At 36.8% G+C, this 57,671-nt stretch carries 58 protein-coding genes and 2 riboswitches (2 of these 60 cut by a window edge); of the genes, 6 read left to right on the top strand and 52 right to left on the bottom strand.

Features of this window, described 5'->3' with window-relative positions; translation table 11 throughout:
- A protein-coding gene (yqiS, locus tag C1A05_RS05060) for a phosphate butyryltransferase (RefSeq protein ID WP_102027093.1) crosses the window boundary here: on the bottom strand, positions 1-497 show its 5' portion. 406 nt of this gene lie to the left of the window's left edge; only the first 497 of its 903 coding nucleotides appear in the window; its start codon is at positions 495-497; its stop codon lies off the left edge, out of view.
- A 118-nt stretch (positions 498-615) separates the two neighbouring features.
- Positions 616-2,697: a sigma 54-interacting transcriptional regulator gene (locus C1A05_RS05055; RefSeq protein WP_102027092.1), complete on the bottom strand. Its 2,082-nt coding sequence runs from the start codon at positions 2,695-2,697 to the stop codon at positions 616-618.
- A gap of 159 nt (positions 2,698-2,856) precedes the next feature.
- On the opposite strand from C1A05_RS05055, the gene C1A05_RS05050 reads away from it, so the two are divergent.
- Positions 2,857-3,090, top strand: a complete 234-nt coding sequence (locus C1A05_RS05050; protein ID WP_102027091.1) for a DUF2627 domain-containing protein — start codon at positions 2,857-2,859, stop codon at positions 3,088-3,090.
- A gap of 34 nt (positions 3,091-3,124) precedes the next feature.
- On the opposite strand, the gene C1A05_RS05045 is transcribed toward C1A05_RS05050, so the two are convergent.
- From C1A05_RS05045 to C1A05_RS05020, 6 genes are all read right to left on the bottom strand, one after another.
- Complete coding sequence (locus tag C1A05_RS05045; protein WP_102027090.1) at positions 3,125-4,471, bottom strand: aspartate kinase; 1,347 nt, start codon at positions 4,469-4,471, stop codon at positions 3,125-3,127.
- 97 nt (positions 4,472-4,568) lie between these two features.
- Positions 4,569-5,321 (bottom strand): CBS domain-containing protein, encoded by a 753-nt coding sequence (locus tag C1A05_RS05040; protein WP_159462001.1) that lies wholly within the window; start codon positions 5,319-5,321, stop codon positions 4,569-4,571.
- 120 nt (positions 5,322-5,441) lie between these two features.
- Complete coding sequence (locus tag C1A05_RS05035) at positions 5,442-6,920, bottom strand: hypothetical protein (protein ID WP_102027088.1); 1,479 nt, start codon at positions 6,918-6,920, stop codon at positions 5,442-5,444.
- A 35-nt stretch (positions 6,921-6,955) separates the two neighbouring features.
- Complete coding sequence (locus C1A05_RS05030) at positions 6,956-7,483, bottom strand: DUF6114 domain-containing protein (RefSeq protein WP_200816475.1); 528 nt, start codon at positions 7,481-7,483, stop codon at positions 6,956-6,958.
- 27 nt (positions 7,484-7,510) lie between these two features.
- Positions 7,511-8,104, bottom strand: coding sequence for a DUF6230 family protein (locus C1A05_RS05025; RefSeq protein WP_102027087.1), 594 nt, complete (start codon positions 8,102-8,104; stop codon positions 7,511-7,513).
- Between the two features lie 100 nt (positions 8,105-8,204).
- Positions 8,205-8,903: a DUF6230 family protein gene (locus tag C1A05_RS05020; RefSeq protein ID WP_200816474.1), complete on the bottom strand. Its 699-nt coding sequence runs from the start codon at positions 8,901-8,903 to the stop codon at positions 8,205-8,207.
- A gap of 343 nt (positions 8,904-9,246) precedes the next feature.
- Here C1A05_RS05020 and C1A05_RS05015 point away from each other — a divergent pair, with 343 nt between their 5' ends.
- The gene (locus C1A05_RS05015) at positions 9,247-10,764 is read left to right on the top strand and encodes a response regulator transcription factor (RefSeq protein ID WP_102027086.1); all 1,518 of its coding nucleotides are present in this window, start codon (positions 9,247-9,249) and stop codon (positions 10,762-10,764) included.
- Positions 10,765-10,822: 58 nt separating this feature from the next.
- On the opposite strand, the gene C1A05_RS05010 is transcribed toward C1A05_RS05015, so the two are convergent.
- The 36 genes from C1A05_RS05010 to C1A05_RS04835 all read right to left on the bottom strand — a co-directional run bounded on the left by C1A05_RS05010 (position 10,823) and on the right by C1A05_RS04835 (position 43,981).
- Complete coding sequence (locus C1A05_RS05010) at positions 10,823-12,655, bottom strand: AMP-dependent synthetase/ligase (protein WP_102027085.1); 1,833 nt, start codon at positions 12,653-12,655, stop codon at positions 10,823-10,825.
- Between the two features lie 45 nt (positions 12,656-12,700).
- The gene (locus tag C1A05_RS05005) at positions 12,701-13,627 is read right to left on the bottom strand and encodes a R2-like ligand-binding oxidase (protein WP_102027084.1); all 927 of its coding nucleotides are present in this window, start codon (positions 13,625-13,627) and stop codon (positions 12,701-12,703) included.
- 41 nt (positions 13,628-13,668) lie between these two features.
- Complete coding sequence (locus C1A05_RS05000) at positions 13,669-14,019, bottom strand: SCP2 sterol-binding domain-containing protein (RefSeq protein ID WP_102027083.1); 351 nt, start codon at positions 14,017-14,019, stop codon at positions 13,669-13,671.
- A gap of 25 nt (positions 14,020-14,044) precedes the next feature.
- Positions 14,045-15,187, bottom strand: coding sequence for a thiolase family protein (locus C1A05_RS04995; protein ID WP_200816473.1), 1,143 nt, complete (start codon positions 15,185-15,187; stop codon positions 14,045-14,047).
- A 21-nt stretch (positions 15,188-15,208) separates the two neighbouring features.
- Entirely contained in the window at positions 15,209-16,051 is an 843-nt protein-coding gene (locus C1A05_RS04990) for an SDR family NAD(P)-dependent oxidoreductase (protein WP_102027081.1), read from the bottom strand.
- 28 nt (positions 16,052-16,079) lie between these two features.
- On the bottom strand, positions 16,080-16,880 hold the full coding sequence (locus tag C1A05_RS04985) for an enoyl-CoA hydratase/isomerase family protein (protein ID WP_102027080.1): 801 nt from the start codon (positions 16,878-16,880) through the stop codon (positions 16,080-16,082).
- A gap of 17 nt (positions 16,881-16,897) precedes the next feature.
- Positions 16,898-18,106, bottom strand: coding sequence for an acyl-CoA dehydrogenase family protein (locus C1A05_RS04980; protein ID WP_102027079.1), 1,209 nt, complete (start codon positions 18,104-18,106; stop codon positions 16,898-16,900).
- Positions 18,103-19,245, bottom strand: a complete 1,143-nt coding sequence (locus tag C1A05_RS04975; RefSeq protein ID WP_102027078.1) for an acyl-CoA dehydrogenase family protein — start codon at positions 19,243-19,245, stop codon at positions 18,103-18,105. Before C1A05_RS04975 ends, C1A05_RS04980 begins: the two co-directional genes overlap by 4 nt.
- An 88-nt stretch (positions 19,246-19,333) precedes the next feature.
- Positions 19,334-19,666 (bottom strand): SCP2 sterol-binding domain-containing protein, encoded by a 333-nt coding sequence (locus C1A05_RS04970; protein ID WP_102027077.1) that lies wholly within the window; start codon positions 19,664-19,666, stop codon positions 19,334-19,336.
- A gap of 168 nt (positions 19,667-19,834) precedes the next feature.
- Complete coding sequence (locus C1A05_RS04965; protein WP_159462000.1) at positions 19,835-20,623, bottom strand: MBL fold metallo-hydrolase; 789 nt, start codon at positions 20,621-20,623, stop codon at positions 19,835-19,837.
- Positions 20,624-20,801: 178 nt separating this feature from the next.
- On the bottom strand, positions 20,802-21,590 hold the full coding sequence (gene spo0A / locus C1A05_RS04960) for a sporulation transcription factor Spo0A (protein ID WP_102027075.1): 789 nt from the start codon (positions 21,588-21,590) through the stop codon (positions 20,802-20,804).
- 363 nt (positions 21,591-21,953) lie between these two features.
- Positions 21,954-23,210: a SpoIVB peptidase gene (spoIVB, locus tag C1A05_RS04955; protein ID WP_102027369.1), complete on the bottom strand. Its 1,257-nt coding sequence runs from the start codon at positions 23,208-23,210 to the stop codon at positions 21,954-21,956.
- Positions 23,211-23,669: 459 nt separating this feature from the next.
- Positions 23,670-25,409 (bottom strand): DNA repair protein RecN, encoded by a 1,740-nt coding sequence (recN, locus tag C1A05_RS04950; protein WP_102027074.1) that lies wholly within the window; start codon positions 25,407-25,409, stop codon positions 23,670-23,672.
- A gap of 37 nt (positions 25,410-25,446) precedes the next feature.
- Complete coding sequence (gene ahrC, locus C1A05_RS04945) at positions 25,447-25,896, bottom strand: transcriptional regulator AhrC/ArgR (RefSeq protein WP_102027368.1); 450 nt, start codon at positions 25,894-25,896, stop codon at positions 25,447-25,449.
- Between the two features lie 90 nt (positions 25,897-25,986).
- The gene (locus tag C1A05_RS04940) at positions 25,987-26,808 is read right to left on the bottom strand and encodes a TlyA family RNA methyltransferase (protein ID WP_102027073.1); all 822 of its coding nucleotides are present in this window, start codon (positions 26,806-26,808) and stop codon (positions 25,987-25,989) included.
- 6 nt (positions 26,809-26,814) lie between these two features.
- Positions 26,815-28,707, bottom strand: a complete 1,893-nt coding sequence (gene dxs, locus C1A05_RS04935) for a 1-deoxy-D-xylulose-5-phosphate synthase (protein ID WP_102027072.1) — start codon at positions 28,705-28,707, stop codon at positions 26,815-26,817.
- Between the two features lie 26 nt (positions 28,708-28,733).
- Positions 28,734-29,324: a hypothetical protein gene (locus C1A05_RS04930; protein WP_102027071.1), complete on the bottom strand. Its 591-nt coding sequence runs from the start codon at positions 29,322-29,324 to the stop codon at positions 28,734-28,736.
- Positions 29,325-30,048: 724 nt separating this feature from the next.
- Complete coding sequence (locus C1A05_RS04925; protein ID WP_234998343.1) at positions 30,049-30,927, bottom strand: polyprenyl synthetase family protein; 879 nt, start codon at positions 30,925-30,927, stop codon at positions 30,049-30,051.
- Between the two features lies 1 nt (position 30,928).
- Positions 30,929-31,162, bottom strand: coding sequence for an exodeoxyribonuclease VII small subunit (locus C1A05_RS04920; RefSeq protein WP_102027070.1), 234 nt, complete (start codon positions 31,160-31,162; stop codon positions 30,929-30,931).
- Entirely contained in the window at positions 31,162-32,508 is a 1,347-nt protein-coding gene (xseA, locus tag C1A05_RS04915) for an exodeoxyribonuclease VII large subunit (protein ID WP_102027069.1), read from the bottom strand. Before xseA ends, C1A05_RS04920 begins: the two co-directional genes overlap by 1 nt.
- Positions 32,509-32,532: 24 nt before the next feature.
- Positions 32,533-32,931: a transcription antitermination factor NusB gene (gene nusB / locus C1A05_RS04910; RefSeq protein WP_102027068.1), complete on the bottom strand. Its 399-nt coding sequence runs from the start codon at positions 32,929-32,931 to the stop codon at positions 32,533-32,535.
- Between the two features lie 284 nt (positions 32,932-33,215).
- Positions 33,216-33,611 carry an Asp23/Gls24 family envelope stress response protein gene (locus C1A05_RS04905; RefSeq protein WP_102027067.1) on the bottom strand — a complete coding sequence of 132 codons (396 nt, stop codon included), beginning with the start codon at positions 33,609-33,611 and terminating at the stop codon, positions 33,216-33,218.
- A 19-nt stretch (positions 33,612-33,630) separates the two neighbouring features.
- Positions 33,631-34,986 (bottom strand): acetyl-CoA carboxylase biotin carboxylase subunit, encoded by a 1,356-nt coding sequence (gene accC, locus C1A05_RS04900; protein WP_102027066.1) that lies wholly within the window; start codon positions 34,984-34,986, stop codon positions 33,631-33,633.
- Positions 34,987-34,999: 13 nt separating this feature from the next.
- Positions 35,000-35,503: an acetyl-CoA carboxylase biotin carboxyl carrier protein gene (accB, locus tag C1A05_RS04895; RefSeq protein ID WP_102027065.1), complete on the bottom strand. Its 504-nt coding sequence runs from the start codon at positions 35,501-35,503 to the stop codon at positions 35,000-35,002.
- 349 nt (positions 35,504-35,852) lie between these two features.
- Entirely contained in the window at positions 35,853-36,473 is a 621-nt protein-coding gene (locus tag C1A05_RS04890) for a SpoIIIAH-like family protein (protein ID WP_306373245.1), read from the bottom strand.
- A gap of 21 nt (positions 36,474-36,494) precedes the next feature.
- Positions 36,495-37,127, bottom strand: a complete 633-nt coding sequence (gene spoIIIAG / locus C1A05_RS04885) for a stage III sporulation protein AG (protein WP_102027064.1) — start codon at positions 37,125-37,127, stop codon at positions 36,495-36,497.
- Positions 37,124-37,735, bottom strand: a complete 612-nt coding sequence (gene spoIIIAF / locus C1A05_RS04880; protein WP_102027063.1) for a stage III sporulation protein AF — start codon at positions 37,733-37,735, stop codon at positions 37,124-37,126. The genes spoIIIAG and spoIIIAF overlap by 4 nt, the downstream gene beginning before the upstream one ends.
- Positions 37,736-37,745: 10 nt before the next feature.
- A complete protein-coding gene (gene spoIIIAE, locus C1A05_RS04875) occupies positions 37,746-38,939 on the bottom strand; it encodes a stage III sporulation protein AE (RefSeq protein WP_102027062.1) in 1,194 nt (397 codons plus the stop codon).
- A gap of 44 nt (positions 38,940-38,983) precedes the next feature.
- A complete protein-coding gene (gene spoIIIAD, locus C1A05_RS04870; protein WP_102027061.1) occupies positions 38,984-39,373 on the bottom strand; it encodes a stage III sporulation protein AD in 390 nt (129 codons plus the stop codon).
- Between the two features lie 4 nt (positions 39,374-39,377).
- On the bottom strand, positions 39,378-39,599 hold the full coding sequence (spoIIIAC, locus tag C1A05_RS04865) for a stage III sporulation protein AC (RefSeq protein WP_102027060.1): 222 nt from the start codon (positions 39,597-39,599) through the stop codon (positions 39,378-39,380).
- A gap of 46 nt (positions 39,600-39,645) precedes the next feature.
- On the bottom strand, positions 39,646-40,161 hold the full coding sequence (gene spoIIIAB, locus C1A05_RS04860; protein ID WP_102027059.1) for a stage III sporulation protein SpoIIIAB: 516 nt from the start codon (positions 40,159-40,161) through the stop codon (positions 39,646-39,648).
- Positions 40,106-41,080, bottom strand: a complete 975-nt coding sequence (gene spoIIIAA, locus C1A05_RS04855) for a stage III sporulation protein AA (protein WP_102027058.1) — start codon at positions 41,078-41,080, stop codon at positions 40,106-40,108. The genes spoIIIAB and spoIIIAA overlap by 56 nt, the downstream gene beginning before the upstream one ends.
- Before the next feature lie 209 nt (positions 41,081-41,289).
- Positions 41,290-41,847, bottom strand: a complete 558-nt coding sequence (gene efp / locus C1A05_RS04850; protein WP_102027057.1) for an elongation factor P — start codon at positions 41,845-41,847, stop codon at positions 41,290-41,292.
- 22 nt (positions 41,848-41,869) lie between these two features.
- Positions 41,870-42,931, bottom strand: a complete 1,062-nt coding sequence (locus C1A05_RS04845) for a M24 family metallopeptidase (protein ID WP_102027365.1) — start codon at positions 42,929-42,931, stop codon at positions 41,870-41,872.
- A complete protein-coding gene (aroQ, locus tag C1A05_RS04840; RefSeq protein WP_102027056.1) occupies positions 42,915-43,379 on the bottom strand; it encodes a type II 3-dehydroquinate dehydratase in 465 nt (154 codons plus the stop codon). Before aroQ ends, C1A05_RS04845 begins: the two co-directional genes overlap by 17 nt.
- Positions 43,380-43,447: 68 nt before the next feature.
- Positions 43,448-43,981 carry a YqhR family membrane protein gene (locus C1A05_RS04835; protein WP_102027055.1) on the bottom strand — a complete coding sequence of 178 codons (534 nt, stop codon included), beginning with the start codon at positions 43,979-43,981 and terminating at the stop codon, positions 43,448-43,450.
- Between the two features lie 287 nt (positions 43,982-44,268).
- Between C1A05_RS04835 and C1A05_RS04830 the strand changes: the two genes are divergently transcribed.
- The gene (locus tag C1A05_RS04830; RefSeq protein ID WP_102027054.1) at positions 44,269-44,652 is read left to right on the top strand and encodes an SA1362 family protein; all 384 of its coding nucleotides are present in this window, start codon (positions 44,269-44,271) and stop codon (positions 44,650-44,652) included.
- 15 nt (positions 44,653-44,667) lie between these two features.
- On the opposite strand, the gene C1A05_RS04825 is transcribed toward C1A05_RS04830, so the two are convergent.
- The 4 genes from C1A05_RS04825 to C1A05_RS04810 all read right to left on the bottom strand — a co-directional run bounded on the left by C1A05_RS04825 (position 44,668) and on the right by C1A05_RS04810 (position 49,682).
- Positions 44,668-45,558 carry a patatin-like phospholipase family protein gene (locus C1A05_RS04825; protein ID WP_102027053.1) on the bottom strand — a complete coding sequence of 297 codons (891 nt, stop codon included), beginning with the start codon at positions 45,556-45,558 and terminating at the stop codon, positions 44,668-44,670.
- Positions 45,559-45,644: 86 nt separating this feature from the next.
- Positions 45,645-46,076 carry a transcriptional regulator MntR gene (mntR, locus tag C1A05_RS04820; protein ID WP_102027052.1) on the bottom strand — a complete coding sequence of 144 codons (432 nt, stop codon included), beginning with the start codon at positions 46,074-46,076 and terminating at the stop codon, positions 45,645-45,647.
- Between the two features lie 190 nt (positions 46,077-46,266).
- Entirely contained in the window at positions 46,267-46,731 is a 465-nt protein-coding gene (locus C1A05_RS04815; protein WP_102027051.1) for a divergent PAP2 family protein, read from the bottom strand.
- Between the two features lie 389 nt (positions 46,732-47,120).
- On the bottom strand, positions 47,121-49,682 hold the full coding sequence (locus C1A05_RS04810; RefSeq protein WP_102027050.1) for a vitamin B12-dependent ribonucleotide reductase: 2,562 nt from the start codon (positions 49,680-49,682) through the stop codon (positions 47,121-47,123).
- Between the two features lie 466 nt (positions 49,683-50,148).
- On the opposite strand from C1A05_RS04810, the gene C1A05_RS04805 reads away from it, so the two are divergent.
- Positions 50,149-50,532: a rhodanese-like domain-containing protein gene (locus C1A05_RS04805; RefSeq protein ID WP_102027049.1), complete on the top strand. Its 384-nt coding sequence runs from the start codon at positions 50,149-50,151 to the stop codon at positions 50,530-50,532.
- A gap of 51 nt (positions 50,533-50,583) precedes the next feature.
- Here the strand turns inward: C1A05_RS04805 and gcvPB are convergent, their stop codons facing one another.
- Genes gcvPB through gcvT form a run of 3 tightly spaced genes read right to left on the bottom strand, consistent with a single transcriptional unit; the run spans position 50,584 to position 54,502 of the window.
- Positions 50,584-52,044 carry an aminomethyl-transferring glycine dehydrogenase subunit GcvPB gene (gene gcvPB, locus C1A05_RS04800; protein WP_102027048.1) on the bottom strand — a complete coding sequence of 487 codons (1,461 nt, stop codon included), beginning with the start codon at positions 52,042-52,044 and terminating at the stop codon, positions 50,584-50,586.
- Positions 52,034-53,386 carry an aminomethyl-transferring glycine dehydrogenase subunit GcvPA gene (gcvPA, locus tag C1A05_RS04795; protein WP_102027047.1) on the bottom strand — a complete coding sequence of 451 codons (1,353 nt, stop codon included), beginning with the start codon at positions 53,384-53,386 and terminating at the stop codon, positions 52,034-52,036. Before gcvPA ends, gcvPB begins: the two co-directional genes overlap by 11 nt.
- Before the next feature lie 15 nt (positions 53,387-53,401).
- Positions 53,402-54,502, bottom strand: coding sequence for a glycine cleavage system aminomethyltransferase GcvT (gene gcvT / locus C1A05_RS04790; RefSeq protein ID WP_102027046.1), 1,101 nt, complete (start codon positions 54,500-54,502; stop codon positions 53,402-53,404).
- Positions 54,503-54,626: 124 nt separating this feature from the next.
- A riboswitch (glycine riboswitch) is annotated at positions 54,627-54,707 on the bottom strand.
- Between the two features lie 3 nt (positions 54,708-54,710).
- A riboswitch (glycine riboswitch) is annotated at positions 54,711-54,803 on the bottom strand.
- A 197-nt stretch (positions 54,804-55,000) separates the two neighbouring features.
- On the opposite strand from gcvT, the gene C1A05_RS04785 reads away from it, so the two are divergent.
- Positions 55,001-56,674 carry a DEAD/DEAH box helicase gene (locus tag C1A05_RS04785; RefSeq protein WP_102027045.1) on the top strand — a complete coding sequence of 558 codons (1,674 nt, stop codon included), beginning with the start codon at positions 55,001-55,003 and terminating at the stop codon, positions 56,672-56,674.
- Positions 56,652-57,467, top strand: a complete 816-nt coding sequence (locus C1A05_RS04780; protein ID WP_102027044.1) for a YqhG family protein — start codon at positions 56,652-56,654, stop codon at positions 57,465-57,467. Before C1A05_RS04785 ends, C1A05_RS04780 begins: the two co-directional genes overlap by 23 nt.
- Before the next feature lie 49 nt (positions 57,468-57,516).
- Here C1A05_RS04780 and C1A05_RS04775 read toward each other — a convergent pair whose 3' ends face one another.
- On the bottom strand, positions 57,517-57,671 hold the 3' portion of the coding sequence (locus tag C1A05_RS04775; protein ID WP_102027043.1) for a YqzE family protein. 28 nt of this gene lie beyond the right edge of the window; the window shows 155 of its 183 coding nt (coding positions 29-183); its start codon lies off the right edge, out of view; its stop codon occupies positions 57,517-57,519.

Genomic DNA, 57,671 nt, shown 5'->3' with positions numbered 1-57,671 from the left:
ACTTTTTTAGCTACATGAACAGCATTTTGAATGATTTGTGCCTTCTCTTTTATACCTGGTTCGATGTTCATTGCGGCATCGGTTACAAAAATAAATCGTTCTTGATTTGGAACCTCAAACAGTGCTACATGGGATAGTATTCTTCCAGTTCGTAACCCGTACTCTTTATGAAGAACTTCCTTTAATAAAACACTAGTAGGAACATTCCCTTTCATTAACACTTGCGCTTTCTTATTATGGACAGATTGCACTGCTTTTTGAGCAGCTTCCTGTACAGTTTCGGTGTGAACAATAGAGGTGTTCGCTAAATCCAAAGCAACTTCTTTAGCGTTTTCTACTATTTTTTGTTTATCACCAAACAGAATAAAGCTAGCGAGGTTAAGCTTGACAGCGTGTTTTACTGCCTTTAAAACCTCTTTATCTGCAGCTTGGGCTACTGCAACATACTTTGGAATGGATTGTTGTTTTAATTTATCTAACAAGGATGTTAATTTCATTTCTTCCCACCTTTATCTCTCCTATCGCCCTCGTCTTTATTTATGCAAGATTCATGCCAACCCCAAACAAATGAAAGCGCTTCATTTATTGTAATAATCACCATGCAAACTATTGCACTTATGAAGAATCTTGCGTGCTACTATTATCAATTTTATGTTTATCCATTTTGTAATATAAATTACGAATGGAAATTTTTAATGATTTAGCAGTTTCCGTTTTATTAAAATGATTCGCCTTTAAAGCTCTCCATATTATATTTCTCTCAAATGTATCCATGGTTTCTTGTAAAGAATGGCCTTCCCAATTCATTCCCCTATCCTCGTCTCGTACATCATTTTCGCTTTTATGAGATGTGAGCGTTGGTATGTGCTTCTTTTTTATTTTTTCCTCATGATTCTTCATATAAATAATTGCTCTACCAATAATATTTTCTAATTCTCGTACGTTTCCTGGAAAGGAATACTTTGTTAAATATTGAAGAGCCTCCTCACTAATCCCCTTAATTTGTCTACCATAGTCTTGGTTTAGCTTTTGAATTAAGTGATTTGTCAATGCCGGCAAATCAGACATTCTCTCCCGTAGAGCTGGTATATAAATGGGTAGGCGGTTTAAACGGTAATAAAGATCCTCCCGGAAATCACCAGACATAATCGCTTTCTCTAAATTTACATTTGTTGCAGCGATTATCCGGACATCGAGTGAAATCGGCTTTGTCCCTCCAACACGAACAATTTCATTTTCTTGTAATACTCGTAGTAGTTTTGCTTGCATATGTAACGATAATTCCCCGATTTCATCTAAGAAAATACTTCCATAATTTGCTTCTTCAAACAATCCACGCTTTCCACCTTGACGAGCACCAGAAAATGCACCTTCTTCGTAGCCAAATAGCTCGCTTTCTAAAATGGATTCGGCAATGGCTGCACAATTAACTCTTATGAATTTATTGTGTCTGCGTTCACTTTCGTTATGAATTGCATGGGCAAACAGCTCCTTACCAGTACCAGATTCCCCCCGCAACAGCACGATTGCCGGTGTCTTTGCTCCAACCTTTGCTTGCTCTAGTGCAAGTTCCATCTCAGGAGACTCGGCAATAATATCATCAAACGTGTATTTCGCCTCTAAATTACGAATTATTTGTCGGGCTCTCCTTAACTCATTTGTTAGAGATTGAATTTCTGAAACATCTCGAATAACACCGACGCTACCTTTTAATTTCCCATCTACGATAACAGGGGCGACATTAACGATAACTTCTTTTTTATTCGGACCTACTTTCATTCTAGCGCCACGTACAGGCCTTCTTGTACTAAGTACTTTAAAATGCATACTTTCTCCTTCAGAAATATCGGCAGTTGCTGGTTTTCCAATCACATCTTTTTCCGTTAATCCAGTCAATTTCGTGTAAGCTGGATTGATCATTAAGCCAATACCTTTTTCGTCCACTACCGATATTGCTTCTCCAGAAGATTGAATGATCGATTCAAGTAGTATTTTCACATCTTTCAAATCGGTAATTTTTTCAGCAAGATTTACTACTTCTGTAATATCTTTAAAAACGGCAAACGCTCCAATTAATTTCCCATCTGAATTAAGTAATGGAATACGAGTTGTAACAACCTTTTTGCCATTATCTAGAACAAGCTTTTGATTGACTTCTTTACGTCTAATATTCAATACATGGGGTAATCTTGTTGTCGGAATCACCTCATCTACTTGTTTATGAAGCATTTCACTTTGTTTCTTTTCTAAAATTCGCTCTGCACTTCTATTCACAAAAGTAATTTTTGAATGCTGATCGATCACAATCATGCCATCGTGAATCGAATTTAAAATAAAATCGCGATGATTAACATATTGCTTTAGTTGATTAAGCAAGGTTTCTTGTTCATCTAATAATTGAGATGTAATAAACGTTATTTCCCCTGGAATCACAACCGTTTTATCCGGTTTATTTTCATATAAGTCGAGAAATACTTCTGTGTTCCCTGTTGCCTCCAATATGATATCCACATCTTTCGAAAGCCAATCCTTATAATCTGTGCCAATTTCAATATTGTGTTGTTTTGCAAGTTGTAAGCCATAAGCATTTGGATTGGAATCTACAATTCCTACTACCTGGATTTTATCTGTGTCTTTCAACACCTTTAACAGAGATGCTCCGCCTTTCCCAGCTCCTACAATCAATACCTTTTTCATATAGGCTTGTCTCTCCTTGACTTGCAATTCTTTGCACATCATAATTTTACTTTATCGTGAAAAAATTGGCAAACTTCTATCACTCTGTTGCAATTTTAATTATTTCATCTTTTTTGTTATAATTTTAATTATTGTAGGGTAAAGAAGGAGTAATTTAACATGGTACGATTTATTGCTTTAATGATTGTGGTCATTCCTGGTATCATTGCTACTATTGGGATAAAAATAATGCGGGATGCACTATTTAATATTGTTTATCCCTTCTTTTTCAGTGTTGTAATTCAATTTATTATCGGACTTATACTGTTTCTTGGTGGATTAGCTTTTATCGGAGGATTTATATTACACCGGGATAAGAAGAATAAAAAAACAAAGGGAAGTTTCAGAGCATAATAAAAACGAGGCAGCGTGATGCTGCCTCGTTTTTTTAATTAAAGAATTCCTTATATAAGGAACGAACCGCTTCATCCATTCCTTCTGCTTTGATACCGAACATCATCGACACCTCGGAAGACCCTTGGTTAATCATTTCAATGTTTACCTTAGATTTTTCAAATGCAGACGTCGCTTTACTCGCAACTCCATACGTGCTATTCATACCTTCCCCAACAAGCATAATCATTGCTAAGTCTCGGTGAATGGTAACTGTATCAACTTCTAATTCTTTATAAATACGATTGATGATCATATCCTCTTTCTCAGGACTTAATTGTCCCTCTCGAATTATAACAGACATATCATCAATTCCAGATGGTGCGTGTTCAAACGAGATTCCTTCGTCTACTAAAATTTGAAGCAGATTCTTACCAAACCCAATCTCCCTATTCATTAAATATTTACTAACATATAAACTTAAGAAGCCTTTCGAGCTTGCAATACCAATTACGGTTCCTTCCTTTTTCTCGCGCTCTGAAACAATCATCGTTCCTGGTTTAGTAGGATTATTTGTGTTTTTTACACAGACGGGAATCCTAGCTTTAAATGCAGGAATTAACGCTTCGTCATGAAATACGGAAAAACCAGCATAGGATAATTCGCGCATTTCTTTATACGTTAAAACTGTTATTTCTTTCGGGTTATCCACAATAGTTGGATTTACACAATATACCGAGTCCACGTCGGTAAAATTCTCATAGAGACTTGCTTTCACTCCAGCGGCTACGATTGAACCTGTTATATCGGAGCCACCACGTGGAAAAGTGTTTAGCTCCCCATTCCTCGTAAAGCCGAAAAATCCTGGAATAATAAGAATTCCATCACGGGATCGAAGCTTATATAATTGTTCATAACTTTCTTCTAACACTTGGGCATTGCTTGGATCATCACTTACGATAATGCCAGCTTCTTTCGGATTTACATAGCTTGCACTGTGCCCCTCTTTTTGTAAAAAGGCACTTAAAATCTTCGCTAATGTATCTTCTCCCATAGCCTTTAAGGCATCAATACGATTTCTAGCGTAACGCTCATTATGTAGAGCATCCTCAATCCCACTATTAATTTCAGCTAATAGTTCCGTTGATAACTCTAAGTCCTGCAATATATCTCCAAAACGATCTAATATTTGTTGTCTAACAGAGTCTATATTGTCTTTTTGGTAAAACCTTTCGCCAAGTTCTATAAAAAGATCGGTTACTTTAATGTCTGCTTTATTTCGTTTCCCCGGTGCAGATACAACGATAAATTTGCGTTCTGAATCACTCGTAATAATATCTGCTACTTTTCTTAACATCGTTGCATCTGCAACAGAACTTCCTCCGAATTTAGCTACCTTCATATTAAACTCCTCTTCTCCAAAATATCACTTTCAAAATACATTCGTGTTCTATGATTTTAACACGATAATGTGTAAAAGTTAATGGAGAAAATAGACTTTATGAAGTTTCGTTTCCAGAAACAGAAATAAAATTTGTAGAATGATCAATTTGTAATAAATCCCAAGAAGTGATAATTCCAATAGGTAGTTCATGTTGATCGCCCGTTTCTGTAATGATAACCGCTTCAAGCTTTAATTTTTTTTGAGCAAATTGAGTAAATAGGTTTTCCAGCTCGTATACATCTTTATGCTTCGCCATAAAAGCTACATTCTTTTTCCTTTCCGTTTCTAATACATTAGATACGCTACATGTTTTTACAAAGGAATAACCTTTTGGGATATGATCAGAGAGCCATCTTGCTATTCCTCCATCTGTAATGAGCCCTTTAAATCGCTTTCCATCATATACAGGATACTGTGAATAACCATACCTTGAAATGATTTCAAGCATTTTTTCTAACGGTGTTGTAATATTTAAATGAATCACAGGTTTCGTAGCAAGCTTATAAGCGGAAGGCGGACGAAATACGGATTCACTTATTCTTTCGATATCTTCCACAACGGACATATGAGGCTCAGCAATATAATAACCTTCCTCTACTTCTTCGTGGACAATGGCGTTCCGTAATTTGGCATATTGCTTTAATTTATAAAAATGATAACGAAAAGCGGAATATTTATCTTTATTTTCTTGTAGCAAATCAACAAATCGATCACTGTTACTCCCTTTCGATAGTTCTTTAAGCCTAGCATGGATTCGATTAAAGGCAAGCTCAAAACGTTGGACATTGTCTAGATTTTTGGAATTCATGAACATCACCTTTTACGATATTTTTCCTTATTGTTAGGTTAACCTACCCTTGTTATTTGAATTCCTATTACATAAAAAAGACCACCTGATTTCTATTTACATCAAGTGGTCTTTGGGCTATTAAAAATGAAACAACCAGTCTAATAGATCTGTAAGGATGCTACCATCGTCCTCCTCTTCATCGGAACTTTCATCATCACCATCATCATTATTTCCATCATCATTACCGGTACCTGGGTCTGCCTTGTCATCATTTTCTTCTCCTGTATCCGTACCCGCATCCTCATCTTCTCCATTCCCGCCTGAATCTGGCTCAGAATCAGTATCCGAATCTGGTTCTTCTTCCTTGTTATCCTCTTCTTTATTTTCTTCTTGAATACGATTCAACAGCTCTATAATGGAAGCTTTTAATTTTTCAATCTCTTCTTTAAAGGAGTTTCTTTGTTCCTTTATTGGAGAAACTTCCGAGCTTAATTCTTCAAATGCTTCTTTTCGAATGGAAAGATTTTCGTCCACTTGATTTAAGCCTTTTTTAATGTCTTTCAGTTCTTTTGACTTTTCAGGAGGATCCTCTAATTCTTCACCTTTCTCTCCATTTTTATCTTTTTCAGCCATTTCAATTAATTCAGAGTATATTTCAAGCTGACTCATTGCAGCTTCTTCATTTGAATTTTGTAGTTCTTTTTCAATAGCTTGAATTTTCGCTTCTAGATCGGAAATGTGTTGCTCGAGTTGTTTTATTCCTTCCTCTATCTCTTTCGTTATCGTAGTTAAATGGTTAGAAGCTTGATCAAAGGCATCATATTGTTGACTTAATTTATCGGTTAATGCAATTAAGTCATTTTGTAATGCGTCATCAAAATGGTTTGCATTCAAAACATTGTTTACTTTCGCTATTGTATTTTCAATGCTCTGTTGTAATCCATCCTCACTAGTTAAATGTGCCAGTTCACTTCTTAGTTGCTCTAATAAAGAGTTAAGGTTTTCCAATTGATTTTCTGCGTTTTCTAGCTCCTCTTTAATTTCGTTAAGCGGATCTTCCTTCTCTTCACTTTCTTCCTCTAACAATTCTTCCAGCGCTTCAACCGATATAGAATTGACTTCCGGTATAGGTCCACATTGACTTTCATAGCAAGTTTCTACCGTAGCATTGGGTAATGTAATGTTTTGGACCGTCTGCTCGGTAACAACCATCTTTACATTACTTAAACAAAGCCAGCCTAATTTACTTGGTGCACATAATCCGCCTATCTCAGGAAGTCCGTTTCCTTTTGTCTCAGCATACAAGTTCGAGACAGGTATTGGCCCTTGGCTCTTGATTTTTATAATAAGTGGTTCTCGACCAGAGCCAGTTTCTAGCTTTTTATAGATGGATAATCCAGAAATCGTTCCTTCTTGAATTTTTATTTTCCCTTGTAATGCAGCTAATAAATCCATCTGGCCATCTACTTTTTCCGTGATGATTGTAAATCCACCACTATGGTTCTCTTTTTGTTCATCTGCAAAGGTAAAAGAGCTACCGAAAGGACTACAAACAGTTCCAAATATGAGCACCACAGCGAAACTAATTAAGACGATCATCTTTTTTTTGTAATTCATGTAAACTCCCCTTAGAATCAGGAACTTTAGTATGTCTATGCTTGTAAAGTCGGATTGTTTTGATTGGTATGGTTTACGACTACTTCTTTATTCCATTCCGTTCCATCCTTTTTCAGCACCACCGTCTCTTCCTGCCATGCAATGCATAATGATCCAGCAACAATGCCTACCAACGTTCCGATTAAAAACCCTCCTAAAGCACCCATGACAGATAGGACAGATAAAAATAACGTGAAGATTCCAAATATCGTTGAGAATTGTGGGAAAAAGAATGACAAAATACCAATAATTAAGGTTAGTCCACCAAATAAAAACCCAACAAATACAAGACTACCTGGAATAAATGCGATGGCATATAAATGTAAAGGTATATATAAAATCATTAAACCTGCAAGAACAGTAAGTGTTGCACCCCAGAAAGGCCTGGCATTACGCCATTTTTTAAATTTACTAGCTTCTTGAAGCTTCTCGTATTGTTTATGAATTTTCTCTTCTTTTTTTAATGCTCTTGCTTCCTTTTTTGCTTTTTTTACTTCTTCTTTATTTGCGTTTTCCTTCCCCATCCGTATCCTCCTTTCTCCAGGTTAGATTTATTGACCCATCATTTCCGGCTCTTCAATGCTCTCAATAGAAATTTTTGCTCCCGATAAACTTACCGTCGTTTGAAACAAATAATCTGTAACAATTTTTGCATCCGTTATTCTTATTGTGGAAGCGGATTGAGTCCAGTTTTCGTTGTATGCTTCTGTATTTTTTTCCTTAATGGCAAGCTCATCAAAACTTAGGTTTGCATCGATAAAGCGAGCATCCTGGATAAGCCCTGTAATCGTTGTATCTCCTGAGGCTTTAATGTGGATACGTATCCAATTACCTGTTGGTAGCTTTATATCTTTGTAAATGTGTAAGTTTTTGATTTTAGCAGTATCCATTTTGTTTCGCACCATAGGCTCAGCGTCTGAATTTCCAGTCTCACCGATCTGAGGAAGTAATTGGAAGTTCGTTCCTTCTAACTCATCAAATTCCACATAAAAGTCGCCAATACCACCAAGCGGTAAAGCAAAAACAGTCCCGGTAAAGCCAAAGACTGCTATAAGACTACCCAATGCAAGAAATCCAGACATAAACGCTACTAAAAATTTCTTTTTCCACGTCTTCCCTACTTTTGCACCATCCATTTTACTCATTCATTGTTCACCTCAACTATTCTTTTTTCAGAGAAGTTAAACGCTTTTTTAAGATCAATGCAATGATAACAATTACCATTAGCGCACCGATAAATAGCAACTATGGAAAGCGATGATCCTCCTCTTTTGAATCTGCATTTCCACTACTTTCTTGTTCACTAGTGAAATGATTTCCTTTCACTTCCGTATGTTCATTTTCCTGTTCATTGGTTGGTTCATCGATTGCCTCAATGGAAATTTTTGCCCCACTCAAAGACACTACATTTTGAAACAAATAATCCGTTACGATTTTTGCATCTGTAATGGTTACGGAACTCGCTTGCTGCCCCCAATTCGTTTGAAGCGCTTCCATTTCTGTTGCTTCTTTTGTGTTTGATTGCTCCATTTCCATCTTGTTAAATTGTAAATTGGCCTCAATAAACCGGGCATCCTGGGTTAAACCTTCAATTGTAGTAGGTCCAGAAGAGGTAATATTAATTCGAATCCACTTTCCTGTTGGAAGCTTCAGTTCCTTGTAAATATGTAGTCCATTAATTTTTGCCGTTTCTATTTGATTTCGAACTAATGGTACATCACTTTGATCACCTGTTTCCCCTAAACGAGGAGACATGGTAAAGCCCTTTCCTTCTAACGTTTCAAATTCAACATAGAAGTCCCCCATCCCCCCTAGCGGTAAGGCAAACATTGTGCCAGTAAAACCAAAGAGTGCAATTAAGGAAGTAAAAAGGAAGATACCCCCAGCTAACGATGCTAGAAATTTCTTTTTTACAGTAACCCCTATGGAATATCCATTCTTCAACCTTTCCCCTCCCTCTTCTGTACGGCTTCTGCTACCTTGAATTTTTCAGAATTATTAGACAAAATGTTTTGTTAAAACTATTGTAATTTACATATCAAAAAAAGAACACCCTACTTTTATAGGAATTTTTTTAATATTCAGGAAATGTATTCCCTTAAATCGTAGCCAGGAAACCTAATTTTTGTACATCTCAACCGCGAACAGCAATATTTGTGATCAGACACTACATAAATAGGGATGCATTTGAATAAGCATGATATAAATCTTATGCGAACATAAAGGACTTTCGATTTCATTAGCGAATTCCTTACCATATAGTAAGAATCAGAAAGGAAAGTTTTGTATGACGTTATCGATGAAAATTCAATTGTTTTCTATATTTCTCCATGGACTGAAGTTAGTGCGAAAGTACGAAGTAGATATTTTGGGTGAATGGCAGGAAATTATGGAGCATATACAGCACGTAAATACAAACAAATCATTTACAAAGGATACAGAAGATATTATGGAATACTTAGCCTCAGTTTTTTTCAAACAACAGATAGAAGGGATAAAAGACTTAGAAAGACTTGCTGAAGAAAATATAGAAACATCACTAGAATGGAACCCATTTATGTATACATTACTAGAAAATGCTGTCCACAACATTATTCAAAGGAAATCAATTTACACCCATTACGACCACCAAGCAGTGCAATACTTATTTTCCACTGTAAGTGAACAAGTTTTATCAAGATCCTATAAAAGAGATTTAGCAGTAGAATCCTTTTTAGAGCAGCTTGTTACATCAAAACAACTTCCCATAGATTGGGCTGCAATGGTATCAAAAGAAAACAATCTTTATGTACTAGAAAAATGCTATCATCATTTAAATCATCCGTTAATATTGGACTCTGAAACAGTCGAAGCAGAATCAATCTTTGACCTATCTGAAAAATTACTAGCTCAAATGCCTACCGATGAACCAATACAGAAATCCGTGCTCCCGCTATCCTACGAAACGAAAACATTATTAATCTGTACAACAAATAAAGATACATCTACTATCATTTCCTTTATCCATTACTCTTTACAGCTTTTTCAAAAAAGTAGAAAATCGATTAAGTTAACAAAAGACGCCCAGCTATGGAAAGACTCTGTCATTATGTTTCAAGAAACCATGATGCGTGCAAAGTCCCTTAATGATGCACTAGAAACAATTACTTCCGGTTTCGTGAAGTATTTACCGTTCGAAAGATGTGCTTTGTTTTCCTACTCTACTAATGACAAAATGGGTTTCGGATTACATGGATACCAAATAGATAATAAGGCAATTCAAAATATAACAGAGGACATTGGAAATCTTCCAATTATCCAAAATAACCTTCAAGTATTAGAGTTATTTGGTGGTAAAATGGACTATTTACAGCCTATTTATATAAAAAATGCTGCTCTTGGATTTCCAAAACAATATATTAATCAATTTCAATTAAGCTCTATCATTATTGCGCCGATCTTTACTACTTCCACAAACAAACTGCTTGGAGCAGCAATTTTAGATCAAGGTCCCGAAAAACAATTTAAGGTATCCCAGGAAGTATTCTCTGCATTAATAAAGTTCGGTCAAAGTGCAGGAGAAGTGTTAGCAAAATTTCATTCCGAAAATGAAGGCTTAAAACAAAGAGTAACACTTCATTATTCGCCTCGAGAAGTAGAAGTGTTGAAGTTAATGGCGGAAGGTGCCTCCACTAGTGAGGCTGCAGTAGCTTTAAATTTAAGCGAATATACAGTACGTGATTACATATCGGCTATTATGCAAAAAATGGAAGCTCGAAACCGAACCGAAGCAGTAGCAAGAGCAATACGTGATGGCGTTATCTAATCAAAATGTTAAACGTTCAATAGAAATAAGAAAAAGGAGCATTTTCAGCTCCTTTTTCTCATTCTGTCGTTGCAACTGCTTCTTGTTTTGGTAATTCTTCATAAACTTGTTCAATAACATTCCTGTATCTATCCTCTATCATTTTTGGTCTAATAGATAATTTAGGAGATAAATCTCCACGGTCAATCGTCCATTCATCCTTTACAATGACTACTTTTTTTGGTTGCTCAAATGAGGCAAATGATTTCGTTAACCTTTTTACCTCTTTATTCAGAAGCTCTTGGATCATTGGATGATTTGCTAATTCCTCTCGATTTCCAATGATGCCATGTTTTGCTGCCCATGGTTGCAGATTTTCCATATCCACATTCACTAAACAAATCACATATTTGCGCTGATCCCCGATAATAATCGAATGATCCACAAAGGAGCTTTCGTTGATAACGCTTTCAATAGGTTGAGGTGCAACATTTTTTCCTGTTGATAATACGAGAATGCGTTTTTTACGATCAATGATTTTTAAGTAGTTTTCCTCATCAAGCATGCCTATATCACCTGTTTTGAACCAGTCACCATCAAAAGTCTCTGCTGTAGCTTCGGGGTTTTTATAATAGCCCTTCATAACACTTGGACCTCGAACTAAAACCTCCCCATCATCTGCTATCCGCACCTCTAAATTCGGCAAAACCTTCCCTACTGTTCCAACCTTCGCTCGTACCATAGGATTGGTTGTTACAACAGGAGATGTTTCGGTTAGTCCATAGCCTTCTAAAATGGGAATATCCAGTGCCCAAAAAAACTTAGCTAATTCCTGATTTAGTGTTCCTCCTCCAGATACTAAACCTCTTAGCCTGCCCCCTAGCTTTTGCTTTACTTTTTGGTAGACGAGGCGGTCTGCACGCTTCCACTTTTTCATAAAATCCTTAGGCATCGCATCTTGTAAAACTAATTTATGAACAGGGGATTGATGATACATGTCGTAGCGTTCCATTCCAACCTCTACTGCCCAATTAAATATTTTTTGTTTCATAGATGATCCGTTATCAATCTCATCACGGACTTTCGTATACACTTTTTCAAATAAGCGAGGAACACTTGTCATAATAGTAGGGCGAACTTCCTGCAAGTTTTCTTGGATTGTGTCAATACTTTGTGCATATGCAACGGTAGTTCCAACTGAAAATTGCATATAATGACCTGCTAAACGCTCAAAAACGTGGGACAAGGGGAGATAGGATAATGCTAGGTCATCTGGTAATAACTCGATCAGCCAAAATTGTATGGCTTCTATATTAGCTAAAAAGTTTCCATGGGTTAACATGACACCCTTTGGATTGCCGGTTGTTCCAGATGTATGAATAATGGTTACGAGCTTTTCTCGATCTATTATGGACCACCTATCCTCCCAATCTAACAAAATAAACTCCTTTCCTTTCGCTTCAAGCTCCGCAAAGGTCATCTGCTTATCTGTTGATTGAAAGGAAGGTTCTGGATGCATAACAATAACATATGCTAAATGCTCATATGCGATAACTTTTTCGAGCTGTTCTTGGTTTTCCACCACAACAACGGATACATCTGCATTGTTTAATATAAACTGGACTTGATCTTTTGGTAATGTGGGATAAATAGGAACACTTACCGCTCCTAAGCTAGCAACCGCGAAATCTGTAATACCCCACATCGGATTACTATTCGATAAAATTGCCACCTTGTCATCATCTTTAACACCTAATTTTGATAATCCAGAAGCTGTATAGTGGATTCGATCCCAAAATTGTTGATACGTCATCCGTTGATAAGTCCCATCAACTTTCCACATTAAAGCGTCTTTCTTCCCATAACGCCTAACTGTGTTCCGCAACATTTCCACTAAGTTATTTGCCTTCAAATAATGAACCCTCCTGGGATTTCTATATTTTACCTAAAAAACGCATTATGAAGAACGTAAAGAATTGTTCCGTATCATACTTTCATTTAATTCCGAAACACGTTGATAACTACTACCACGATTTACTTGTTTTTTACGAATCTCGTATTGTCTAATTGCATATTGTTTCATTTTCTCTGAATCTAGTTGTAATTTCGATTCTGTCCAATCTTGTGCCATCTGTAGGTCATAAAGCGATGTTAGATATTCAATAACCCCTAGTGCATCTGGCCATAATTCATCGATAAAATCATTAAATATGTTAAAACTCGGATCGTGCTCAATACTGAGCCGTTGAATCGTATAAATTCCAAATTGTAAATGTCTACCTTCATCCTGATTTAAATAGTCAATACCTTGTAAAATACCAGGCAACAAATTCGCTTTCTTCAAAATTTCTCGAAAGGAATAATAACCCGTTTCCGCCAATATTCCTTCTACAACCATGTTATATACTGTCGCTGCCTTAATGACCGCATTAGGGGAATCATCTCGATTCAAACGTTCCATCGCCTCAGGAAGTTTTTCATAGAATATTCGTTTGTAGCTATCACTATGAAAAGCCGATAAATCTAGGTCTCCTAAACCCATTTCCTCTTGCCACCTAGAAAACAATTCTGTATGCTTCGCCTGATCAAACATAAACGTAGTTAAAAACATCGTATCCTCTAATCTACCTTGCCTAGCCATAACTTGAACCATTGGCAAAATATCCAAAGTCACTGCTTCTTCCCCTGCTGAAAAAGAAGCAATTAAGGGGGCGATTGTAATTTTTTCATCTTCTGTCATATTTTCATAGTCAATTTTATCCTGGGTAAAATCGATATCTCTTGGATTCCACTTACCATTCTGTTTTGCCTTTTCATATAATCGATATAAAGGTGCATTCCAATTTAATACCCCTTCTACTGTTTGGAAATGTTGATGTGTCAATTCACTCTATCCCCCCTTCCCTCTACTTAATAAAAGATGTATTAAAATTCAAATGCATTTAAAACCGTTTGTAATTTCAACGCAAGCCCCATATTTCCTTTCACCTTTAATTTGCCACTCATGAATGCTGCCGTTGGGTTAAGAGTACCTTCTACCAATTTTCGAAAGTTGTCTTCTTTCATAATTAACGTTACATCTGCATCCTTTTTTTTACCTTCCACGGCTCTAGGGCCTTCTTCATCAATAATAAGCTGATACGTTACTTCTGTATCTCCTTGTAAATTAAATTGATATACCCCTTCTTTTCCTGTCGTTTTTTCAGGTTCATGCTTAATGGCAGCATCAATCATTTGAAATACTTCCCCAATCGTTGGTTTTACAAATTCACCCATTTGCATTTCCTCCCTTGTTCCCACTTTATACTCTTTCTATTATGGTTGCTGTAGCCATCCCAAACCCGATACACATGACTTGCAGGCCGTATTTCCCTTCCGTATCCTCTAAAGTATGTAGCAATGTAGTAGCAATTCTTGCCCCGCTCGCCCCAAGAGGATGACCTAACGCAATAGCCCCACCACGAGGATTGACCTTTGCCATATTCGGGTTTAATTCCTTTTCCCATGCTTTTACGACAGAAGCAAAAGCCTCATTTATTTCGATAACATCCATTTGATCAATCGTTAAGCCTGCTTTTCGAAGAACTTTCGTTGTCGCAGGAATGACGCCAGTCAACATCATAACAGGATCTACCCCGACAACCACACGAGCAATCACCTTTGCTCTCGGTTGGAGGCCTAATTCTTCCGCTTTTGTTTTAGACATTAACAACAATCCTGCAGCGCCATCACTTATTTGGCTCGAGTTTCCTGCAGTAACAACACCATTATCTGGTTGAAAAGACGGCATTAATCCTGCTAGTTTTTCCATGGAGGTATCTCGCCGGATTCCTTCATCTACAGTAAAGTGCACCATTCCTTCTTCCGTTTTCACATCAAGCGCCATGGTCTCTCTTTCAAATAAACCATTGTCCGTTGCATATGCTGCCTTTTCATGACTGGATAATGCAAATTCATCTAATTCTTCCCTGGAAAGATCCCAATTTTGTGCAATGAGCTCAGCGGAAAAACCTTGGGGGACAATATTGTATTGATTTAATAGATCATTGCTAAATGCACCCATGTCACTTCCCATTGGCACTCGCGACATGTTTTCAACTCCACATGCGATGGCAATATCAGCATCACCAGCTAATATGATTTGGGATGCTGAATGAATAGCTTGCTGACTAGAGCCACACATACGATTAAGTGAAAAGGACGGTACTTCTACTGGAAAACCTGCAGCTAACACAGCCATTCGACCGATGTTCCCACCTTGTTCTTCTGTCATCGTTACACACCCTGTCACTACGTCTTCTACATCAGCTGGGTTCAAATGATTTCGGTCTACTAATTGCCTTAGAACAGGTGTTAACAAATCAACAGGGTGGGTATGAGAGAGTATTCCTCTCTTTTTGCCTGTTGGCGTTCGTATAGCATCAATAATGACAACCTCTCTCAACATATAACCTCCTTTCTCCATTTAAAAGGTAAATAGCTCAATTCCTCCAGAAACTTGTAACCCAACTCCAGTAATATACTTTGCTTTGTCAGAAACGAGAAATGTGATGGCATTCGCAATATCCTCTGGTTCTCCCGGCTTTTTAAAAGCGGTTCGTTGAATCATACGTTCATTCATTTTTGCATTCCCCATTTTAAAAGCTTCTGTTGCAATAATACCTGGTACAATTGCATTCACATTAATACCGTGACGTGCACCTTCTAATGCCATACTTTTCGTAAAGCTTAACAGGCCACCTTTTGTAGTAGAATAACTAGCTTGACCGAAGCCACCTAAAGTCCCTGCAACCGAAGCCATATTGATGATTTTTCCTCCACCTTGTTCCTTCATATATGGCCAAACGGCTTTTGTGCAATTGTATGCACCTGTTAAATTGACTTTTAAGTCTCGTTCCCAAAAATCATCGTTTTGATCCTCAATTTGAGATACATGATCTAATGTACCTGCATTGTTGATTAAAATATCTATTTTGCCATATTGTTCTTTTACTTTTGCAAACACTTCCTTTACTTGTTCCCTATTCGTCACATCCATTTTCACTGCAGTGGAACGTCTGCCCATTTTTTGTATTTCTTGTGCTGTTTTATTTGCATATACGACATTCGTACTTTGCATTACCTGCTGCATGGGACCATACTTTTCTGCTTCTATTTCACTATATTCATCTGTTTCAATTAGAATGTCCGTAATTACCACATCAGCACCAGCCTCAGCCAAGGCTAGGGCATCCATTCTCCCTAATCCTCTAGATGCACCGGTCACAATCGCTACTTTCCCCTTTAATAAGTCGTTCCAAGAAGACACTCCATCTACCTCCCTTTCCAAACAATACCTATTCGTTCAAATTGAATTTCGGTTTTTCCTTTTGAAAAAATGCTGCAAGACCAATGGCAGGCTCATCAGATAAAAACGTATCTTGGAAGGCATGCGCTTCCACACGTAGTCCCTCTTCCATTGTTGAATCCTCTGCTGCATTTATTGCTTGCTTTGCAAGGCCCATTGCATGGATTGCACCATCTGCTAATTGCTCTGCAAATTTAGTAACTTCTTGTTCAAACATTTCTTCCTCAATAGATTGATGTATCAACCCTACCTTCTCGGCTTCTTCTTTTTCCAGCTGTTTTGCAGTGAAAATATATTCTAATGCTTTCGCTCTTCCCAAAACCCTCGTCATTCGTTGTGTTCCACCCGCTCCTGGGATAATGCCTAACGAAACCTCCGTTAACCCAATACGCCCCTTGGACATAAAGCGAAAATCACAGGCAAGGGCAAATTCACAACCACCACCTAAGGCATGACCATTAATCGCTGCAAGGACCGGTTTTGGCATTGTAGCAAATTTATGAAAACAATATTGCATTCGCTCACATTGTTTCGCAATCACATTATCCGCTTCCTCTTCATCACTATTGTTTTGAAGCATTCCCTTTAAATCAGCACCTGCTAAAAAGATTTTTGGATGCTTAGATGTCACCACAACTACCCGTACAGTTTGATCCATCGTTAATTCCATAGCTGCTTTTTCTAAATCTTTCATTAGTGGCTCATTAATTGCATTTACTGGGGGATTATGGATAAAAATCCAGGCTACACCCTTTGCGCGTTTTTCGATTTCAATTGTTTGATAGGACACCCTTCTCTCTCCTTTGCTTAAACTTTAATCTCAAATGGAGCATATTGACGCCTAGCTATTACTAGATGTTGGATTTCATTGGTTCCCTCGAAAATATCAAAGACTTTAACATCTCGATAAAGCTTTTCAACAAGATGATTTTCTAAACCTACTGGGCCAAGTAATTCTAAACATTTCGCACAAACATCTAAAGCAATTTGACCTGCAAAAGCTTTACACATTGCAGCCTCTTTTGCATTTTCCAATCCTATATCAGCACGCCATGCTGCTTCCCACGTTAAAAGTCGTGCCGCAGTTATATCTTGATCCGCTTCAGCTAAATATTCCGTTGCTAATTGAAAGTATTTACCGTGTCTCGGGTATTCCCTTTTTACAATATCTAGTGTGTATTCATAAGCTGCACGCGCGATACCAATAGCCATGGAAGCTACAATTGGACGAGTGCTATCAAATGTTTTCATCGCAACTTGAAATCCAGATGCTTTATTGTTGGTAATTTCATATAATGCTTCACCACCAAGCAAATTTTCATCAGGTACAAAGCAATCCTCAAATAATAATTCCGCCGTTTCATTTGCCCGCAGCCCCATTTTCTTAGCAAGCTTTGTACATGAAAATCCGCTTGTTCCTTTTTCAACCACAAATGCTCGTTGTCCCATTCTGCCAAGGGAACGGTCCACGGTGGCAAACGCCACAACCCAGGATGCACGACCTCCATTGGTAATAAATATTTTTTGGCCGTTCAGAATATAACCACCATCCACTTTTTTGGCAGTTGTTTGAATCCCAGATGCATCAGACCCTGCTTCCGGTTCTGTTAACGCATAAGCTCCCCAACGTGGCTTATCTTTCGTAAAAATAGATAGAAATCGTTGCTTTTGCTCTGGTGTACCACTACTTTGAATTGGTGGTCCACCAAGACCTGCCCCAGGAAGTGATAGTGCTATTGCAGGATCACCCCAAGCAATTTCTTCCGTAGCCAAAACACCTAAGCGATTGCCTTCTCGCTCGCGCTTCCTGTTTTGGCCTTTGTCGCTTCCGTCATCACTACTAAAGGAGGAAGTATTTAAATGGATACCCATTTGATTCACTTTGTCTAACCAATCATCGGGAACCTTCCCTAGTTTATCTGCCTCCATCGCTATTGGTCGCATTTCATATTCAGCAAACCAATGAGTCATTTCTTTAATTTGTTGTTGTTGCTCGGAAAGCTCAAAAGATATCACTTCTCGACTACCTCCTTTACTCCTAAGACAATCTGTTCTCCTCGTTCCTGTAAAAGTAGATGCTCACGACCATATAACATGACTTGCGCTTCTCCATCACGCATCCACTTTTCGACTGGATATTCTTGTACGAAACCATGGCCACCTAACAGCTGAACAGCTGAATCCGTTACGTAACGTAAGGAGCGATGTGCTCGATAGAGTGCTCGTAAAGCTGCACCATATCCCTTTTCATCATTGGCATCTACCTGTAACGCCGCTTCCCATACTAAGTGATTGGCTACTTGCGTTTCGATTGCCATGGAAGCTATTCGAAAGGAAACTCCTTGAAATTTTGCAATGTGCTGACCAAACGCTTTTCTATTTGCTGTATACTCTGTTGCATAGTCTAACGCAGCCTCCATTAATCCTACTTCTTTAGCCGCGTGTAAAATATAGTTTCTTGTTCTAACAGCTTGCATACAATGTAATGCTTCTTCTCCTAATGCAACAATATTTTCTTTACGTATTCGAATGCGTTCAAAAGATAAGGAGCTGATACCAGATGCGAGTAAGCCGAGCCGTACCTCTCCATCCATAACCGTCCATTGATGTTCTTCCTTGTTCAGAAATGCAATAAGGGGTTGACCGTTCACATCTCTTGCAAATAAAAGAATATAGTCTGCATATTTCGCTAACCGAACTGGTTGTGAAGTGCCTTTTAGAATATAATGATCTACCTCAGGCGTTAGAATTACATTCGCCCCCCATTGGTCCTCCACGTCCAATAGAGCAATCGTCTGTTGAAAATTTGTTCGTAGCTGTTGTTTAATAGAGGCCAGTATTGGATGATTCCCAAACAGGCGTAAGAACGGTGCGGCATCACCATACCCAGGTATCCCTTGAACAACGCCTAAATCTCCGTATGAAAGTGCTTTTACAATTTGAGCCTGCGAAATTAATGGGAGCTCTAACCCCTCCCAATCCTCCGTTAATTCTAGTGAGAGAAAGCCAAGCTGCTGAATTTGTTTTGCTAGTGGATTATGAACTTGTTTATTATCCTCACAAGCTCGTGCTTCTGGTCGAATTTTTTCAATTGCAAGTTCCTTTGCTACCTCTATAAAGGATAATTCTTCTTTAGTTGGCTGAAATGAAATCAATCGTATTTCCTCCCTTCAAATACAAAGACCATCCCTTTAAGGGAAATCAGATTAAAATAGGAAAGAAATCGGTATGACACCGATTTCATTAAGAAGCTTTATAGGAGGCCAATAACCCTTGTAATTTAAGAGCTAAGCCCATGTTTCCTTTAATTTTTAAACGACCACTCATAAACGCCTGAGTACCATTTAATGTCCCATCTGCCATTTTCAGAAAATCCTCAGGTGACATTGCCAGCGTGCAATCCGGTTTCTCCGAACTACCTTCTTGGGCAAAGCTATTTTCTTCTCGTAAAACAAGCTGATAGGTTCCAACTCCTGAAATATCAAATTGATACACAGCCTTTACTCCATTCGCACGACTCGGATCTGTACTCAATGCAGAATCAATTTCTTGAAATATTTCTTTTACTTCTGTCATGTATTTCTTCCTCCCTAATGGATTGTTATAACTTCATCATAAATGGCGTTTCGTTAAAAACCTATTCCGTAAAATGTAGGGTGTTGTCGTATAAGAATCGAAGGCGCTCCTACCTTTGTATGTCCACAAAAAAACCAACTATTAAAAATAGTCGGTTTCATGTTTCATTTATTTTTCTAAATCTCGATAACAAGAACGCACAAAATGAAGCCTTGAAAAAGACCCAAATGTAAGGACTTCTAACTTCACTTTATCTGGTAAGAGTTTTTTCACAATGGCTCGATCGTCAAACCCTAGCCCATGTAGTCGTACCACTTCATTACGCATCTTTTCTAAGTACATATGTTTTTTCTTCAGCATTTTTTTACCATTCGAAATAATGCCTTCATGCGCACAAAAGATAGTGGAAACATCCAATTTCGTTAATTGATCTAACGACGAAATATAATCTGAAATGGATTCTTCTTTTAAACATACCTTTGGAAAGGGAGATACATATAAATCTCCAGTGAACAACCAACCTTTATTTGGCTCATATAATGCGGTATGGTCGTCTGTATGCCCCGGTGTTTTTATTGGAATAAAGCTGAAGTTTGGTGTTCGGAGCATATCCTCGTAAACTCTCCCATTAAAACGGGTTGAAAATAGTTTTTCAAAAGTAGATAGTTCCCATCGGTGATTCACGATATGGATTGTTTCTTCACTACAAAAGATGTCTAACTTTTTATGGCGCTCAAGCCACTTAACCATTCCCGTATGATCACTATGATAATGAGTAATTGCAACCTGGTTAATATCCCAATCCTTATAAATTTTTGCTAATTTGCGTTTTCCTAATCTAGGTCCTGTGTCAATAAGGAGCCCGTCGATATAATATATATATACTGACATATACTTAACAATGGGGTTAACTGGAAATTTTATTCCTTGCACTTCTTCGTAAGTAACGATGTTCAATAATAAGCACCTCATTTATGTAATTACCATTACTAAATCATAAACGAATATAACTATCTATCCCTACAATTAAAGTGATGAACATTATTCTATTATAACGGAAAATACAAAAAGACATCATTACTTAACGAATTTTCATTAAGTAACGATGTCCTTTTTATGAATACCAATCGAATTATTAAGAAACTTTATGTTCTAAACGCAAACGGTCTGCAACCATAGCAATAAACTCGGAATTTGTAGGCTTCGCTTTGGACATATTGACTGTATATCCAAACAGATTGGAAATGGAATCAACATTCCCACGGTTCCAAGCAACTTCGATGGCATGACGTATTGCACGCTCAACTCGTGATGCTGTAGTATTAAATTTCTTAGCAATATCTGGATAAAGCACCTTCGTAATCGATCCTAACAATTCAATATCGTTGTATACCATGGAAATGGCCGTTCGCAAATACATATATCCTTTAATATGAGCAGGAACTCCAATCTCATGGATAATATTTGTAATACTTGCATCTAAATCAATTTGTCTTGATGGTTGTCTTGATGGAATAGACGAAACTTGATTTGATTTCACGATTGCAGGGTTTTCACTTAACTGCAAAATCTGCTCTTTTAACTGATCCAAATCAAATGGTTTGAGCATAAAATAAGCTGCACCTAAATCTACAGCCTTTTTTGTAACCTCTTCTTGTCCGAATGCAGTTAACATAATGACTTTTGGAACTTTATTTAAATTTAACTCCTTCATTTTTCTTAAAACTGCAATACCGTCTATATGCGGCATAATAATATCTAAAATTAAAACATCCGGTTGTTTTTCTTCGATAACCTCTAAGCATTCTTTCCCATTGAATGCTTTACCAATCACTTCAATTTCGGATTGTTCACTAAAATAATTTTCTAATAATTGAACAAGTTCTCTATTATCATCTGCCAAACATACTTTTACTTTCTCCACAAGCCTTTTCCTCCTCTATAAGTACTCCTATTTACTCCACTAACATATTCGACACAAGTTCTAAAATTCCTTTTTTTCAGTTAAAAAGATTAAAAAATATGTATTTTTTTTAGTTTTTCTAACTATTTCCTTTATTTTTGCTCCAAATCAACATTTTTCGATAAAAAATGTCGAAAAATCTTTAACGAAAGTCACCCCATTTCTATTTCAATGCGAATTACAGAATTTACTGACAATAACTACCACTTGTTTAATACCCAAACTTTTAGCTATTTAAACATCCTTCTTCAAAACAACCAAAAATCATTATTTTTTATACAGCATCTGTATGCTTCTTTCGATAAAAAGGAAAGAAGCGAGCAATTAGCTCGCTTCTTTTTGACCTTTATAAATATCGATACCTGCTTCCTGTAACATCCATTCAATATGCACTCCATACCCACTTGTTGAATCGTTAACGAAAACGTGTGTTACAGCACCAATAATTTTGCCATTTTGAATAATTGGGCTTCCACTCATCCCTTGAACGATTCCGCCAGTTTTCTCTAAGAGCCTAGGGTCTGTAATCTTGATAATCATTCCCTTTGTTTCAGGATGTTTTTGTGGTACAGAACTCACAATTTCAATATCAAATGCTTCTACTTTTTGTCCCTCTAGAACGGTTAAAATTTGTGCAGGTCCTTGTTCTACTTGGTGAGATAGCGCGATTGGCATCGGTTTGTCCATTACATTATTTTTAATGTCTGATTTTAGTTCACCAAAAATCCCAAATGGACTATTTTTTGTAATACTACCGATGGATTCATCTTCGATAGAGAATTCTGCATTTTTCTCTCCTGGTACACCATTCGATCCTTTTTCAATGGATGTCACATTAGAAGGTACTAATTGTCCATCATGAATTTGAATTGGCTTTCGTGTATCCATATCAGATATAACATGTCCTAACGCTCCATATTTTTTTGATTCCGGATGGTAAAATGTCATCGTTCCAATTCCGGCTGCAGAGTCACGAATATATAAGCCAATACGTTGTTTGCCATCTTTATTATCATATTTTGGTTCTAGGGTCGTCGTAAATTCTTTGTCATTTCGTTTTACTTTTACTTTTAACGCCTTACCTTCTGCCCTATTTACAATCGCAGCAACATCATCAACCTTTTTAACCTTTTTGCCGTTTATTTCTAGAATAACATCCCCAACTTTAATCCCTGCCTCTTCACCAGGTGACACTTTCGCTTCACCTGAATCAACTAAGTGATGACCTACTACAAGGACTCCTAATGTATGAAGTCGTACACCTATTGATTGTCCCCCTGGAATTACTTTCAAATCATTCAATACTTCTACATTTACCTTTTTGATTGGCATGCCTGCCCATTCATAGAAAAGGGTGCTTTTACCAGGTTGCTTCGGAATAATGTTGTTTGAAAATGCCTCAACAGACTCGTTTTCTTGGTCCATTGATGTTGTACTATTTGCTATTGCAGGCAAAGCATAACCATCTTGCTCATCAAACAACGTTATCTCATCTGGGATAGAAAAGTATTGTGACATAGGAGGTATAAATGGAATTGACAGGAATGAAACAAGGAGGATCAAGCCTATCATGATTCGCATGATTTCTCTCTTTTTCACTTTTTCACTCTCCTCGCTTCTAACCCATACCAAAATGAAATGCTGTATTAATAATTTGACCTTCTCATCAATGTTTTAAACAGTGTAAAGAACAGAAATACAAGATATCTTTTCCACAATTTCAAATTCATTAGGAAATGCAAATCTGATGAAGGGGTGAAGTTAGTTAAGCATAAAAGGTTAATCATAACGATAACTTGGGTAGTGTAGAGGTTTTTGTACTCGTGTGGGTGGCAAATCAACATTTTTATAGATGCTTGCTTTATCTGTAGCGTACATATCGTTTGCTGTCCTCGCTGGATTTGATTGGAAATTTAAAAATGGAGTGCTTATAATTTTCTGATTTTGGTGCAGAAATTAAAAAATCCGTGTAAAAAGCGCGAAGGAATATATAGGAACTCTATTTCCTTCGCGTTTACTACGTAACACTATTCCGGCAGATTATGATCGCGCCACAGTTTCTTTAAATTTCATTGCTAAGTTCAACAGTTCCTTAGCATGGTCTTTTGTAGTTTTTGTTAATTCTGTACCGGTCATCATTCGGCCAATTTCTTCTGTTTTTTCCGTGTCAGTTAGCTCTTTAACTTTTGTTATGGTCCGATTTTGTTTTTCAATTTTTTCAATTAAAAGATGGGAATCAGCCATAGAAGCTACTTGTGGTAGATGACTAATACATAGCACTTGTGAGCTATTGGAAATGGAATAGATCTTTTCTGCAATCGCCTGTGCTACTCTTCCACTAACACCTGTATCCACCTCATCAAAGATTACGCTTGTTACTCCTTGATGACGAGCAAAATTTTTCTTAATAGCAAGCATGATTCTAGATAATTCTCCACCAGATGCAATTTTATGAACTTCTTTTAAAGGTTCCCCTAAATTGGTGCTTATCATAAATTTGATATGATCAAATCCATTTTCATGTAATTTAATGGATTTCCCCTGCCATGTCGGATCGGTTTCATTTCCACCCAATACTGAAAAATCAACATCAAAATTTGCTTTTTCTAAATATAGATCCTTAAGCTCGATTAAAATTGCAGTTTTTAATTTTTCAGCAGCTTGTGTTCTTAAATGGTGTAATTGTTCTGCAGCTAATATGGCATCTTTGCTTTTTTCTTTTAACTGCTCTTCAATTTTAGATAGATGTGCATCTTTGTTTTCTAATTGTTCAATTTCTTCATCAATCGTTGCGGCGTAATCTAAAATTTCAGCTACCGTTTGCCCATATTTCCGTTTCAGTCGATTTATTTCATTTAATCGTGCTTCGATTTCGTTTAGCCGTTCTGGATTAAATTCCATTTCATCTAATTTCGATCGCAAACGAAAAGATAGCTCCTCAAGCAAATAATATTGATTGGAAATGTCGTCTGATCTTTCTTTTAGCTCTGTATCATACTCCTTGATGCTTTCAAGTGAGGTCATCGCATGGGATAGCCAATCCAATCCTTTTTGTTCTCCATATAACGCATAATAGGCATCATGAACCCCTTGATAAATCTTTTCGTAATTTGCTAATGTATTTCGTTCTTCTTCTAATTTTAGGTCTTCGTCTACACTTAAATCTGCTTCTTCAATTTCAGATTGTTGAAATTTTAATAAATCGAGTCTTTGTACTATTTTTTGTTCATTTTCACTTAGTTCTCGATACCTTTTTTCAAGCTGCTTATATTCACGATACAACCTTTGATACTCTTCTTTTGCAGGTCCAATTTTATCAATGTTGTATAAATCCAATAATACTAAATGCTTATCGGCATTCATTAAGCTTTGTGTTTCATGCTGACTATGTATATCAATTAAAGTTTGACCAAACTCACGTAATATGGCTAATGTAACTAATTTGCCGTTTACTCTGCAAATACTTTTCCCTGAGGAAGTAATGGTACGCTGTAAAATAAGAGTACCTTCATCATCTAATTCAATACCCAATTCTTTTGCTTTTTGAAAGGCTAAGTGCATGTTGTCTTCGATAAAATATAACCCTTCTATTTCTGCTTTTTGACAACCGTGACGAACATATTCCGAAGAGCCTCTTCCACCAGCTAAAAGTTGGATTGCATCAATAATGATGGACTTCCCTGCACCAGTTTCCCCTGTTAGAACGGTAAGTCCTTCTTTGAATTGAATTTGAATGTTATCGATAATTGCAAAGTCTTTAATGGACAATTCCACTAACAATTCGTCCACCTCCACTCCCTAAAGAATTCACCTGAAATTAAAGCATTTCTAAAAACCGTTCTTTTAAGTCCTTTGCATTTTCTTCTGTTCTACAAATAATTAAACACGTATCATCACCACAAATTGTACCTAGTATTTCGGCCCAATCTAAATTATCAATTAAAACTCCTACTGCTTGTGCATTCCCTGGCAACGTTTTCAAGACAATAAAGTGACTAGCCATATCCAACTTTACGAAGGAGTCCATAAGCAAACGTTTTAACTTGTTTAAAGGGTTAAATCGTTGATCTGCAGGAAGACTATATTTGTATCGGCCATCAGACATTGGTACCTTTACCAAATGCAGTTCTTTAATATCTCTTGAAACAGTTGCTTGTGTAACATTGTAACCAAGACTTTTCAATTTATCTACAAGCTCATCCTGTGTTTCTATATCATTTTCGGCAATAATTTCACGAATTTTAATATGTCTTTGGCCTTTACTCACCATTTGCTTCACTCCATTTTCCTATTTTAACGTTTAACATATAAAAAAAGAGACTACATAAAAGAAGCTGTAGTCCCTCTTCGTTGTTTCTTAATGTGTTTTACTTAGGTTTTCATGAGCTTCTTTCACAACTTGTTCCACATTTATATGTGAAGAGATATGACCAGAACCAGTGCCCTCCCATGAAAGATGGACTAGAAATTCAATATTTCCTTCTCCTCCAGTGATTGGAGAATAGGTTAAGTTTTTAACGTTATAGCCTTCCCTCTCACAAAAATCAAGCATATTTCGAACTACTTGCTTATGAACTTTTGAATCACGCACAATGCCCTTTTTACCCACTTGATCTCGCCCTGCTTCGAATTGTGGTTTAATTAAAGCAACCACATCGCTATTTACGTCGAGTAAATTTTTTAATACAGGTAAAATGAGCTTTAGTGAAATAAACGACACATCAATGGTTGCAAAATTTGGTGCTCCATAGGTTAAGTCATCTAAAGTTACATATCGAAAATTTGTTTTTTCCATTACAATGACTCGATCATCATTCCGTAGCTTCCAATCTAACTGATTATAGCCTACATCAATTGCGTAGCTTTTCATTACACCATTTTGCAATCCACAATCTGTAAACCCACCCGTCGATGATCCAATGTCAATCATAATTTTTTGATTTACAGATACATCAAAAACTTGAAGTGCTTTTTCAAGCTTTAACCCACCTCGACTTACATAAGGTATTGCTTTACCTTTTACTGTAAGCGGTATGTCACTCTCTACTTTTACACCTGGCTTGTCTAACCTTTCACTTTCTGAGTAAACGAGACCAGCCATGATGGTTCGTTTTGCTTTCTCCCGTGTTTCCACTAAGCCTCTTTCAACTAATAATACATCTAATCGAACTTTACTCATGCTGCCTCATGCCCTTAATTTTTTTGACATCATTGCTTTTAATTTTTCGATAACCCTAGCCTCTGTCAACCCAATTTCACTCCAAAGCTCACTTATACTACCGTGTTCAATAAAGCGGTCCGGAATACCCATTCTTTCCACTATTACATCTAGATGTTTTCCAAGCTCTTCTTTAAATTCAAGAACCGCACTCCCAAAACCACCTTGCAGCACATGTTCTTCAATTGTAAGAACTGGTATATTTTCAGCAAAAATGTCCTTTAGCATTTTTTCATCTAATGGTTTAATAAAACGTGCGTTAACGACGCGAATGGACAAGCCTTGATTTTCTAATTTTTTACTTGCCTCTAATGCTAAATCAATGGTTGTACCAAATGTTAAAATAACCCCATCTTTTCCTTCCTTTAAAACTTCCCACGAACCAATCGGAATTTTTTTAAAGGAATCATCCATTTCGACACCTAAGGCATTTCCTCTAGGGTATCGCAATGCAATCGGGCCTTGGTCATATTCAATAGCTGTGTAAACCATATGCTGTCCTTCGTTTTCATCCTTAGGCATCATCAATACCATATTTGGTATATGTCGTAAAAATGCAATATCAAAAACACCTTGATGTGTTTCACCGTCTGCACCTACAAGACCAGCCCGGTCAATACCAAATACAACATTTAAATTTTGGCGTGCAACATCATGAACGATTTGATCATACGCTCTTTGTAAAAACGTGGAATAAATCGATAAAAATGGTTTCATATTTTGGGTTGCTAGGCCTGCTGCAAAGGTGGTTGCATGCTGCTCTGCAATTCCTACATCAAAAAGCCGTTCTGGAAATGCTTTTTTGAAGTCCTCTAATTTCGAGCCTACTGTCATTGCAGGTGTAATAGCGACTACTTTCTCGTTTTCACGAGCTATTTTACTTAAGGCATCGCTAATTACTTTACTCCAACCAGGTGCTTTTGCTTTCTTTTTAACCGTTTCACCAGATTCTATTTTATAAGGTCCCACTCCATGCCAGGTACCAACTTTATCTGCTTCTGCGGGATGATACCCTTTTCCTTTTTTCGTAATGACATGAATGATAACTGGTCCCTCTGTTTTTTTCGCATATTGAATGTTTTCTGCTAATTTATCAAAGTTATGACCATCCACTGGTCCATAATAAGTAAAGCCTAACTCTTCAAAGAAAATTCCAGGAACAACAAAGGATTTCATTCCATCTTTTATTCTTTCTGCTGTTTGTGCTAGCTTTCCACCAACAGCAGGAATTTTCTTTAACAAATATTCCATTTCATCTTTAACCCATTGGTATTTATTTGCACTTCTTAGTCGACCTAAAATATGATGTAATGCCCCTACGTTTGGAGCTATCGACATTTCATTGTCATTTAGGATAACGATAAGATTTTTGTTCTCATTGCCAATATGATTTAATGCTTCTAGTGCCATCCCACCAGTTAAGGCACCGTCACCAATAATGGGAACAACAAAATGGTCTTCCCCTTTTAAATCTCGTGCTACAGCCATACCCATAGCTGCAGACAACGATGTAGAGCTATGACCTGTTTCCCAATGATCATGCTCACTCTCATTTCGTTTCGGAAAACCACTTAGACCTTTATATTGTTTTAACGTATCAAAATCCTTCGTTCTTCCAGTTAAAATTTTATGAACATAAGATTGATGTCCAACATCCCAAATAAATTTATCTTTTGGGCTATTAAAAGCTTTATGCAGAGCCAACGTTAGTTCAACTACTCCTAGATTAGGAGCTAGATGTCCGCCAGTTTTCGATAATGTATAAATTAAAAACTCGCGAATTTCTTGTGCCAAAGCTTCTAATTGTTGAGTTGTATAGTTTTTTAAAAAAGTCGGATCTTGGATTGTACGGAGATCCATATGGGATCACTCACCTTCATTAGGAACTACTTCCTTTTTTCTTTTTTTAATGCAGGTAATAATTTAATGTGTAAGTATTTTTCAATAAACGCAATCGTTTTACCTGCAAATAAAATAATTTTCGTTGAAGAGTGAATGGCAAAATATTTACCTAAAGCCTTTCCTCCTACAGTAAACGCTGCAACGATACTCGTAAAGATAATTGATATGGTTATTTGATTAGTGGAATCCTCTTGGAAGCCCATTCCTAATGCTAATTGTACTACTACTGCTGCCGACGCAGTACCACTAACAATCCCAGATATATCTCCAATTACATCGTTACAGAAACTTGCAAAACGATCTGCATTTCGAACAATAATGATCGATTGTTTGGAACCCGAAACCTTTTCTGCAGCCATAGCATGAAAAGGTACTTCATCTGCAGATGTTGCAGCAATACCAAACATATCAAATATAACACCAATTAATACAATACATAAAACAATAAGCATACCAAAAACCCATCCAACGCCACTAAGAAGCACGGAGGATATAATTGTAAAAATAGCCGCTAACACAAAGGTGATAACGGCGATACTTAAGCTAAAACGTAATGATCGTTTCATCTGACTCATTTATATTTTTCCCTCAATATGTATAATGTATTTAAACTTTTTTGGATATATTAATAATGCAAGGAATGGTCATTTAAAGGGTAAAAATTGCAGCTTAGGTCCAGTAGGTTTTCCCAGTTGAATACCGCGAGTTGCCTCAAACGGCGGTTCCCCTTTAAATTCAACTTAGCGTCGTCACCGAGCGCTAGACTGGATTACCACTTAGTCTGCACCATAATCCCCTTTAAATGTCCGAAGAGTCAGTCTAGGAGTTTTCCTCGACAGTCTTTAACCGCTCCCTAGCCTCTTTTGCAGTACTGATTTCAAATGGTATACAAGGCAAAAAAATAGTGGCCACCTATTTGTTTTGCATTAAACCATTATCCCCTCAAATACCACTCAAGGCAGGCTACGCTGCTGATAGAGCTCCCCATTCGCCCCATCAAGCAGGTTCATACCCCATTCCGTAACAAATTGAGTGTTATCAATATGCCACAGTAATGGGCCTCCGCGGAAGTAGGGTCAACGCCCACATGCCTTTGTGGATCGCCCCACAACCTTAACTCCCAGCATCGACCCAAGGCTGGGCTCCTCAAGCCGACACAAGGAACTTCATCGATGTGCCCTTTGGCAGATTTTTAGGCCTGCCTTCAGGAACGGAGGACCGACTAGAATACTGCACCATTCCTTATGTAATACTAATATATCACATTTTAAAAGTTCTTCTCAAATACAATTATTCTCATTAATGATCACGATTTCCTAGATAATCAATAATTTCAAATAAAATGCCGTTATTTATATTTGCTTGTCTTAATGCTTCTTTTGCTTTTTCCATTACTTCTAGTTTATGGCGAATGGCACCATCTAAACCAAGTATTTTCGGATATGTGCTTTTATCTGCAAGTTCGTCGCTTCCGATTGGTTTGCCTAATGTATCTTGATTTCCAACCACATCTAATATATCATCTTGAATTTGAAATATTAGTCCAAGAGAAGTAGCATAATCATCTAGCGCTTCAATTTGTGGAGGTGTAGCTCCACCTAAATAAGCACCTACACGAACCGCAAATCGAATTAATTGTCCCGTTTTAAGCAGATGAATATGATTCATTTCCTCAATGGTTAAGGATTTGTGTTCTCCATCTAAATCAAGCATTTGACCAGCAACCATACCTTCTGGACCTGCTGCTTTGGCGAGCTCTTTCATAACAAATACTTTTTCTTCTGCTTTGAGTAATGGTGTTGCTGCAATTAAATGAAAAGCCTCGGTTAAGAGCCCATCACCAGCTAATATAGCGGTTGCTTCATCGTATTGCTTGTGATTAGTCGGTTTCCCTCTTCTATAATCATCGTCATCCATAGCTGGCAAATCATCGTGAATCAAGGAATAGGTATGAATCATTTCTAATGAAGCAGCTGGAACGAATACTTTATCAAGTTCATGATGGAATGTTTCAAATGCAGCCATCATTAATATCGGACGAAATCGTTTTCCACCTGCTTCAATGGAATACACAATTGATGACTTTAATTGTTCAGGACTTTTTAATCCATTAACCAATGCAGTTAATCGACTATTAAATAAGTCCCGTCTTTCCTCCATGTATGTAGTAAACTTCACATTAATCCTCCTGCGGTGAAAAAGGCTCAAATTCACCTTGTTCATTCATTATTTGTTCCATTTGCTTTTCAACTTTTGTTAATTTATCGTTACAGTATTTGGAAAGCTTCATTCCTTCTTGATAATAGTCTATCGCTTTTTCTAATGGAACATCGCCTTCTTCTAGCTTTGCTACAATGACTTCTAGCTTTTCAATCGCTTCTTCAAAACTCAGCTTTTTCTCTTGCCCTTCCATTACTTTTCCTCCTCCTTAATTGCCCTTACTTCACACATTAACGTACCGTCTAATAATGTAACATCCACGTTTTCACCTATTTGCACATCCCTTACTGATTTTACAACGTTCTTATTCTCATCATATGTAACGGTGTATCCACGCTTTATGATATCTAACGGATTTAGCAACGATAATTTATCTAGGCGATGACTAAAGATGGAGTGTTTGTTCTGTAATTGAAGCTTCATCGCTCTTTGTAGCCTTTCCCTTACATTAGTAGCTTGGATGGTTACCGTTTCTATTTTCCGGCTCGGGTGATGCTGCATAAGTCGCTTCGTAATATTCGTAACATTATCCATTTGTTGACGCTGATAGCTCTTTATGGTCCTTTGAAGCTGATCGAGCAAACGGTCTAAATCAAGCTCCTTTTGCCGTAACATTTGAACTGGATACCGAAACGCATACGATTCCTCTAAGCTTGTCAATTTCTCTCTTAAAGAGGTAAGCTTCATTGTGGTTGCCCTTTGGATACGTGCTTTCATAATAGATATTCTATCTGCAACATCTTGTACTGAGGGAACTGCTAATTCCGCAGCACCTGTTGGGGTTGGAGCTCTTAAATCAGCTACAAAATCACTAATGGTAAAGTCCGTTTCATGGCCGACCGCAGAAATAATGGGTATGCTGGAATTCGCAATTGCACGGGCTACTGACTCTTCATTAAAAGACCATAATTCCTCAATAGAGCCACCCCCACGCCCAACGATTAAGCAATCAAATAACTGTAATTCATTTGCTCGATTGATAGCTTGTACTATGGATTGTGGTGCATATTCTCCTTGAACTAGGACTGGGAGTAACGTTTTTTTAGCTATCGGATATCTTCGATTTAACGTAGAAAAGATATCCCGTACAGCTGCACCAGTGGGAGAGGTGATAACACCTATATGTTCTGGATATTTAGGGATGACTTTTTTCCGCTCTTGATTAAAAAGACCTTCTTTTTCTAATTTCTCTTTTAATTGTTCATATGCTAAATATAAGGCGCCAATTCCATCAGGTTGCATGTCATGTATGTATAATTGGTACTGACCGTGTGGCTCATAAACGCTTATTTCTCCTTTAATTAGCACATTCATCCCGTTCTCAGGTCGAAATTTAATAAAACGATTGTAGCTCGAAAACATTACTGCTTGTATACGCGCTTGATCATCCTTCAACGTTAAATACATATGTCCACGAGAATGTAATTTGAAATTTGAAATTTCCCCTCTTAGGTATACTTCTTTTAAATTACGATCTGTTTCTATTTTATGTTTTATATACCTCGTTAGCGCTGTTACGGTCAAATATCGATTTTCCACAGTCACGCTCCCCTTTATAGACCATTATTGATCCGATTCCTCAGATTTCACAATTTTGGAAAGAACCCCATTTATAAATTTGCCGGAACTTTCATCTCCGTAATCCTTTGCAATATCAACAGCCTCATTGATTGAAACTTTTACTGGTATGTTTTCTATATATTTCATTTCGAAAGTTGCCATACGGAGTAATGTTCTTTCTACTGAAGCAATTCGCTTTAATGACCAATTGACTAGTTGTTCACTAATCATTTCATCAATTTGGTTTTTATGCTCCATAACGCCATAAATAAGCTCTTTGGTGAAGTCATCCATTGGCTCTTCCTCTGTTGCAAAGGAAATCGCTTCTTCTGCATTTATGTCATTTATATCAATTTGAAATAAAATTTGAAAAGCCTTTTCTCTTGCTTTTCTTCTTTTCATATGAATTTCTCCTTTGTTGTTCAATCCGATGTATAAATATACAGTTTTACATTTAAAGAAACTTATATTTACTATGCCCTTTTGAATGATAACATTTAAAAGAAAGAATTGCCACATCAAAGCTAGTCAGGTAGCACTTCGGCTTTTTATATCTTCACTTTTTGCATTTCGATTTATTCAACATTACTTATTGTGTCCGTTTTTTATGCCAAGCTTAAGCTTATGTCCTACGTAATGCAACAAAAATGACCATGAAGATTTTCCCCATGGTCACTTGTATGTTTCTATTCTTCTATCTCTGCTTCCTCTTTTTGCTCCATTTGTACACCTACAACATGGACGTTTACTTCATTGATTTTTAAAGCAGTCATATTAAGTAAAGCTTGACGAATGTTATCCTGAATAGCTTGTGCTACGGTAGGAATAGAAAGTCCGTAATTTAAAACCACATAAACGTCAATTTTAATACCATCACTGGATAGTTCTACTTTTACACCTTTTCCGTGATTCTTTTTCCCAAATCTTTCTGTTACATTTGTAGCAAAGCTGCCTCGCATTTGGGCAACTCCAGATATCTCACTTGCCGCTATTCCCGCAATAACCTCAATAACCTCTGGAGCAATCTCCACTTTACCTAATGATGTATCTTCACTCACATTCAATAGTTCATTTTCTGGCATGAGTCAGCAACTCCTTTCCTTACTCATTATCCATTATATTATATTTTTCCAAAAACTTCGTATTAAAGTCACCTTTTATAAAAATTTCATGATTCATCATTCTTTGGTGGAAAGGGATTGTCGTATGTATGCCATCAACAATAAACTCATCTAAAGCCCTTCTCATTTTATCTATTGCTTCTTCTCTCGTTTTACCATGTGTAATTAGCTTTGCAATCATGGAATCATAATGTGGTGGGATCTTCCACCCAGAATAAGCAGCAGAATCTACTCGGACACCATATCCGCCTGGTGGCAAATACATTTGGACCTCACCTGGAGAAGGCATAAAGTTTTTAAACGGGTTCTCTGCATTAATCCTACATTCCATTGACCAACCTTGGAATTCCACCTCTTGTTGGGTAAAGGAAAGTTTTTCTCCGGAAGCAACTTTAATTTGTTCTTTAATTAAATCGATTCCAGTAACCATCTCAGTTACAGGATGCTCTACTTGTATACGAGTATTCATCTCCATAAAGTAATATTGATTACTTTGTTTATCGAATATAAATTCAATCGTACCAGCACCAGTGTATTCTACAGCTTGTGCTGCCTTCACTGCAGCATCCCCCATAGCCTCACGAATTTCTGGAGTAATGGCTGGTGATGGTGTTTCTTCAATTAATTTCTGTAATCTGCGTTGAATCGTGCAATCGCGCTCTCCAAGATGGACAGTATTTCCATATTGATCAGCTATTACTTGAATCTCAACATGGCGGAAATCTTCAATAAATTTTTCAATATATACACCAGGATTTCCAAATGCAGTTTCTGCTTCGTTTTGGGTAACTCGTATTCCTTTTACTAAATCTTCTTCATTACGAGCAATACGAATACCTTTTCCTCCACCACCTGCTGTTGCTTTAATAATAACAGGATACCCTATTTCTTCTGCAATTTGAATTCCTTCTTCGACGTTTTCAATAATCCCTCTTGAACCTGGTACAATCGGAACACCAGCTTCACGCATTGTTTCTCTTGCTACGTCTTTCGTGCCCATTTTTTGAATCGAGTAACTACTTGGGCCAACAAAAATAATATTACATTCCTTACATATTTCTGCAAAGTCTGGATTTTCAGCTAAGAAGCCGTATCCTGGATGAATTGCGTCTACCTCTGTTAATGTGGCCACGCTCATAATATTCGTTATATTTAAATAGCTTTCTTTACTAAATGCTGGCCCAATACAGTATGCTTCATCTGCCAGCTTTACATGTAAAGATTCTTTGTCCGCTTCTGAGTAAACCGCTACTGTTTCGATCCCTAGCTCTTTACAAGCACGAATGATACGAACGGCGATTTCTCCTCGATTCGCTACTAATAATCTTTTTATCACAAACCTCAACCCCTTATTTTTTCACTCGGAATAATGGTTGACCATACTCTACCAGTTCACCATTGTTTACTAGGATTTCAACGATCTCGCCTGTAACTTCTGCTTCTATTTCATTAAATAATTTCATTGCTTCTACAATACATACCGTAGTATCGGCTTTAACCTTGTCACCAACTTCTATAAAAGGATCACTATCTGGGGAAGGTGAGCGATAGAATGTACCAACCATTGGTGATGTAATTTCGTAGTCAAATTCTTTAGACTTTGTATCTTTTTTCTCTTCCTTTTGTTCTACTACATTACTTTCTTCTTTAGGCACTTCTACTTGTGGTGTAGCCTGTACAACTGGTTGCTGAACAGCTGCCACTGGTTGCTCTACAATAGTAGTGGTAGGTCCACTTTTATCATTATTTTTCTTCATTTTTACTTTTGCACCATCGACTTCATATTTGAATTCGTCAATAGATGATTCATCAATAAGCTTAATTAGTTCTCGAATTTCTTGAATTTTTAACATTTTAGGCACCCCTTTATCTTTTAAACTAATACTCGGTCTAGCATTTCATACTCGTATAACCCTCTGTGTTCATAATAAACTTATAGAAATCTCTAATTTAATAACAGGTGCTAATAACACCTATTAATTATTTTATTACAAGTTACTAGTAAACTTCAACTTTAAATCGTACTACATAGAAATATTCCATAATCCATTGTGTATCTCCTGCTATATCACAAATAGAAAATGGAATTTTTTCTGTTGTCGCCCTTAACTCCAATCGTTTCCTCCTTTAATATCCCATAATACCTTAACAGAATACGAAAAAACCTTGTCGTGATTTACGACAAGGTTTTTTCGCTTTCCATTATTCTTCTGCTTGCTCTTCGTCTGTAGTTTCAGAAGACCCCTCAATCTGGAACTTAACATCTGCAGGCACATCCCCAAACTCATCTCGCACCATTTGCATAATATTTAATGCTTCTTCTTTAGACTCTTTTTCTGCTTTAACAGTTACATGTACAATATCCTCCTCAGCTCGTACAAAAACATCGGAATAATTATTTTCTGATTGTATTACTTTTTCTAGCAAACCTTCTTTATAATCTAATTCGTCTAATTTCGTCATTGCGTCCATTGCTTCTTGCTTTTCTTGTACAGAGGCGTCGCTTGAAGCAACAATATTTTCATACTGCTCTTTCATCTTGCTTCTCGTGTCTTGAAGATCTAAGCGTAATTGTGTAAACAGTTCATCTGTAGAAGTGGAAGAAATAGGGTTACCCTCTGCATCTGTCTCAATACTTTCCATTCCTTCTGTAATATTGGTTTCAATGGAGCCTTCTGTATTCGTTACTTCTGATTGCTCCTTATCCTCTACATCCACTAGCGCTACTTGATCTCCACCTGGGGAAGTCATGTAGTATACACTAAGTACAATAAGTAAGCTTAGCATTGTTAATAACCATACCGTTTGTTTTTTTAACATCATAATCATATTCCTCCTCAAAATTTATTTAGGATTTGCTGTAACTCTATGAGTAGGTACATCTAGTACTCTGGAAACTGCTTCTATCACCATTTGCTTGGCTTCTACATTTTCCAGACCAGATGCCACTACCATAACGCCACTCACTTCTGGTTTCTTTATCTGAATTAACAGTGGCGATTCTTGATTATTGTTACGAATGACAACAGTTTGTCTCTCCTCGGAAACCTCTTGGATCTCCCTCTCTCCTCCATTTTGATCTGTCTCATTCGTTGTTTGCTGACTTTCAATGATGTTCTTCTCATAAACTTTCAAGCTCGTTGCATCTAAGTTCACCATAATGTCTACATCAGAAACTCCATTTAGTTTTTCTAACATTGCTTTCAGTTGTTGTTCGTAATCCGATTCCATCTGGTTGATGACAGCTAACTTATCATCCTGGGTAACAGTAGTACTACTGTTTGATTCCTTTTTAACCTCTTGTGTATGTTGCGTGATGTTTGGATTAATTTCCAATTCAGGACTATCCTTTTGAAAAATGTCGCTTACTAAAATAATGAGAAGTCCTACTAATCCTAGAATAATTACATAGGAAAGAAATGTTGGTTTACCATTTTCATCTTTTTTTAGTTTTAATAGAGACCAAAACTTTTTCATGTAGTTTCCCCTCCTTCCCAAATGAGGTTTATTTTGTTTTTTGATATCTCCCAGAAGGAGGCTAAATCATCTTGGATTTGTTCTAATGGTAGATCTTCATCAGTTGATTCTTGATTGAAGTCGATGACCACGTTCTCTACTTCACTACCACCATTTGACAGTTCTTCTTTCATTAGCTCAACGGATAGTGATTCAACATTTTCCCAGTTCAGTTCTTCATTTTCTTCTAAAAAGGTGAATGTTATATCTTTTATCGCTACTCCATACTTATCTATCAACTCCCCTTCAGCTTGTTCTTTTAATTGGACAACTGTCTGGTTTAATATATATGCACGTTGGGAGGCTTGTATTTCACTTTTCTCATTTTCTATTTGATTTTTTATTTCATCTAGTTCATTTTCACTAATAGATAAGGAGTTTTCGACCAATCGACTAGCGTCTGTATTAAATAATTGGAACAATGGCTGAAGGAAAATGAGTACTAGAATTAAACCAATCGCAAATTTAACATATTTTTGCATTGCCGATTGAGGTAATAACAAATCAATAAACATTGCGATTAATAAAAAAATGATAATTTGTGCTACCCAATCCTGAATAAAATCCATTGTCTCCCCCCTAACGCATCATCACAGTTAGATTACTAGCTGCAACCAAAATAACGATACTAAGAAAAAACATAATCGTAACAACGAGAAGAGCTGCAAAAACATACAATATATGTTTACTAATTAGATCCAATGTTTTAATAACTGGCCCCCCACCAATTGGTTGGATAATTGCAGCGGCTATTTTATAAATAACAGCTATTACAAATACTTTAATAGCTGGAAATAAAGCAATAGACAAAACAATAATTACTCCAACAATCCCCACTGTATTTTTCAATAACATAGATGCGGATATTACGGTATCGGCGGCATCGGTAAACATCCTTCCAATCACAGGAATAAAGTTCCCGGTTACAAATTTTGCTGTACGTACTGCAACACCATCGGTAACAGCTGCTGCTGCACCTTGGATTCCAATGACTCCGATAAAAATAGTTAAAAATACACCCAAAATAGCAAGTCCTGCATTTTTTAACAAATTGGCTAACTGTGTTGCTTTATAATGATCGTTTAATGAGCTAACAATATGTAATAAAGCAGATAAGAAAAACAATGGTAACACGATTGTAGAGATAAGTACTCCGCTTGTATTAATGAGAAAAAGGATAATTGGGTGAAAAAAGGCAACAGACGTAATACTCCCTACCGAAGCTAAAATACTTAATACTAAAGGTAACAAGGCAATCATAAAGTTAGACATTGCATCTATTGCGTTATTCGTATAGGAAACAGCTAAACTAAAACTGGATAATGCTAACGTAATAAGCACTAAATAGATTACTGCGTAAGCAACTTTATTTACGGTTTTTGATTCAAAGGCATTTTGCACCGTTTGTAGAACGACCGCAAAAAGGGTCAACAAAATTAAGGAGCCTAATAGCTTTCCATTTAATAACAGCTCATGAAGTAAATACTTTCCAAGTCCTTGCATCCAATTGGAAATGGACAGTGGAGCATCCTCTTTTACAAAGTCTGTTAAACTTTTCGAAGTAAGCTCTGGCAAATACTCACCATATGTATTTGTGACGCTTCCCCAATATTGTCCAATCGTATCAAATGATTCTCCTTGCATTTGCTCGTTTGCCCAATCCTCTGGAGTTGTTTCTGCTGTTGAATCGGTCTCTGCATGGAGATGCAAACTTCCCATCAGGACAAAACTGAAAAGAGCAATGATACATCCTACTTTCTTTAAACCTTTCAACTTAAAATGCTCCCTTCCAAGTTACCAGTTTCATATTTTATCTGTTATAGCGGTATAAAGTTTAGAATGGTTTCTACGACAGCAGTTAGAATTGGAACAGCAAGTACAAGTATGAATATTTTTCCTGCTAGTTCAATCTTGGAAGCAATGGAGCCAAGCCCGGCATCACGTGTGATTTGCGCTCCAAATTCAGCTATATATGCAATCCCGATGATTTTTAAAATCGTACCAACATACATAAAGTTAATATTGGCTTTCGTCGTTAAATCTGTAAGCAAACGAAATATTTCACCTATATAAGGGATGACAAAAAGGAAGATAATGATGCCCGAGAATAGCACGATAAAAAATGCGATGGAATCACTTTGTTGACGAATAACAATGGTTAGTATTCCAGCAAGAATACCAAAGGAGACAAGATGCAAAATCTCCATATATTTAATAGCCCCCTATTATGCTTTGAAAAAGAAATACTGAACGAATCTGAGTAAATAAATCAGCAAGGTTATTTACGACAATTAACAGGACAATGATAAACCCTATTAAAGTAACCCAATGCGCGTAATCCTCTTTGCCCATTTGCTTTAAAACTGTATGAATCATTGCTACAACAATGCCGATCCCCGCTATTTGAAATAACAAATTTGTGTCGCCTAACATGGTGATTGCCGACTCCCTTCTATATAGACAAAAGTAATGTCACCGCTTAAATAAATAAAAGTACTAAAAACAATCCTGCTAAGACTCCTAAATTCCTTGCTAATTGGCTATATTTTCTTTTCTCTTCCTCTGCATTTTCCAATTCTCGATCTAAATGAGATAAAGCAAGATGAATGTGTTTTTGTTGCTGCGTAAAATCATGTTGACCTAATGTTTGTCCAAATTGATCCAATATTTCCTTTTCGCTTTTTTTCATGGCTGTTTGATTCCAAAATTCATCTAACGACTCACGCCAGACGTAATATAAAGAAATTTGTTGATTACGCTCTAATCGCTCGTTGAGTAAACGGAAGAAGTCTGACAACGGGTTTGGTAATTGCTTGGCTAATCGAGAAAAGACCTCCTGTATAGGACTTTGTCCATACACAATTTCAGCCTCTAACACTTGTAGTGCATTTTTAAGCTGTCTAATTTGTCGTGGCCGATTTGTATACCTTCTGGAAAACTCAAATCCCGCGTATGTTGTAGCTGACAGCAACAGAAGGGCTCCGATCCACTTCATGCTCATTACTCCCTTTCCGATATTTATGTGGTTGTCCATCTTCATCTAACACCGACAGGATGGTTCCTGGCTTTGGTTTGTTGCCAAAAGTAATAAACCGCTTAAAGGCTTTTTGTTCAAATAACGGTCTTAAGGAAGGCCGATTCTTAATTTCCTCAATGGTTGCTCCATGCACGCTGCAAATAACGGTCACTCCGGCATGCAGTGCTTCCATTAATGCCGATACATCTCGATCACTGCCAATTTCATCAACAACCAAGATATCCGGGGACATAGAGCGAATCATCATCATCATTCCTTCCGCTTTTGGACAAGCATCCATTACATCGGTTCTTAAACCTACATCGTGCTGAGGAATACCATGCTTACAAGCGGCTATTTCACTTCTTTCATCTATCACTCCTACTTTATAGGGAGGATAGTTATGAAAACCATTACTAATGTTTCGTATGGCATCGCGTAAAAAAGTCGTTTTTCCACATTTGGGTGGACCAATTAATAATGTATTTAAAAATCCATTTTGAAATAGTAATGGTAAATATGGATCGCTAATATGCTTTACCTGTCGTGCAATGCGAACGTTAAAAAAAGCTAAATGACGAATCGCTTTCACATAACCTTTTTCTGTATTCACTTTTCCTGAAATCCCAACCCGATGCCCACCTTCAATTGTGATATATCCTTGCCGAAGTTCATCTTCAAATCGGTAGATCGAATGTTGGCTTAATTGATTTAAAATAAAATGTGCATCCTCCGGTGTAGGAATAATGTTTTTTACCATTCGGGAATAGGTAGGAAACACAAGTTCAATTGGACGTAATACCCGAACGCGAATCTCTTCAATTTGGTTCCAATTATGAATTTCAGAGTGGAGCTTGTCTGCCATTACAGGAGGAAAAATTCTCATTATCTCTTCCAATCGTAATCCTCCTTTTTCTATTAACAATAGTTACTTTAAATCTATGCCGTACAAGCTAATTTATGACAAATGAAGTGAGATGTTTACTAGAGAGGTAATATTTTTTTATACGTATGCATCGTATGAAAGAGAGGGATTTTTAAAAGAACAGGGAAAACACAAAAAAAGACTTTACCTATTGTAAGGCAAAGTCTTTTTAAGGGTTCATATTATGCTCGGGAAACGTATTTCCCATCGCTTGTATTTACTACTAGTTTATCTCCAACGTTAACGAAGAAAGGTACTTGTACTACTAAACCTGTTTCAACTGTTGCAGGTTTAGTACCACCACTAGCTGTATCTCCTTTAATTCCTGGTTCTGTTTCTACAACTTCAAGCTCCACTGTGTTTGGCAACTCTACGCCTAGTGTTTCTCCATTGTAAACAAGAATAGTAACTTCCATGTTCTCTTTCAAAAATTTAAGTTCATATTCAATTTGCTCTGCTGGCAATTCAATTTGCTCAAATGTTTCTTGATCCATGAAATTGTGCATCGTACCAGAAGCATATAAATATTGCATATGCCTTCTTTCTAAGTGAGCCTTGCTAACTTTTTCTCCAGCCCGGAACGTTCTTTCTGAAATATTTCCATTACGTAGGTTGCGTAATTTACTTCGAACAAACGCTGCACCTTTACCTGGCTTTACATGTTGGAATTCAATAACCTGCCATATATCACCATCTAGTTCAACTGTTAATCCTGTACGAAAATCGTTTACTGAAATCAAAATTCTTGCCCCTTTCTTCCAATCACAATGTTATTAATTCTTTTGATGAATGTGTTAGTTTCTCATATCCATTCTCTGTTATTAGAACATCATCTTCAATACGGCATCCACCAACATTTGGAATATAAATTCCTGGTTCAACTGTTACAACCATACCAGGCTCAAGCTTTGCTTCACCTCGATAGGAAAGGGTTGGACCTTCATGCACATCTAACCCAATGCCATGACCAGTAGAATGACCGAAATAATCCCCATACCCTTTTTCTTTAATATAATCACGAGTCAAAGCGTCTCCTTGTATTCCTGTAATTCCAGGTTTTAAACCTTCCACTCCACGCAACTGTGCTTCTAGTACCGTATTGTATATATCCTTCAACTTATCATTTATTTCGCCAACAGCAACTGTTCTCGTAATATCGGAACAATACCCTTTATAATAAGCACCAAAATCTAACGTAACAAGCTCTCCAGATTCAATTACTTTATCAGAAGCAACACCATGTGGAAGCGCTGATCGGAAACCAGATGCTACAATAATATCAAAAGAGGATGACGTTGCACCTTGCTTACGCATAAAGAACTCCAGTTCATTGGAAACATCAATTTCTTTTACTCCAGGCTTGATAAATCCAAGAATATGTTCAAACGCATTATCGGCAATTTGACAAGCCTCTTTTAATATATTAATTTCTTCATCTGTTTTAATCAACCTTAATTTTTCGATGATTCCCGCTAATGGAACAAGCTCAGCCGATACTTGTTCACGATAAGCCTCATAAGTACTATAAGTAACATGCGCTTTTTCAAATCCTAAACGTTTAATTCCCAAACGTTCCACCTGATTAGCTACTTCTTTCGTAATTAACACCTTATGCTCCACAATTTCAAAGCCTTTTACTTGCTCACTCGCTTGCTCTGTATAACGAAAATCTGTAATGAAAACAGCATGCTCTTGTGTAATCAACGCAACACCTGCTGTACCTGTGAAACCAGTTATGTATCTACGATTTTTTTCACTAGTGATTAAAATACCATCTACATTTTGTTCTTCAAGGGCTTTTCTTAGTTTAGTTACCTTTTCCATTGATACCATCCTCTCTCTTCTCCCTTTCTAGAAATGCTAGGGCTGCCAATTTATATCCAAGCATACCGAGACCAACAACTTGCCCCCAGCAGACTGGAGCTAAAAGGGACTCCCTTCGAAACGACTCCCGACTATGTACGTTTGATATATGCACTTCGATTACAGGGACCTCTATTGCACTAATAGCATCTCGTAACGCAATGCTCGTATGGGTATATGCAGCCGGATTAAAAATAATTCCATCATATTTCCCATCACTTTGCTGGATTGCATCTACTAATTCACCTTCATGATTGGTTTGCATTGCATCCATTCCCCAATTATGAGCTAACAACAATTCACGAATCTCTTCTTCAATCGTTTCTAGACTTTCATGACCATAAATATCTGGTTCTCTTTTCCCCAATAAATTCAAATTAGGGCCATTAAGGAGCAACAGCCGGTTCATTTTTCTTCCCCTCTCCCAAAATTCTAGAAAAGCGAAAACATTATGTATACAATGCTAGTTTATCATATTCAACTAGCATTTTGTGAGCTTTTCTTTTTATTGGCTTCGGCTTTCTTTACGGCCTCATATTCATATGAAATGGAGTAGCCAATAAAGGTACCATATAAAATGTACAAGCATAATGTAGAAACAATGGTAGTGCTTTCCATCTCCGATAAGGTAGGAACCGCACTAAATACAGGATTTAAAAAATACATTATAATAACCCATAAAGCTATACCATATAAGAAACCTGGAATCATCCCGGGCCTCTTTCTTAAGGTCAAATAATATAAAAGTGCTATAAGAATAGAAATCAAACCAACAATCACAATACTGATGATTTCCCCAAGAAGTCCATTCGTCCAATTCCCTTCAAAAAAGGAACGTAGAATAAAGGAACCATGGGAAACTTCTGAAAAATTAAAGTAGTATGCTATTGAACCAATCGTAGCCCAGAACAATCCTCCAATAAAACCTGTTAATAAGGACTTACTTCGTATAGACATTGGTTTTTCTTTTTGATTCTGTTCCAATTTTGGATCTTGGCTATTACTTTCCATATTCACACCTCCGTTTTTTACTGTTTCCTAAAAATCGTTAATAAATGCAGGCGTTGTACTTCTGTTCATTTTTCTAGTAGAATATAGCTTAGATACAAGGAAATACATGATTTATACGGATAAAAAGCCACGTTTCATCATATACTAAATAGTAAAAAATACCGTTAGTATAAATTTTATGAATATATTTCTAGTAAAAAGGGAAATATCATTTTAATGGATAATATATTTGCTAAGTAATCTTTTAAATACGAAATCAAGGGTTTAGATAGGAAAGGAGGTCCGCTATGTCCAGGAAAGTAAATCCTTTATTTTACGTACTAATTGCACTCGCGATATTTGGTCTTGTAACTATTATTATTACAAAGCCAGGCGAATTACTAACAAGGCTATTAATGACAGCTGGAATAGTAGCTATATTTTTCGTTGTCTTTTACATAATACGTAATAAATCTGGTGCTAGTGGATTTTCAAGTAAATATAAAAAGGCAGTGAAACAGTCTAAAAAGAAATATGGTAGTAATGTAAATCATACGAGTCAATATGCTCGGGCAGCAAGGTCTCCACATAAGCAGAAACCAGATGTACGTAAAAAAACAAGGCGTAACGCAAGTCATTTAAGAGTTATCGAAGGAAAAAAAGATAAAAAGAAAGATCGAGCGTTGTATTAAACGTTCGATCTTTCTTTAATAACTCCATTTTTTTAAAAATTTTGTTGCGCGCTCATATCCCATATCGATAAGAAGAAGCTTTGATTTCTTGTCGATTTCAAAATCAGTAGCTTCAATACCTTCTGTTGGTATAAACATAACCTCTTTATCTAAAGTCTTTGAAATATGTCTTGCATCATGTGCTTTCATCATAGTAGTAAATATGGATGCATATAAATCAATTGCCCCATCCACTTCTTTTTCTTTAATATCTTCATAGGTAGAACTTAATTTCATCCCTAAAATTGGCCGAAGTTTCTTTTTATCTGGTTCCGTAAATAACCAAATCGGAAAATTGCTCAGGAAGCCACCATCTACTAAAACCGACTTGGTATGCATGTAATTCGTTATTTTGGAAGGAATAAAAAAGAAGGGAATTGTAGAACTAATTGTAGCCGCTTTGGCAACGGAAAAAGAGGTCGATTCTATGTTATACATTTTCTCAATATCATCTGGAAAAACAATGAGCTTATTCAAAGATACGTCCGTGCCAATCATTTTCAAGTACCCTTTAGGGAAATCCCCGAATGTTTCAATACCTTTTGCAGCTAGCATCTCTCTTAGCCATTCTTCAACTGGCTCACTTTTATATAAGCCTAATCGAAAATACAATAAAACCCACTTTAAAAAAGGAAAAGCTTTGCCAATCTTTGGCTCCTGGATAAAAGAAGACATATCTAGCTTGAGAAAAATTTCTTTTAGTTCATCAGCTGTGTAACCTGCAGCAACTAGACTTGCAAAGATAGAGCCCGCAGATGTGCCTGCTAACCGCTCAAATCCTAAACCCTTTTCTTCTACTGCTTCTAGGGCACCTATAAAAGCTAGGGCTTTTACTCCACCACCTGAGAATACCCCATCCACTTTCATAGAAAACCTCCCACTTCATAAGTTTCTAAATATATAAGCAAGAATCCTATATTTAGAACTTTAAGTTGGGAGGTTATGAAAAAATTTTATTTATTGATATCATTATCATTTTGTTCTTGAACTATTTTTAATTCCTGAACTCGTTCTGGCTTTTCCTCAAAATATTGAACCAAATCACCAATACGATCAATTGCATTCCAGCTTAAATGATGTTCAATACCTTCTACATCATTATATATATTCTCTTGCTCGACACCAATAATCTCTAGAAACTGCTCCAATAGCTCATGGCGATAAACAAGACGCTTTCCGATTTTCTTTCCTTTGGCCGTTAGAATTAAGCCTCGATACTTCTCGTAATTTAAATATCCATCACGATCGAGCTTTTGCACCATTTTGGTTACGGATGATGGATGTACTTGTAGAGCTTCAGCAATATCAGATACTCTTGCATAGCCTTTTTGCTCTATTAATAGATAGATTTGCTCAATATGATCCTCCATACTTGGCGTCGGCATATGTAACACTCCAAACTTCACTTATCATTGAAAATTTTTTTCACCTATCAAAAGCATACACCAGATTTCAATATGTGACAAGACAAGGAGCAGCAGACAAATTCTTTGTGAAGCGCAAAGGGAAAAGCAGATGAATTATACTCATCTGCCAAAAGTGAAAAGTGCCAGAAAGTACTCTGACACTATAGGTTTATTTATCTTTTTCAATAAAATAGCTGATAGCCCCAACGGCAAGCCCTAACGCTATCCCACCTGCTACTTCAATGGGCATATGCCCCATCACTTCTTTAAGCTCTTTCTTTCGCTTTTTATAAGGGAAATTTGGATGTTCATGAGCTAATTTTTCTAATTGCTCATACATATCGTTCACTGCTATAGCAGTTTCACCTGCATGCCACCTTACCCCCATTGCATCATACATAACAATTAAACTAAATATACTACTAACACCAAAATCAATCGATGCCATACCGTTTTTTAATGCAACATACGTAGTGAGTGATGTTACAGCTGATGAGTGGGAGCTTGGCATATCACCAGATCCTAATAGCTTTTTCCAATCCCAAACACCGGTCTCCAAATAGGAAACGGGTACTTTTAAAAATTGTGCAGCACCAATTCCTATTAAGGCTGTTGATAACGCTCGATTTAACATAAAAGTCACCTCAAGTTTAAGATTAGACATATGTTGGGCTTTTATTCGAACTTTTGATTCTTGAACAAAAGAACCCGCCGCATTGCTTGTCCTTTTGTATGAACAGTGGAAATAAACGAAAACGCACTGTTCTCGCTCATTTAATTGATGATGCGCTGCGGTGGAATACTTCGATAAAAAAGACCTTTCTATTTTATGTTGAGAAATAATAAGATTTCTACTTCCAATGTGTTCCTTAAAGGGATGCTACATTACTCGAAAACAAGAAATCAAATTTATTATCAAGACCTCTAAACAAAAAAGAAAACCCAAACCAATATCAATACTTGTTAAAAGCATCGTATGATTTGAATTTTCCTTTATTAAGTCACATTTCGCACTTTTTTAACTTAAAGTCCACACTTCAACTGTGCACCACAGCTTGTACATGTATTACATCCACCTAAATCTTCTACTGTTCCTTCACGACATACTGGGCACGTATTGCCTAGTTCAGAGCCGATTGTAACATCTGTAGAACGTAGATCTTGAATCGTATCCACTAAAACAACTTTGTTCTCTTTCGTTTCGGATATATCATTTTCTTCATCGAACGTATTTTCTTCCGCTTTTAAGGTTAAAACTTGAGCGTCACGGCTACCGTCTACATAAACGGTTCCGCCTTTTGCTCCACCTTTGTACAAGCGTTCATAAACCTTTTCTACTTGCTCCACTGTATATCCTTTTGGTGCATTAACTGTTTTACTAATAGAGCTATCAATCCATTTTTGAATGACACACTGTACATCTGCATGAGCTTCTGGAGCTAATTCCATTGCAGAGACAAACCACTCTGGTAAGTTATTTGGATCTGCTTCTGGATGATTATCTAGATATTCTTGAACGATATCTGCTTTTACTTCAATAAATTTGCCTAGTCGTCCACTTCTAAAGTATGAAAAGGAGAAGTAAGGCTCTAATCCAGTAGCTACACCTACCATCGTACCAGTACTTCCAGTAGGAGCAACGGTTAATAAATGAGAGTTGCGAATACCATATTCTTTAATGGCTTCCTTCAGATTTTGAGGCATTTTTTGCATATAGCCTGTTTTCGTAAATGCTTCTCTTAATCGATTTGTTTCTTCTTCTGTATCTCCTACTAAGAATGGGAAACTTCCCTTTTCTTTTGCTAATTCAACAGAAGTTTCATAAGCAGTCACTGCAATCGTTTCAAATACTTCATCTACTAACTTATTTCCTTCTTCGGATCCATACACCGTTTCACAATAAATTAGTAAGTCATGAAGACCCATAACACCTAAGCCAACACGGCGCTCACCTAAGGCTTGCTTTTTATTCTCTTCTAAGAAATATGGAGTAGCATTGATTACGTTATCTTGCATTCTTACCCCAACACGTACAGTTTCTTTTAATTTTTCAAGATTAACGGTTTTGCTCTTTTTATCTGCCATTTCGGCTAAGTTGATCGCAGCTAAATTACAAACAGAGTAAGGTGCTAAAGGCTGTTCTCCACAAGGGTTTGTTGCAACTACTTGCTGTGAGTATGCTTTAGCATTCGTCATATCATTGGCATTATCAATAAAGAAAATACCAGGCTCTGCAGAATACGTTGCACATACATTTATTAAGTTCCATAGTTCCTTCGCTTTCACTTTACGATAGACACGTACGTTGTGACCAAGGCGCTCCCACTCACGAACGTCGCCAACATTGTGCCACTCTTCGTTATATACTTTCATCTCTTCTTGATCATAACTCTCTACATCAGGGAATCGAAGCTCATAATAATCGTCGTTTTCAACAGCCTGCATAAATTCTTTTGTTAAACATACAGAAATATTTGCTCCAGTCAAAAACTCAGGGTTATGAACACTAAAATTACCACCATCACGTAGCTTTTGTTCTGCCTCTTTAATGATTTTCTCGTTAAAACCACCAAGACCTGGGATGTTTTTATAGTTCACAATTCCTTGATACATCATTTCTTCTTGTTGAGTAAGTGGTGTAAACTTAAGCTTTCCTTGAGCAAGCTTTTTAATCGTTTCATCATTTGTGTTTTCAATTAAGAAACGCAAAATTCTTGGGTTCTGCATTTTAGAGATAATGAATTCGATAATGTCTGGGTGCCAATCCGCGAGCATAATCATTTGGGCACCCCTACGTGATCCACCTTGTTCAACTAAATGGGTTAATTTCGCAATATCATCTAACCAAGATACCGAGCCAGACGATTTTCCATTTACACCCTTTGCTAGCGTATTTCTTGGTCGTAAAGTAGAGCCATTTGTTCCTACTCCTCCACCACGACTCATAATTTCCATAACCTGTTTACGGTGATCCGATATACCCTCTCTGGAATCTTGAATATACGGCATAACATAACAGTTAAAATAGGTTACATCCGTTCCTGCTCCAGCTCCATATAATACTCTTCCTGCTGGCACAAAATGAAGACTAGCTAATTGTTCGTAAAACTTTTGGAACCATTCATTTCTCTTTTCCACCGTTTCTTCAACAGCTGCTAACCCTGATGCGTTACGCTTTGCAATTTGTTCATAATAGATTTCAAGTGGCTTTTCGATTACGTCTAAGGAGCGTTTTACAACTCCAGTTTCGATTTCCTCTTCTTTATCTAAGGCTGAAATATAGTCTTGTTCTACAAAAACTTCAGCTTGTTTATTTTCCCAATCAATCGATTTTATAAAGCCGAGACCTCTAGCTGGAAATTTAGGATCATCCTTAACGGTTAGAACGACAAAATCCCCTTCTGTTAACGTAGTCTTTTCTGTGTCTTTAAATGCATATCTGTCTAACATAACCAGTCGAGAAACACCGTTATGTAAAATTTTCATATCCGATTGTATCGGGTGTACTTGTGGAAACAATTTAATATCTTGATTTAATCGTTCCACATTAATTTTTAAATTTTGCTCATCCTTTAATTGAGTCAATGAAAACTCCCCTTTCCAAAACTAGCCCCGTTCAAGGAATATCTAGTTATCTATCTATATGTTGATAGTCATTATTAATAAGGTATCATATAACCATAGTAGAATACAACAAAAAAATATCAAGATATGGTATTATTTTTTGTTCCTGAATACTATATATTGTGTCATGGAACAAATGGATATGAATTTGTCAAAAACAAAAAAGTATAATAAACAGAGAAAATAAAAGAATTTATAGGCTATGAAATAGATAACAGCAAATTTTGACTTATTTTGTCGTTTGCATAAAAACGAGATAAAGAAATACTTGAAAACATAGGTTAATTAGCCCCTTAAGGCAATTTTTAACAAAAAAATAAGCCAAAACTCATTATTTACCATAAAATTTTTTGTTAAATTCTTTGAAACTTAAAGCGAATGTTCTTATAATAGATAAGTAGGTGTTGGAGATGAAAGGGGATTCGTGATGCAAATCGTACTAATTGTTTTAGTAGCAATTATTGTTTTTGGACTTGTTCGTTTCTTAAGACAACGTAAAGTTTTAAAGACACTAACCGAAGAAGAATTTAGAGCTGGTTATCGGAAAGCTCAATTAATTGATGTTAGAGAACCAAATGAATTTGAAGCAGGGCACATTTTAGGGGCTCGTAATATTCCCCTAACACAGCTAAAACACCGTTTAGTAGAAGTGCGTGCCGATAAACCTGTTTATTTATACTGTCAAAGTGGATCGAGAAGTGCAAGAGCTGCACTCGTATTAAATAAACATGGTCGTAAAGATTTATATCAGCTAAAAGGCGGCTTCAAAAAATGGACTGGAAAAATTAAAAAGAAAGAGAAAAGATACTAAGCCTCTTCATAACAAAACCCTCTTAAGTTAACTTAAGAGGGTTTTTAATATTTATCTTTGATACCTTAAAACTGGCTTCCTTGCTGCTAACGTTTCATCTAATCTACTTATTACGGTAGTATGTGGAGCTTCCTGAACGATTTCCGGATTTTCCTCTGCCTCCTTGGCAATTTGGATCATAACATCAATGAATTCATCCAATGTTTCTTTCGATTCTGTTTCTGTTGGTTCAATCATCATCGCTTCTTCCACATTTAATGGGAAATAAATAGTAGGCGGATGATACCCAAAATCTAGTAATCGTTTCGCTATATCTAGTGTGCGGACTCCTAGTTTTTTCTGTCTCTTTCCAGATAACACAAATTCATGTTTACAGTGTTGGGTAAACGGAAGATCAAATTCCTTTTCCAATCTCCTCATCATATAATTTGCATTTAAGACTGCATTTTCACTAACTTGTTTTAATCCTTTTGGTCCCATCGTACGAATGTAGGTGTAGGCCCTAACATTAATACCGAAGTTTCCATAATATGGTTTAACACGTCCAATAGAAAGGGGGCGATTATAATCAAACACATACATGTCTTCTTTTTTCGTAAGAATTGGTTTGGGCAAAAATGCTGCTAGCTCCTCTGTTACACCAACAGGTCCTGAACCAGGTCCACCGCCACCATGTGGTCCTGTGAATGTTTTATGCAAGTTTAAATGTACGACATCGAATCCCATATCTCCAGGTCGTGCATAGCCTAAAATAGCATTTAAATTAGCACCGTCATAGTAAAGCTTTCCACCAGCATTATGAACAATTTGTGCCATCTCTATGATATGCTCTTCAAATAACCCTAACGTATTCGGATTCGTTAACATTAAAGCTGCTGTATCATCTCCTACTACTCGCTTTAAATCTTCTAAATCTACTAAACCACGTTCATCAGACTTAACCGTGATTGCTTCAAAGCCAGCAACTGTGGCAGATGCAGGATTGGTTCCATGAGCTGAATCAGGAACAATTACCTTTGTTCGATTTATATCTCCATTATGCTCATGATAAGCACGAATCATCATAAGTCCAGTCCACTCTCCATGAGCACCGGCAGCAGGTTGTATCGTCACTTGATGCATACCAGTAATTTCTTGTAACGAGGTTTGTAGGTCATGCATCAAATACAGGGCACCTTGTACTGTTTTCCCCTCTTGGAGTGGATGAATATGACTGAAGCCTGTAAAACGTGCTACATCTTCATTAATTTTTGGATTGTATTTCATTGTGCAGGATCCCAATGGATAAAATCCGGAATCTACACCATGATTTCTTTTCGATAGAGCCGTATAATGACGCATAATTTGTAATTCGCTAACCTCCGGTAAATCTGCTAGCTCTGTCCGTATATACTCTCCATCTAATCCTTCCGTTAAATCCATCTCTGGAACATCTAGCTCTGGTAAACTATAGCCAACTCTGCCCTCTTTACTTAATTCAAAAATAACTGGAAAGTCTTTGTTACTTGCCATCAATATCACCCAATTCTTTTACAAATTGATCAATCTCTTCTTTCGTACGGAGCTCGGTAACTGCAATTAGCATATGATTTTGATAACGGTCATCCACTCGACCTAAGTCATATCCACCAATAATTCCTTTTTCCAAAAGCTTTTCATTAACGATAGAGATGTTTGTTTCTACCTGAATAACGAACTCATTAAAAAATGGTCCTTGGAATACAACAGGAAATCCTGCTGCTTCAAATTGCTTCTTCGCATAACGGGACTTTTGCATATTTTGAACTGCAACCTCATGTACACCCTTTTTACCTAACGCAGTCATCGCAACACTAGCTGCTAAGGCATTTAAAGCTTGATTGGAACAAATATTTGATGTAGCCTTTTCTCTTCGAATATGCTGTTCTCTAGCCTGTAGTGTTAAAACAAATCCCCTTCTACCTTCTTCATCAACAGTTTGTCCTACTAGTCTACCTGGCACTTTACGCATTAATTTGCTCGTTGTGGCAAAAAATCCACAGTGCGGTCCACCAAACTGGGCTGGAATACCGAATACTTGGGCATCTCCTGTAACGATATCCGCTCCAAATTTTCCTGGTGGTGTCAAGTAACCTAAGGCCAATGGATTTGTAGCCACGATAAACATCGTTTTCTTAACATCTTTTAGTAGCTCCTGCACTTTTTTTAATGGTTCGATTTGACCAAAGAAGTTTTGATATTGGATGACAACACTTGCTGTATTTTCATCTAAGGCCTCTGCTAAAGCTTCTATATCTGTCACACCATTTTTATGATCAATTTCAACGATTTCTAGGTTTAAACCTTTCCCATATGTTTTTATTACATCTCGAGATTCAGGATGGACCGTTTTGGACAACAGTACTTTGTTACGTTTCGTTTGCCCAGCACTTAAGTTAACCGCTTCTGCTAAGGCTGTACCACCATCATACATAGAAGAGTTCGCAACATCCATTCCTGTTAGTTCACAAATCATAGTTTGGAATTCAAAGATTGCTTGAAGTTCCCCTTGAGATATCTCAGGTTGGTATGGTGTGTAGGCCGTATAAAATTCAGAACGAGAGATTACATGATCCACAATGGAAGGAATATAATGGTCATACACTCCTGCACCTAAGAAGGAGGAATGAGTTGCTAAGCTTACGTTCTGGCTTGCTAATTGCTGTAATTCCTTCTTTAATTCTGGCTCACTAGCTGCTTTTTTTATATTCAGTTTACCTTTAAACCGGACCTTTTCAGGAATATCATGAAAAAGTTCTTCCGTAGATTGTATGCCAATTGTAGTTAACATTTCTTGCTTATCTGAATCAGTCATTGGTAAATAACGATAAGTCATCCAAATCATCTCCTTTTATCGTTTATAAAACGGTTTCCGTATTACAACTGCTTTTAATTTACGCTTACGGACTTGAACCTCAAGCTCTGTTCCAGGTTCCGCATAGTTTGCATCGACAAGAGCTAAACCAATGTTTTTTTGTAATGTTGGAGATTGGGTACCTGATGTTACTTCACCAACTTTTTCTTCTCCAACATATATCTCATAACCATGTCTTGGAATTCCTTTATCGATCATTTCGATTCCAACGAGTCGCTTTGAAGCTCCATTTTCCTTTTGTTGTTTTAGTACTTCTTTCCCGATAAAATCTGCATCCTTTTCCGTTTTTACAGCAAAGGAAAGACCTGCTTCGATCGGTGTAATAGTAGTCGATAGTTCTTGACCATATAGTGGAAGTGCTGCTTCAAATCGTAGGGTGTCACGGGCACCTAACCCAATTGGTTCTATTCCTTCCTCTTTGCCCTGCTCCAAAATAGTACGCCAAAGAGAAGTGCCATCCTCTGGGTTTATATAGATTTCAAAACCATCTTCTCCTGTATAACCTGTTCTCGAAACTAAGGCCTCGTGCTTCGTATTTTCAAACTTTATATCATCTCGGAAACGGAAAAATGTAATCTCTGATAAATTAGTGGAAGTTAATTTTTGCAAGATGGTCTCTGCTTTCGGCCCTTGAATAGCGAGTTGCACATATTCTGCAGAAACATTACGCAGTCGTACATTTCCGGCTTGATGCATTAGTAACCATTCATAATCTTTTTCTGTATTCGCTGCATTCACTACTAACAAAAACTTCTCATCCTGTAATTTATATACGATAAGATCATCCACAGTCCCACCATTCTCGTAGCACATTATCGTATATTGCGCTTTGCCAATGGTTAATTTTGTTAGATCGTTTGTTAGCATCTTTTGAAGAAACGACTCGCTATCCTCGCCCTCAACCAAAATTTCACCCATGTGGGACACATCGAAGAGCCCGGCAGTAGTTCTTGTAACTTCATGTTCCTTTTTGATCCCCGAAAATTGGACTGGTAGCTCCCAGCCACCAAAATCAACAGTCTTCGCATTATACTCTTTATATAAAGAATATAATGGTGTTCGCTTTAATTCTGTCATGTAAAAGCCCCTCCTCTTTAACAACCGTTTTTTAATACCATTCTTAATTTTCTGATAAATGATGGTGTAAAAGCATGGAATCGATAAAACAAAAAAGACAGAGAACTCTTCTATTTAAAGAATTCTCTGTCCCTGTACCAGAAAGTTTCGTGACTTTTCACCATCACTTGCTTCTTAGGTGGCTTATGATAAGCTCTCTCCAGAGTTGCGTCCTACACGAGTCTTTTTGCCTGAGAGATTCACAATTTCATTGCTTGCTCCTTCGGCGCTGTAACGCTACAGTCTCTCCCCATGTAATCATTCGCTTTACATATTTTATTTGAATTTGGTTAAACTACTTGAACTGGATATGTATACGTTTATCATTTTACTTCAAGCCAATTATAGCATACGAAAAAAGGATACGAAATAAAAAAAACGTTTCAATCGTTTATTACTTTCACCTTAGTATTTCCGAACATATTTGAGTTAAAAGTTTAGTGAATTGGAGAGAGTGTAATGGAACTTAAAATAAATTTTGATCAACCTTTTATTGAGGAATTTAATGAGAGATTGCATGACAATGGACCATTTCGCTCCTATGAAATGTTTCAATTAGCCTATGAAACAGCAAAAACATTGGCTGTTCCTCAATTTGAAGGATTGCAATCCCCTAAACACTTACCTCATATGGAATTTTTACAACATCAGATAGAATGCGCCGAGCAGGTAGTTCAGGATATGAACGGTAGGGCAATTTTGGCTGATGAGGTTGGGCTAGGAAAAACGATTGAAGCAGGCTTAATCTTAAAGGAATATATGATTCGTGGCCTAGCAAAGAAAGTTTTAATTCTAGTACCGGCTTCTCTTGTGAATCAGTGGGTAAAAGAACTTCACGAAAAATTCTATATTCCAGCCATTGCGCAAAAGAAAGCATATATGTGGGAACAATATGATGTTGTGGTTTCTTCTTTAGATACAGCCAAACGACCACCTCATCGTGATATTGTTTTAAATCAAGAGTATGATTTTGTAATTATAGATGAGGCACACAAGTTAAAAAATCATAAAACGAAAAACTATCATTTCGTAAACAGCCTTAAAAAAACCTATTGTCTATTACTAACTGCGACACCGGTACAAAATCAACTATCCGATATATTTAATTTAGTTACTATTTTAAAACCTGGATATTTAGGTAGCTATGAAGAATTCTCCAATACTTTTGGAAATAAACGTACTGCTCTTAAGCAGGATGAAAAACTAAAGCAGCTTGTGCAAAATGTGATGGTCCGAAATCGCAGACAAGATACAGGTGTACATTGGACGAAACGAAAAATAGAAACAGTCTGGATTGATTTTACGAAGGAAGAGCAAGCATTTTATGATAAATTGGACAACGACCTATTATCTAAGGATACCTTCACAGCGATAACCTTAAAAAGAGAACTATGTTCAAGTAGAGAAGCCTGCTATATGTCATTGAAAAAAATGTTTGAAGAAAACGAGGAAAAATACACGAATAAAGCTTGGGGTGAACAAATGATTGAACAAATCGGTCAGCTCCCTCATCATTCCAAGGCTTTAAAAGTAATAGAAATATTAAAACAAAAACCTAATGAGAAATTCATTATTTTTACAGAGTATCGTGCTACTCAATTTTACCTACAATGGATGCTACAACAAAATGGAATATCATCGGTACCATTCAGAGGTGGATTTAAAAGAAGCAAAAAGGATTGGATGACCCAATTGTTTAAAAATCACGCACAAGTGTTAATTGCAACAGAGGCCGGTGGAGAAGGAATCAATTTACAGTTTTGCAACAACATGATTCATTACGACTTACCATGGAATCCAATGCGTTTAGAGCAACGCATTGGTAGAATACATCGTTTTGGTCAAAAAGAAGATGTGAACATTTACTATTTAGCCATTCGAAACACAATAGATGAACATTTAGTCTCCATGTTATATGAAAAAATTAATTTATTTGAAAGAGTTATTGGGGAGCTGGATACGATATTACAATCGCTAAATATCGATAATTTAGAAACGGAAATTAAAGAAATATTTGCAGAATCAGCTACACCAGGTGAAGCTAGAATCAAAATGGAAAATTTAACTGCCGTTTTTCAAAATCAGTTGGAAAGTCAAGAGGTGACAGAGGATGGAACAGCTAGCTATTCATAATTATCTACACTCATTTTTCACCTTGAACAAATGCAAAATTGAAGAAAACGTAAATGGAAAATTAACCGTTCAATTAACGGAGGAATTAGATCGATTATTAATGAATCGGCCATTTTATTGGGAATATATTAAAAAAATGGGGCAAGAAGGTACACCAGCCACCTTAACCTTCGTTTCAAACCCAAAATATAAAGATACAGATGGGGAGTGGATTCATTTTGGCTCTCCAAGGTTACACCAAATCTTCCGTTCTCAATTAGAACAAGGTAAATATACACTTGTTTATGAACAAGCAAGAGAAGCACCATTAAAACCTTGGTTAGTAGTAAACATCTCCATTAGTTATAAAGGAAGGCAGAAGAAAGAAGAATTACTATCAATTGGCCTTCAATTGATTAACGGTACGATGGTTCTCGATTTTATGGAGAAACTGAAACCCTTACAATTTTCTAATATGATTTCTGATTATTGTTTCACTATTTCTCCAATAATACGTATCCCGAGTGCATATAAAAGAATCGAAAATTACGTAAAAGAATATATTCAAGAACAGGACCATTCGTGGGCAGAAGATGCAAATCGTCACTTCGAAAAAGAAAAGGACATTTTAGAGCACTTTTATAAAACCTATTTAGAAAATGCAACAGCTGAAGAAAAAGAAGAGTTAACAAACCGTTTTGAAAGCGAACGTAAAGACCTAGAGAAACGTCTATTACCAGAAGTAGATATATCTGTTATCAATGGGGGACTGTTTTATATTAGCGATTCTTCCAGCAGCAAAATTGTACATTAAGATCAATCGCGTTCATTTCGTACTTCACCATAATATAGAAAAGAAGGGGCTATGACCCCTTCTTCTTACTTTTTACCATCATTTTTACTGCAGCAGGTACAACACCAAAATAACGTGTGGAGCGATTGGATTTGTATTGTTTTTTATCCATTTTCCGTTTTTGCTTTTCATCCTTTGGCAGGTGCATATACTTTAATACTTCTT

Origin of the sequence: Salirhabdus sp. Marseille-P4669 (assembly GCF_900240405.1) — a bacterium.
Lineage (GTDB): Bacteria > Bacillota > Bacilli > Bacillales > Alkalibacillaceae > OEQK01.
This window is presented reverse-complemented; position numbering and strand designations above follow the sequence as displayed.

Excerpts from the sequence above, each read along its gene's own strand:
- gcvT (WP_102027046.1), bottom strand. The coding sequence starts at position 54,502 with ATGACAGAATTAAAGCGAACACCATTATATTCTTTATATAAAGAGTAT.
- C1A05_RS05050 (WP_102027091.1), top strand. The coding sequence starts at position 2,857 with ATGGTACGATTTATTGCTTTAATGATTGTGGTCATTCCTGGTATCATT.
- C1A05_RS05035 (WP_102027088.1), bottom strand. The coding sequence starts at position 6,920 with ATGAATTACAAAAAAAAGATGATCGTCTTAATTAGTTTCGCTGTGGTG.
- spoIIIAC (WP_102027060.1), bottom strand. The coding sequence starts at position 39,599 with ATGTTAGGCGACACAAATTTGTTATTTCAAATAGCGGGGATCGGCATT.
- C1A05_RS04970 (WP_102027077.1), bottom strand. The coding sequence starts at position 19,666 with ATGACAGAAGTAAAAGAAATATTTCAAGAAATTGATTCTGCATTGAGT.
- C1A05_RS05000 (WP_102027083.1), bottom strand. The coding sequence starts at position 14,019 with ATGGGTGAATTTGTAAAACCAACGATTGGGGAAGTATTTCAAATGATT.
- spoIIIAB (WP_102027059.1), bottom strand. The coding sequence starts at position 40,161 with ATGAAGTGGATCGGAGCCCTTCTGTTGCTGTCAGCTACAACATACGCG.
- C1A05_RS05040 (WP_159462001.1), bottom strand. The coding sequence starts at position 5,321 with ATGAATTCCAAAAATCTAGACAATGTCCAACGTTTTGAGCTTGCCTTT.
- spoIIIAF (WP_102027063.1), bottom strand. The coding sequence starts at position 37,735 with ATGGATTTTATTCAGGATTGGGTAGCACAAATTATCATTTTTTTATTA.
- gcvPB (WP_102027048.1), bottom strand. The coding sequence starts at position 52,044 with ATGGCAAGTAACAAAGACTTTCCAGTTATTTTTGAATTAAGTAAAGAG.
- C1A05_RS04845 (WP_102027365.1), bottom strand. The coding sequence starts at position 42,931 with ATGGAAAAGGTAACTAAACTAAGAAAAGCCCTTGAAGAACAAAATGTA.
- C1A05_RS04930 (WP_102027071.1), bottom strand. The coding sequence starts at position 29,324 with ATGAGTCAGATGAAACGATCATTACGTTTTAGCTTAAGTATCGCCGTT.
- gcvPA (WP_102027047.1), bottom strand. The coding sequence starts at position 53,386 with ATGACTTATCGTTATTTACCAATGACTGATTCAGATAAGCAAGAAATG.
- C1A05_RS04780 (WP_102027044.1), top strand. The coding sequence starts at position 56,652 with ATGGAACAGCTAGCTATTCATAATTATCTACACTCATTTTTCACCTTG.
- C1A05_RS04785 (WP_102027045.1), top strand. The coding sequence starts at position 55,001 with ATGGAACTTAAAATAAATTTTGATCAACCTTTTATTGAGGAATTTAAT.
- C1A05_RS04940 (WP_102027073.1), bottom strand. The coding sequence starts at position 26,808 with ATGAGTAAAGTTCGATTAGATGTATTATTAGTTGAAAGAGGCTTAGTG.
- C1A05_RS05030 (WP_200816475.1), bottom strand. The coding sequence starts at position 7,483 with ATGGGGAAGGAAAACGCAAATAAAGAAGAAGTAAAAAAAGCAAAAAAG.
- C1A05_RS04805 (WP_102027049.1), top strand. The coding sequence starts at position 50,149 with ATGCAAATCGTACTAATTGTTTTAGTAGCAATTATTGTTTTTGGACTT.
- C1A05_RS05015 (WP_102027086.1), top strand. The coding sequence starts at position 9,247 with ATGACGTTATCGATGAAAATTCAATTGTTTTCTATATTTCTCCATGGA.
- C1A05_RS04815 (WP_102027051.1), bottom strand. The coding sequence starts at position 46,731 with ATGTTAAATCGAGCGTTATCAACAGCCTTAATAGGAATTGGTGCTGCA.
- C1A05_RS04825 (WP_102027053.1), bottom strand. The coding sequence starts at position 45,558 with ATGAAAGTGGATGGGGTATTCTCAGGTGGTGGAGTAAAAGCCCTAGCT.
- C1A05_RS05045 (WP_102027090.1), bottom strand. The coding sequence starts at position 4,471 with ATGAAGGTAGCTAAATTCGGAGGAAGTTCTGTTGCAGATGCAACGATG.
- C1A05_RS04835 (WP_102027055.1), bottom strand. The coding sequence starts at position 43,981 with ATGGAAAGTAATAGCCAAGATCCAAAATTGGAACAGAATCAAAAAGAA.
- spoIIIAD (WP_102027061.1), bottom strand. The coding sequence starts at position 39,373 with ATGGAGATTTTGCATCTTGTCTCCTTTGGTATTCTTGCTGGAATACTA.
- accB (WP_102027065.1), bottom strand. The coding sequence starts at position 35,503 with ATGTTAAAAATTCAAGAAATTCGAGAACTAATTAAGCTTATTGATGAA.
- C1A05_RS04920 (WP_102027070.1), bottom strand. The coding sequence starts at position 31,162 with ATGGAAGGGCAAGAGAAAAAGCTGAGTTTTGAAGAAGCGATTGAAAAG.
- C1A05_RS04905 (WP_102027067.1), bottom strand. The coding sequence starts at position 33,611 with ATGCCAGAAAATGAACTATTGAATGTGAGTGAAGATACATCATTAGGT.
- spoIIIAG (WP_102027064.1), bottom strand. The coding sequence starts at position 37,127 with ATGAAAAAGTTTTGGTCTCTATTAAAACTAAAAAAAGATGAAAATGGT.
- C1A05_RS05055 (WP_102027092.1), bottom strand. The coding sequence starts at position 2,697 with ATGAAAAAGGTATTGATTGTAGGAGCTGGGAAAGGCGGAGCATCTCTG.
- C1A05_RS04830 (WP_102027054.1), top strand. The coding sequence starts at position 44,269 with ATGTCCAGGAAAGTAAATCCTTTATTTTACGTACTAATTGCACTCGCG.
- spoIVB (WP_102027369.1), bottom strand. The coding sequence starts at position 23,210 with ATGCGAATCATGATAGGCTTGATCCTCCTTGTTTCATTCCTGTCAATT.
- dxs (WP_102027072.1), bottom strand. The coding sequence starts at position 28,707 with ATGGATCTCCGTACAATCCAAGATCCGACTTTTTTAAAAAACTATACA.
- mntR (WP_102027052.1), bottom strand. The coding sequence starts at position 46,076 with ATGCCGACGCCAAGTATGGAGGATCATATTGAGCAAATCTATCTATTA.
- C1A05_RS05025 (WP_102027087.1), bottom strand. The coding sequence starts at position 8,104 with ATGAGTAAAATGGATGGTGCAAAAGTAGGGAAGACGTGGAAAAAGAAA.
- nusB (WP_102027068.1), bottom strand. The coding sequence starts at position 32,931 with ATGAAAAGAAGAAAAGCAAGAGAAAAGGCTTTTCAAATTTTATTTCAA.
- aroQ (WP_102027056.1), bottom strand. The coding sequence starts at position 43,379 with ATGAACCGGCTGTTGCTCCTTAATGGCCCTAATTTGAATTTATTGGGG.
- C1A05_RS04890 (WP_306373245.1), bottom strand. The coding sequence starts at position 36,473 with ATGATGTTAAAAAAACAAACGGTATGGTTATTAACAATGCTAAGCTTA.